Source organism: Micromonospora sp. NPDC047812, from assembly GCF_040704175.1.
Taxonomy (GTDB): domain Bacteria; phylum Actinomycetota; class Actinomycetes; order Mycobacteriales; family Micromonosporaceae; genus Micromonospora.
This window is the reverse complement of sequence record NZ_JBEYRY010000008.1, coordinates 56,251-113,921: the sequence shown is the minus strand read 5'-3', so window position 1 is coordinate 113,921 and position 57,671 is coordinate 56,251. Positions and strand designations below refer to the sequence as shown.

The 57,671-nt window shown below is 73.0% G+C and carries 47 protein-coding genes, 2 tRNA genes and 1 other RNA gene (2 of these 50 only partly in view); 20 read left to right on the top strand and 30 right to left on the bottom strand.

Going from position 1 to position 57,671, the window contains the following annotated elements; genetic code table 11:
• The 3 genes in view from AB0883_RS25100 to AB0883_RS25090 are tightly spaced (at most 42 nt apart) and all read left to right on the top strand, a layout consistent with a single transcriptional unit that may run on beyond the window.
• Positions 1-1,217, top strand: partial view of a carboxyl transferase domain-containing protein gene (locus AB0883_RS25100; RefSeq protein ID WP_366643696.1) — the 3' portion only. It extends 385 nt beyond the left edge of the window; only the last 1,217 of its 1,602 coding nucleotides appear in the window; its start codon lies off the left edge, out of view; it ends in the stop codon at positions 1,215-1,217.
• Between the two features lie 42 nt (positions 1,218-1,259).
• The gene (locus AB0883_RS25095; protein WP_366643695.1) at positions 1,260-3,242 is read left to right on the top strand and encodes a biotin carboxylase N-terminal domain-containing protein; all 1,983 of its coding nucleotides are present in this window, start codon (positions 1,260-1,262) and stop codon (positions 3,240-3,242) included.
• Between the two features lie 16 nt (positions 3,243-3,258).
• Positions 3,259-4,422, top strand: coding sequence for an acyl-CoA dehydrogenase (locus tag AB0883_RS25090; protein ID WP_366643693.1), 1,164 nt, complete (start codon positions 3,259-3,261; stop codon positions 4,420-4,422).
• Between the two features lie 142 nt (positions 4,423-4,564).
• Here AB0883_RS25090 and AB0883_RS25085 read toward each other — a convergent pair whose 3' ends face one another.
• Positions 4,565-6,370, bottom strand: a complete 1,806-nt coding sequence (locus AB0883_RS25085; protein ID WP_366643692.1) for an alpha/beta hydrolase — start codon at positions 6,368-6,370, stop codon at positions 4,565-4,567.
• Between the two features lie 205 nt (positions 6,371-6,575).
• On the bottom strand, positions 6,576-7,085 hold the full coding sequence (locus AB0883_RS25080; protein WP_366643691.1) for a hypothetical protein: 510 nt from the start codon (positions 7,083-7,085) through the stop codon (positions 6,576-6,578).
• 100 nt (positions 7,086-7,185) lie between these two features.
• Here AB0883_RS25080 and AB0883_RS25075 point away from each other — a divergent pair, with 100 nt between their 5' ends.
• Positions 7,186-7,533, top strand: a complete 348-nt coding sequence (locus tag AB0883_RS25075) for a hypothetical protein (RefSeq protein ID WP_366643690.1) — start codon at positions 7,186-7,188, stop codon at positions 7,531-7,533.
• Here the strand turns inward: AB0883_RS25075 and AB0883_RS25070 are convergent.
• The 7 genes from AB0883_RS25070 to AB0883_RS25040 form a co-directional block, all read right to left on the bottom strand.
• Positions 7,510-9,030 carry a serine/threonine-protein kinase gene (locus tag AB0883_RS25070; RefSeq protein WP_366643689.1) on the bottom strand — a complete coding sequence of 507 codons (1,521 nt, stop codon included), beginning with the start codon at positions 9,028-9,030 and terminating at the stop codon, positions 7,510-7,512. The two genes, AB0883_RS25075 and AB0883_RS25070, sit on opposite strands and share 24 nt — an antisense overlap.
• A gap of 30 nt (positions 9,031-9,060) precedes the next feature.
• Positions 9,061-9,531 carry a hypothetical protein gene (locus AB0883_RS25065; protein ID WP_366643688.1) on the bottom strand — a complete coding sequence of 157 codons (471 nt, stop codon included), beginning with the start codon at positions 9,529-9,531 and terminating at the stop codon, positions 9,061-9,063.
• A gap of 128 nt (positions 9,532-9,659) precedes the next feature.
• Positions 9,660-13,244, bottom strand: coding sequence for an adenylate/guanylate cyclase domain-containing protein (locus AB0883_RS25060; protein ID WP_366643686.1), 3,585 nt, complete (start codon positions 13,242-13,244; stop codon positions 9,660-9,662).
• Complete coding sequence (locus AB0883_RS25055; RefSeq protein WP_366643685.1) at positions 13,241-14,068, bottom strand: MBL fold metallo-hydrolase; 828 nt, start codon at positions 14,066-14,068, stop codon at positions 13,241-13,243. Before AB0883_RS25055 ends, AB0883_RS25060 begins: the two co-directional genes overlap by 4 nt.
• Positions 14,069-14,188: 120 nt before the next feature.
• Positions 14,189-14,650, bottom strand: a complete 462-nt coding sequence (locus tag AB0883_RS25050; RefSeq protein ID WP_366643684.1) for a RidA family protein — start codon at positions 14,648-14,650, stop codon at positions 14,189-14,191.
• Positions 14,651-14,726: 76 nt separating this feature from the next.
• Complete coding sequence (locus AB0883_RS25045; RefSeq protein ID WP_018222171.1) at positions 14,727-14,882, bottom strand: DUF4177 domain-containing protein; 156 nt, start codon at positions 14,880-14,882, stop codon at positions 14,727-14,729.
• Between the two features lie 46 nt (positions 14,883-14,928).
• The gene (locus AB0883_RS25040; RefSeq protein ID WP_366643683.1) at positions 14,929-15,408 is read right to left on the bottom strand and encodes a hypothetical protein; all 480 of its coding nucleotides are present in this window, start codon (positions 15,406-15,408) and stop codon (positions 14,929-14,931) included.
• A gap of 307 nt (positions 15,409-15,715) precedes the next feature.
• Here AB0883_RS25040 and AB0883_RS25035 point away from each other — a divergent pair, with 307 nt between their 5' ends.
• From AB0883_RS25035 to AB0883_RS25025, 3 genes are read left to right on the top strand one after another with little or no spacing between them, the layout of a single operon-like run.
• Positions 15,716-16,387: a hypothetical protein gene (locus AB0883_RS25035; RefSeq protein ID WP_366643682.1), complete on the top strand. Its 672-nt coding sequence runs from the start codon at positions 15,716-15,718 to the stop codon at positions 16,385-16,387.
• A 26-nt stretch (positions 16,388-16,413) separates the two neighbouring features.
• A complete protein-coding gene (locus AB0883_RS25030) occupies positions 16,414-17,391 on the top strand; it encodes an ArsA-related P-loop ATPase (protein ID WP_366643681.1) in 978 nt (325 codons plus the stop codon).
• Positions 17,392-17,445: 54 nt separating this feature from the next.
• A complete protein-coding gene (locus AB0883_RS25025; protein ID WP_366643680.1) occupies positions 17,446-18,597 on the top strand; it encodes an ArsA-related P-loop ATPase in 1,152 nt (383 codons plus the stop codon).
• 6 nt (positions 18,598-18,603) lie between these two features.
• Here AB0883_RS25025 and AB0883_RS25020 read toward each other — a convergent pair whose 3' ends face one another.
• Positions 18,604-18,924, bottom strand: coding sequence for a WhiB family transcriptional regulator (locus tag AB0883_RS25020; protein WP_089003040.1), 321 nt, complete (start codon positions 18,922-18,924; stop codon positions 18,604-18,606).
• A gap of 405 nt (positions 18,925-19,329) precedes the next feature.
• Between AB0883_RS25020 and AB0883_RS25015 the strand changes: the two genes are divergently transcribed.
• On the top strand, positions 19,330-21,768 hold the full coding sequence (locus AB0883_RS25015) for a penicillin-binding protein (RefSeq protein ID WP_366643678.1): 2,439 nt from the start codon (positions 19,330-19,332) through the stop codon (positions 21,766-21,768).
• Positions 21,769-21,850: 82 nt separating this feature from the next.
• On the opposite strand, the gene AB0883_RS25010 is transcribed toward AB0883_RS25015, so the two are convergent.
• Complete coding sequence (locus AB0883_RS25010) at positions 21,851-22,306, bottom strand: GatB/YqeY domain-containing protein (protein ID WP_366643677.1); 456 nt, start codon at positions 22,304-22,306, stop codon at positions 21,851-21,853.
• Positions 22,307-22,331: 25 nt separating this feature from the next.
• Between AB0883_RS25010 and AB0883_RS25005 the strand changes: the two genes are divergently transcribed.
• Together AB0883_RS25005 and AB0883_RS25000 are read left to right on the top strand one after the other, a co-directional pair.
• A complete protein-coding gene (locus tag AB0883_RS25005; RefSeq protein ID WP_366643675.1) occupies positions 22,332-23,225 on the top strand; it encodes a metallophosphoesterase in 894 nt (297 codons plus the stop codon).
• 267 nt (positions 23,226-23,492) lie between these two features.
• A tRNA-Pro gene (locus tag AB0883_RS25000) sits at positions 23,493-23,566 on the top strand.
• An 839-nt stretch (positions 23,567-24,405) separates the two neighbouring features.
• On the opposite strand, the gene AB0883_RS24995 is transcribed toward AB0883_RS25000, so the two are convergent.
• Positions 24,406-24,909, bottom strand: coding sequence for a hypothetical protein (locus AB0883_RS24995; RefSeq protein WP_366643674.1), 504 nt, complete (start codon positions 24,907-24,909; stop codon positions 24,406-24,408).
• A 323-nt stretch (positions 24,910-25,232) separates the two neighbouring features.
• Between AB0883_RS24995 and AB0883_RS24990 the strand changes: the two genes are divergently transcribed.
• The gene (locus AB0883_RS24990; RefSeq protein ID WP_366643673.1) at positions 25,233-27,260 is read left to right on the top strand and encodes a hypothetical protein; all 2,028 of its coding nucleotides are present in this window, start codon (positions 25,233-25,235) and stop codon (positions 27,258-27,260) included.
• A gap of 65 nt (positions 27,261-27,325) precedes the next feature.
• On the opposite strand, the gene AB0883_RS24985 is transcribed toward AB0883_RS24990, so the two are convergent.
• Complete coding sequence (locus AB0883_RS24985; protein ID WP_366643672.1) at positions 27,326-27,799, bottom strand: hypothetical protein; 474 nt, start codon at positions 27,797-27,799, stop codon at positions 27,326-27,328.
• Between the two features lie 133 nt (positions 27,800-27,932).
• On the opposite strand from AB0883_RS24985, the gene AB0883_RS24980 reads away from it, so the two are divergent.
• Positions 27,933-29,216, top strand: coding sequence for an MFS transporter (locus AB0883_RS24980; protein WP_366643670.1), 1,284 nt, complete (start codon positions 27,933-27,935; stop codon positions 29,214-29,216).
• A gap of 218 nt (positions 29,217-29,434) precedes the next feature.
• Here AB0883_RS24980 and AB0883_RS24975 read toward each other — a convergent pair whose 3' ends face one another.
• The 4 genes from AB0883_RS24975 to AB0883_RS24960 all read right to left on the bottom strand — a co-directional run bounded on the left by AB0883_RS24975 (position 29,435) and on the right by AB0883_RS24960 (position 33,585).
• Positions 29,435-31,147, bottom strand: a complete 1,713-nt coding sequence (locus tag AB0883_RS24975; RefSeq protein WP_366643669.1) for a bifunctional metallophosphatase/5'-nucleotidase — start codon at positions 31,145-31,147, stop codon at positions 29,435-29,437.
• A gap of 265 nt (positions 31,148-31,412) precedes the next feature.
• The gene (locus tag AB0883_RS24970) at positions 31,413-31,868 is read right to left on the bottom strand and encodes a lamin tail domain-containing protein (protein WP_366643668.1); all 456 of its coding nucleotides are present in this window, start codon (positions 31,866-31,868) and stop codon (positions 31,413-31,415) included.
• Positions 31,869-32,139: 271 nt separating this feature from the next.
• Positions 32,140-32,781 carry a histone deacetylase gene (locus AB0883_RS24965; protein WP_366643667.1) on the bottom strand — a complete coding sequence of 214 codons (642 nt, stop codon included), beginning with the start codon at positions 32,779-32,781 and terminating at the stop codon, positions 32,140-32,142.
• 21 nt (positions 32,782-32,802) lie between these two features.
• Positions 32,803-33,585 carry a phosphodiesterase gene (locus tag AB0883_RS24960; RefSeq protein WP_366643666.1) on the bottom strand — a complete coding sequence of 261 codons (783 nt, stop codon included), beginning with the start codon at positions 33,583-33,585 and terminating at the stop codon, positions 32,803-32,805.
• Positions 33,586-33,800: 215 nt separating this feature from the next.
• Between AB0883_RS24960 and AB0883_RS24955 the strand changes: the two genes are divergently transcribed.
• The gene (locus AB0883_RS24955) at positions 33,801-35,222 is read left to right on the top strand and encodes a diguanylate cyclase (protein ID WP_366643665.1); all 1,422 of its coding nucleotides are present in this window, start codon (positions 33,801-33,803) and stop codon (positions 35,220-35,222) included.
• 133 nt (positions 35,223-35,355) lie between these two features.
• Here the strand turns inward: AB0883_RS24955 and AB0883_RS24950 are convergent, their stop codons facing one another.
• Positions 35,356-36,417, bottom strand: a complete 1,062-nt coding sequence (locus AB0883_RS24950) for an aspartate-semialdehyde dehydrogenase (RefSeq protein ID WP_366643664.1) — start codon at positions 36,415-36,417, stop codon at positions 35,356-35,358.
• 5 nt (positions 36,418-36,422) lie between these two features.
• Positions 36,423-37,688 (bottom strand): aspartate kinase, encoded by a 1,266-nt coding sequence (locus AB0883_RS24945; protein WP_121401692.1) that lies wholly within the window; start codon positions 37,686-37,688, stop codon positions 36,423-36,425.
• Between the two features lie 224 nt (positions 37,689-37,912).
• Here AB0883_RS24945 and AB0883_RS24940 point away from each other — a divergent pair, with 224 nt between their 5' ends.
• The 3 genes from AB0883_RS24940 (at position 37,913) to leuA (ending at position 41,374) form a co-directional block, all read left to right on the top strand.
• Complete coding sequence (locus tag AB0883_RS24940) at positions 37,913-38,749, top strand: hypothetical protein (RefSeq protein WP_366643663.1); 837 nt, start codon at positions 37,913-37,915, stop codon at positions 38,747-38,749.
• Positions 38,750-38,833: 84 nt separating this feature from the next.
• Positions 38,834-39,385 carry a nitroreductase family protein gene (locus tag AB0883_RS24935; RefSeq protein ID WP_366643661.1) on the top strand — a complete coding sequence of 184 codons (552 nt, stop codon included), beginning with the start codon at positions 38,834-38,836 and terminating at the stop codon, positions 39,383-39,385.
• Between the two features lie 237 nt (positions 39,386-39,622).
• A complete protein-coding gene (gene leuA / locus AB0883_RS24930) occupies positions 39,623-41,374 on the top strand; it encodes a 2-isopropylmalate synthase (protein WP_366643660.1) in 1,752 nt (583 codons plus the stop codon).
• A 20-nt stretch (positions 41,375-41,394) separates the two neighbouring features.
• Here the strand turns inward: leuA and AB0883_RS24925 are convergent, their stop codons facing one another.
• Entirely contained in the window at positions 41,395-42,849 is a 1,455-nt protein-coding gene (locus AB0883_RS24925) for an MFS transporter (protein ID WP_366643658.1), read from the bottom strand.
• A 108-nt stretch (positions 42,850-42,957) separates the two neighbouring features.
• Here AB0883_RS24925 and AB0883_RS24920 point away from each other — a divergent pair, with 108 nt between their 5' ends.
• On the top strand, positions 42,958-43,623 hold the full coding sequence (locus AB0883_RS24920) for an HNH endonuclease family protein (protein ID WP_366643657.1): 666 nt from the start codon (positions 42,958-42,960) through the stop codon (positions 43,621-43,623).
• The gene (locus tag AB0883_RS24915; RefSeq protein ID WP_366643656.1) at positions 43,605-44,060 is read left to right on the top strand and encodes a hypothetical protein; all 456 of its coding nucleotides are present in this window, start codon (positions 43,605-43,607) and stop codon (positions 44,058-44,060) included. Before AB0883_RS24920 ends, AB0883_RS24915 begins: the two co-directional genes overlap by 19 nt.
• Before the next feature lie 53 nt (positions 44,061-44,113).
• Here the strand turns inward: AB0883_RS24915 and AB0883_RS24910 are convergent, their stop codons facing one another.
• The 7 genes from AB0883_RS24910 to AB0883_RS24880 all read right to left on the bottom strand — a co-directional run bounded on the left by AB0883_RS24910 (position 44,114) and on the right by AB0883_RS24880 (position 51,302).
• The gene (locus AB0883_RS24910) at positions 44,114-45,217 is read right to left on the bottom strand and encodes an oligopeptide/dipeptide ABC transporter ATP-binding protein (protein WP_121401698.1); all 1,104 of its coding nucleotides are present in this window, start codon (positions 45,215-45,217) and stop codon (positions 44,114-44,116) included.
• A complete protein-coding gene (locus AB0883_RS24905) occupies positions 45,214-46,311 on the bottom strand; it encodes an ABC transporter ATP-binding protein (protein ID WP_366643655.1) in 1,098 nt (365 codons plus the stop codon). Before AB0883_RS24905 ends, AB0883_RS24910 begins: the two co-directional genes overlap by 4 nt.
• 63 nt (positions 46,312-46,374) lie before the next feature.
• Positions 46,375-47,331 (bottom strand): ABC transporter permease, encoded by a 957-nt coding sequence (locus tag AB0883_RS24900; protein ID WP_366643654.1) that lies wholly within the window; start codon positions 47,329-47,331, stop codon positions 46,375-46,377.
• Complete coding sequence (locus AB0883_RS24895; RefSeq protein WP_366643653.1) at positions 47,328-48,332, bottom strand: ABC transporter permease; 1,005 nt, start codon at positions 48,330-48,332, stop codon at positions 47,328-47,330. Before AB0883_RS24895 ends, AB0883_RS24900 begins: the two co-directional genes overlap by 4 nt.
• Positions 48,333-48,409: 77 nt before the next feature.
• Positions 48,410-50,074 carry an ABC transporter substrate-binding protein gene (locus AB0883_RS24890; protein WP_366643652.1) on the bottom strand — a complete coding sequence of 555 codons (1,665 nt, stop codon included), beginning with the start codon at positions 50,072-50,074 and terminating at the stop codon, positions 48,410-48,412.
• 318 nt (positions 50,075-50,392) lie between these two features.
• Positions 50,393-50,986 carry a recombination mediator RecR gene (recR, locus tag AB0883_RS24885; RefSeq protein ID WP_089003014.1) on the bottom strand — a complete coding sequence of 198 codons (594 nt, stop codon included), beginning with the start codon at positions 50,984-50,986 and terminating at the stop codon, positions 50,393-50,395.
• Positions 50,987-50,993: 7 nt separating this feature from the next.
• Positions 50,994-51,302 (bottom strand): YbaB/EbfC family nucleoid-associated protein, encoded by a 309-nt coding sequence (locus AB0883_RS24880; RefSeq protein ID WP_233600326.1) that lies wholly within the window; start codon positions 51,300-51,302, stop codon positions 50,994-50,996.
• Between the two features lie 159 nt (positions 51,303-51,461).
• Between AB0883_RS24880 and AB0883_RS24875 the strand changes: the two genes are divergently transcribed.
• Entirely contained in the window at positions 51,462-52,535 is a 1,074-nt protein-coding gene (locus AB0883_RS24875) for a DUF2332 domain-containing protein (RefSeq protein WP_366643651.1), read from the top strand.
• Between the two features lie 112 nt (positions 52,536-52,647).
• On the opposite strand, the gene AB0883_RS24870 is transcribed toward AB0883_RS24875, so the two are convergent.
• Together AB0883_RS24870 and ffs are read right to left on the bottom strand one after the other, a co-directional pair.
• Positions 52,648-55,359, bottom strand: coding sequence for a DNA polymerase III subunit gamma and tau (locus AB0883_RS24870; protein ID WP_366643650.1), 2,712 nt, complete (start codon positions 55,357-55,359; stop codon positions 52,648-52,650).
• A 107-nt stretch (positions 55,360-55,466) separates the two neighbouring features.
• Positions 55,467-55,556, bottom strand: an RNA gene (ffs, locus tag AB0883_RS24865) — signal recognition particle sRNA small type.
• A gap of 82 nt (positions 55,557-55,638) precedes the next feature.
• Between ffs and AB0883_RS24860 the strand changes: the two genes are divergently transcribed.
• Positions 55,639-55,723 (top strand) — tRNA-Ser (locus tag AB0883_RS24860).
• Between the two features lie 1,248 nt (positions 55,724-56,971).
• On the opposite strand, the gene AB0883_RS24855 is transcribed toward AB0883_RS24860, so the two are convergent.
• Positions 56,972-57,671, bottom strand: partial view of a site-specific integrase gene (locus AB0883_RS24855; RefSeq protein ID WP_366643649.1) — the 3' portion only. 509 nt of this gene lie beyond the right edge of the window; the window shows 700 of its 1,209 coding nt (coding positions 510-1,209); its start codon lies off the right edge, out of view — the gene reads right to left on this strand; the stop codon is at positions 56,972-56,974.

The window sequence follows — 57,671 nt, the reverse complement described above, 5'->3', positions numbered from 1 at the left end:
TCGCCCTGGCCAACCGGCTGCCGATGGTGAACCTGGTCGAGTCGGCGGGCGCGGACCTGCCCACCCAGGCGGAGATCTTCATCCCGGGTGGACGGGTGTTCCGCGACCTGACCCGGCTCTCGGCCGCGAAGATCCCCACGGTCAGCGTGGTCTTCGGCAACGCCACCGCCGGGGGCGCGTACGTGCCGGGGATGTCCGACCACGTGATCATGATTCGGGACCGGTCGCAGGTCTACCTGGCCGGGCCGCCGCTGGTGAAGATGGCCACCGGCGAGTTCACCGACGACGAGTCCCTCGGCGGGGCGGCCATGCACGCCACGACGTCCGGGCTCGCGGACTTCCTGGCCGCCGACGAGCGCGACGGCATCCGGCTGGCCCGGCAGTGCGTACGGCGGCTCAACTGGCGCAAGCAGGGCCCGCCACCGCGCAACCCGTTCCCGGCCCCGCCGAGGTACGACCCGGAGGAGCTGCTCGGCATCGCCAGCGCCGACCTGAAGGTGCCGTTCGACCCGCGCGAGGTGCTGGCCCGGGTGCTCGACGGCAGCGAGTTCGACGAGTTCAAGCCGGCCTACGGCACCGCCCTGGTCACCGGCTGGGGCGAGCTGCACGGCTACCCCGTCGGGGTGCTGGCCAACGCGCGGGGCGTGCTGTTCAGCGAGGAGGCGCAGAAGGCGACCCAGTTCATCCAGCTCGCCAACGCCGCCGACGTCCCGCTGGTCTTCCTCCAGAACACCACCGGCTACATGGTCGGCACCGAGTACGAGCAGCGCGGCATCATCAAGCACGGCGCCCTGATGATCAACGCGGTGTCGAACTCGACCGTGCCGCACCTGACGGTCAACCTCGGCGCTTCCTACGGCGCCGGCAACTACGGCATGTGCGGGCGGGCGTACGAGCCGAGGTTCCTGTTCACCTGGCCGAACGCCAAGTCGGCGGTGATGGGGCCGGCGCAGCTCGCGGGCGTGCTGTCCATCGTGGCCCGGCAGGCCGCCGCCGCCCGGGGCCGGGACTACGACGAGGACTCCGACGCCGCGATGCGGATGATGGTCGAGCAGCAGATCGAGTCGCAGTCCGGCGCGCTCTTCCTCTCCGGCCGGCTCTACGACGACGGGGTGATCGACCCCCGCGACACCCGTACGGTCCTCGGGCTCTGCCTGTCGGCGATCCACAACGCACCGGTCAGGGGCGCCGACAGCTTCGGCGTCTTCCGGATGTGAGGCGGCGGTGCGCCCGATGAATGCGATCGAGAGGCGGGACCAGTGATCCGGAAACTGCTCGTGGCGAACCGGGGCGAGATCGCCCGTCGGGTCTTCGCCACCTGCCGCGAGCTGGGCGTCGAGACGGTGGCCGTGCACTCCGACGCCGACGCCGACGCGCCGTTCGTCGCCGAGGCCGACCACGCCGTCCGGCTGCCCGGCAACGCGCCCGCCGAGACGTACCTGCGGATCGATCTGATCCTCGACGCGGCCCGCAGGACCGGCGCGGACGCCGTGCACCCCGGCTACGGCTTCCTCGCCGAGAACGCCGAGTTCGCCGCCGCGGTGACCGACGCCGGGCTGACCTGGGTCGGCCCGCCGGCCAAGGCGATCGCCGCGATGGGCGACAAGATGGCCGCGAAGGCCCTGCTCGCCGAGGCGGGCGTGCCGATGCTGCCCACCTGGACCGACGCCGACGAGATCACCGACTTCCCGGTGCTGGTGAAGGCGTCCGCCGGGGGCGGCGGGCGCGGCATGCGCGTCGTCCGGGACGCCGCCGCGCTGGCCGAGGCCGTCGCCTCCGCGCGCCGCGAGGCGGCCGGCGCGTTCGGCGACGGCACGGTCTTCGTCGAGCGGTACGTCGAGCGCGGCCGGCACGTCGAGGTGCAGATCTTCGGCGACACCCACGGGACGGTGGCGGCCCTCGGCGTGCGAGAGTGCTCGATCCAGCGCCGACACCAGAAGATCGTCGAGGAGGCGCCCGGCGTCCTCCCCGCCGAGGTGCGGGAGCGGCTGCACACCGCGGCGGTGGCCGCCGGCCGGGCGGTCGACTACGTCGGCGCCGGCACGGTGGAGTTCCTGCTCGCGCCCGACGGGGAGATCTACTTCCTGGAGATGAACACCCGCCTCCAGGTCGAGCACCCGGTCACCGAGTTGGTCGCCCTCGGGGCCCTGGACCTGGTCCGACTGCAACTGCTGGTGGCCGAAGGCGAGCCCCTGCCGGAACACCTCCACGACCGGGTAGCGGTGCGGGGCTACGCGATCGAGGTGCGGCTGTGCGCCGAGGATCCGGCGCAGGGTTACCGGCCCGCGGCGGGGGTTCTGCACCGGTTCGCGGTTCCCGGGGTGGAGCGTGAGTTCGAGAACCTCTCCCGGGCAGGCCTGCGGCTCGACTCCGGCGTCGTGGACGGCTCGGTGGTGAGTGTCCACTACGACTCGATGCTCGCCAAGGTGATCGCCTGGGCGTCCACCCGCGCCGAGGCGGCCCGCGCCCTGGCCGGCGCGCTGGCCCGGGCCGAGCTGCACGGCGTCGCCACCAACCGGGACCTGCTGGTCCGGGTACTGCGCAGCCGCGAGTTCGGCGCGGTGGAGATCGACACCGGTTTCCTGGACCGGCACCCCGAGGTCTTCGCCCCGCTGCTGCCCGCCGACCAGCTCCCTCTGGTGGCCCTGGCCGCCGCGCTGGCCGCCGCCGCAGCCCGTCGGGCCGACGCGCCGGTGCTCGCCGGGCTCCCGTCGGGCTGGCGCAATGTGCCGGCGTTCCCGCAGGTCACCCGGTTCACCGGCCCGGACGGCGAGATCGAGGTCCGCTACCGCCTGGACCGCTCGGGTGGCCTCGCCGAGTGGTCCACGGATCCGGCGGGCGCACCGACGCCGGTGGTGAGCCTGGTCCAGGCCGCCCCGGACCGGGTGGTGCTCGACGTGGACGGGGTGCGGCGCGCGTACCGCGTACACCGGGTGGATTCGGATGTCTTCGTGGACGGCCCGGACGGGGCGGCGAGCCTGGCCGAGCTGCCGCGCTTCCCGGAGCCCACCGCGGAGCTGGCGGCCGGGTCGCTGGTCGCGCCGCTGCCCGGCGCGGTGACCCGGGTACACGTCGAGGTCGGGCAGCGGGTGGCGGCCGGCGACCTGCTGCTGACCCTGGAAGCGATGAAGCTGGAACATCCCGTGCTCGCCCCGGCCGACGGCGTGGTCGCCGAGCTTCCGGTCGCGGCCGGCGGGCAGGTCGACACGGGCGCCGTGCTGGCCGTGGTCGACCCCGAGTGATCCTGGAGGCCCCGCGATGAACTTCGACCTCACCCCCGAGCAGGACCAGCTCCGCGACGCCGTCCGCGCGCTGGGCCGGCGGTACGGCCACGACTACTTCGTCACCAAGGCCCGCTCCGGTGAGCACACCACCGAGCTGTGGGACGAGGCCGGCCGGCTGGGCTACCTCGGGGTCAACATCCCCACCGAGTACGGCGGCGGCGGGGGCGGGATCACCGAGCTGGCCATCGTCTGCGAGGAGCTGGCGGCGGCCGGCTGCCCGTTGCTGCTGCTGGTGGTCTCCCCGGCCATCGCGGCCACGGTGATCGCCCGGCACGGCACGGAGGAACAGCGCAAGCGCTACCTGCCCGGCTTCGCCGACGGCTCGCTGAAGGTGGTCTTCGCGATCACCGAACCGGAGGCCGGCTCCAACTTCCACCGGCTCGGCACCGTGGCCCGCCGCGACGGCGACGACTGGCTGGTCTCCGGCCGCAAGTGCTACATCTCCGGCGTCGACGAGGCGTCGTACGTGCTGGTGGTGGCACGGACCGAGGACGCGGTCTCGGGAAAGCTGAAGCCGGCGCTGTTCGTGGTGCCGACCGACGCGCCCGGGCTGACGCGGTCCAAGCTGGACATGGAGATCGTCTCCCCGGAGAACCAGTTCCTGCTCTACCTCGACGACGTGCGGCTGCCCGCCGACGCGCTGGTCGGCGAGTCGCTGGACGCCGGCCTGCCGGCGCTCTTCGCCGGGCTCAACCCGGAACGGATCACGGTCGCCGCCATGGGCGCCGGCACCGGCCGGTACGCCATCGAGCGGGCCAGCGAGTACACCGCCACCCGCAAGGTCTGGGGCGGCCGGAGCATCGGCTCCCACCAGGGCGTGTCCCACCCGCTCGCGCACGCGGCCGTGCAGGTCGAACTGGCCCGCCTGATGATCCACAAGGCCGCCACCCTCTACGACGCGGGCCGCGACCTGGAGGCCGGGGTCTCCGGCAACATGGCCAAGTACGCCGCCGGGGAGGCCGCCGCGCTGGCCGTCGACACCGCCGTCCAGGTGCTCGGTGGGGCGGGCATGACCACCGAGTACGGCGTGGCCACGCTGCTCGGCGCGGTGCGCGCCGGCCGGATCGCCCCGGTCAGCCGCGAGATGATCCTCAACTTCGTCGCCCAGCACGTCCTCGGCCAGGACAAGTCCTACTGACCGACGCGGTCGGCATACCGGGCTGCTACGCACGCCGACGGACCCGGCGGCTGCGGAGTCGCGTGGACGACGGGTGATTCCTGCCCGCGCCGAGCGGGCCGGGGTGCGGCGGGCGCCCGATCGCCCGCCGCACCCCGGGTCCTCAGCGGACGGTCAGCGTGCCGACCGCCGGCAGCGGGGCGACCACCGGCGGGAGCCGCTTCGGCTCACCCCGGCCCGGGGCCCCCTCGGCGGCCAGCGCGCCCTTCGACGCCTCCGCCCGCCGGGTCGCCTCCGGCTCTGCCGGCAGCTCGGCGAACGGCTGGACGTCGCCCACGCAGACCTTGCCGTTGGCCGGCAGCGCCCCGCGCAGCAGGTACGCGTCGACAGCGCCGGTCACGCAGGCCGACGTCCCGTACGCGGTGTGCCCCCAGCTGTCGCTGCTGAGCAGGCGGCTGTTCGGCAGCAGCCGGGCCGAGCTGACCGCGCCCCGGTAGTTGGTCGCCGGGTCCCAGTAGTTGCCCACCACCAGCACCGGCGCGGCGGTCCGCCGGTTGAACGGCCCGGTGTAGGCGTCCTCGTCCCGCACGGTCCAGGTCTTGCGGGCGCACGGCGAGGTGCCCCAAGTCCAGAGCCGACCGAAGTACGGGTCACGGTTGTCGGCCTTCGCGGCGAGCGCCGGGAACGAGCCGGCGTCCTTCGGGTGGTACGCGTCGGTGCAGTCCACGCCGAGGAAGGTCTCCAACCCGTTGTTGTACGGGAAGTCGTAGCGCCGGGCCTGCTCGCGGGCCTTGGCGGCCTGCCGGGTCACGTCGGCCGTCGCCGGGCGGCGGGCGGCCGGCGACGACGCCGGGTCGGTGAGCACCAGCAGGGCGGCGGTGAGGTCGACGACCTCGGCGTAGCCCGTCGGGCCGTAGAGCGCGCCCAGGTTGGCGGCGACGAAGTCGGCGTACGTGACGGTGATCGGGCCGAGGTCGGGGTCCTCGATGACCACCGGCTTGGCCCGCAGCCGCTTCGCGACCAGGTCGAACGACGCGACCGGATCGCCCTCGGCCAGCGCACACGCCTGGGCGCCGGCCTTGTCGCAGCGCACCAGGATCTCCCGCAGCGCCTTGTACGCGCCCTGCGCGCTGCGCATCCGGTCCTCCTGGGACAGGCTGCGCGCCTTGCCCTGACCGACCCACTCGTTCGGGTTGAGCACGCCGTCGATCACCAGGGCGCGGACCCGGTCCGGGAACATGTTGGCGTAGTACTGGCCGAGGATGCTGCCGTAGCTGAAGCCGAGGAAGGTGAGCTTCTGGTCGCCCACGGCGCGGCGCAGCACGTCCATGTCCCGGGCGACCTCGGCGGTCGACATCGCGCCGCTGAGCGGCCGGCCCGTGGTGGAGCAGCCCTTGCCGACGGCCTTCGAGGAGGCGACGTACGCCTTCTCCTCGGCCTTCGTCCACGGGAACGCCACGTTCAGCCCGGCGTAGGCCCGGGTCTGTTCCTTGACGGAGGGGAAGCACCTGACCTGCTGGCTGGCGGCGACGCCGCGCGGGTCGACGCCGACGATGTCGAAGCGGTCGAGCACCTCGTCACCGAGGAAGTACGGCGCGGCGAGCGCGACGTCGGTGCCGGAGCCGCCGGGGCCGCCCGGATTGACGAAGAGGCTGCCGATCTTCCGCTGCTGGTCGCGGGCCTTGACCCGCAGCACGGCGACCTCGGTCGTGGGGCCGTTCGGCTGGTCGTAGTCGCGGGGCAGCCTGACGGTGGCGCACTCGGCGTAGTCGTAGCAGGCGTACCAGTCCAGTGTGGGCGTGGGCACCCGGTCGACCCGGCGGGCCTCCTGCGGGCTGGTCCGGTCGGAGGTGACCGGACGGTCCCCGCCAGCGGGGGACGGTGCGGCGGCGGCGGGTGCGACCGCGGCGCCGGCGAGGAGGACGCCGGCGATTCCCGCGGCGGCGAGGGACCGGTTTCGTCGTGGCATGTGGACGCCTTCCGGTGGGCGACAGGACGGTCGGGCCGTGGCTCGACCTCCGTCACTCTAGGGATGGCGCGACACGCTTGCAGGCCGCCGAGTGGCTATATATCCGACAATCCGCCGGCCGATGTAACGAATAATTCACCGTCGACGCTTTTAGCCCTCCGCGCCTGCCGGGGCAACCGTGTCCAACCGCGCCGGATCGGTCCGGCTACGCCACGCCGGCCATCCAGGCCGGCGGCGTGGCCTTCCCGTCGTCGGGCGCGTAGTCGTCCACCACCCGCCAGCCGTCGGGGCCCTTGCGCAGCAGCAGGAAGCCGACGATGTCGCTGTGCGGGGCGCCGAGGCCGTAGACCTCGTCCTGGTCGACGAATCCCATCCGGAGGGCGCAGACCGCCGCCGGATCGCGTTTCGCGTTCTTGCAGAGGCCGAGGTAGCGGACCCCCGGCAGGGCCGACAGGTGCCCGGCCATCGCCTCGTCCGGGTTGGCGTACCCGCCGCGGCCGGCGACCGACGGCACGGGGGCCGACGGCACGGGGGCCGACGGCACGGGGGCCGACGACGACGGTGTGACGGACGACGACGGTGTGACGGACGACGGCACCTCCGGCGCGGGGGCGCTCGCGGGGGGCGGCGCGGTCGCCGGCTCCCCGTCCGACCCGCACGCGGCCAGCGCACCCGACACCAGCACGGCGGCGACGATCCGGAGGACGCGGGTCACCGGCACTCCTCTCTCACGCCAGACGGTCTCCGGCGGAGATCATCGCATCCGGTGCCGGCGTCCCGGTTGACAGCGGGCCCCGCTCGGACATCCTGGACGGGTGAGAATTCCGAGGCCCGACGCGCGGGCGAAGGCGGTCGTGGCGGCGCTGACGGCGGCTTCGCTGCTGGTGACGCTGATCGTCTGGGGCCGTCAGGATCTCGTCGGGGTGGCCCTGGCGCTGCTCTGCGTCCTGTCGACGATGATCGCGGCGGTGTCGGTGGCGGCGACCCGGCAGGACGACGGCACGGAACCGGCAGTCACGCCGGGCGGCCCGGGGCAGCCGGTCGGGGGCCTGTACGGCGTCGACGCCGACACGCTGGAGTCGCTGGACCACCGGGAGGCCGTCCGCGCCATGCGGGAGCGGCACCGGGGACGCAGCGGCTCAGCGGCCCGTGAGGGTGGGTGAGGCGAGCGCGTCGAGCCCACGCCCGGCCAGGCAGCGGTACGTCCGGTCGGCGTCCGCCCCGGCCGGGGGCAGCACCTCCAGGTTCCAGCCCTCCGCGTAGCTGATCCCGCTGGTGAGCCGGAAGGTGGTCTCGTTGCAGACCCGGCGCACCACCGCGTCAGCGCTGACCTCCTCGTGGCCGGCGCCGACCAGGGTGTCGGGGAGCCTGCCCTCGGCGTAGCTCTCCCAGGTGTGCTGGCCGTCGCAGGGCACCCGGGGCGCCCGGGCCCGCGCGTCGCGCACCTCCATCGGCCCGAAGCACTCCAACTCGTCGGCGCAGCCCGCGCCGGCCGGCAGCCCGGTCGTCAGGGCGCAGGCGGGCAGCACCGCGCTCCTCGCCGCCACGCTCGTCGCCGCAACGCCGGCCGTCGGCGACGGGACCGGGCCGGAGACCGCGCCGGCCAGCCAGGCACCGGCGCCGGCCGAGGCGGCCAGGGCGACCATCCCGGCGCCGCCGAGGAACCAGCGCCGCCGGCGCCGCTGGCCGACGGTGGGCACCGTGGGGTGGAGATCCTCCACCGGCGGTCGCGGAGCGGGCCGGGAGACGTGGTCGACGCCGTACGGGCCGACAGGGCCGGGGGGTCCGCTGACCGGACCCGGCACGCCCGTGCCGCCCGCCGGGGAGCCGGCCGGACCGAGCGGCAGACCGGCCAGCAGGTCGCGCAGCTCGACGGCCGAGGGACGCTCGCCGGGATCGTTGGACATCCCGACCCGGAGCACGTCGATCATCTCGGCCGGGACCCCGGGCAGGCCGGGAACCGGCTGGTGGAACATCTCCAGCACGGTGACCAAGCTGGGATTGCGCTCGGACTGCCAGCGCGGCGGGCGGCCGTGCATCACCGCGTAGAGGGTGGCGCAGAGGGCGTAGACGTCGACGGCCGGCGACGGCGGGCTGTGGTTGAACATCTCCGGCGGCGCGTAGGCCGGGGTGAGCACCTCCAGGGCGACCGAGGCGTCACGCATCTCGGCCACCACCGCCAGCCCGAAGTCGGCCAGCACCGCCGAGTTGAAGTGCGAGTAGAGGATGTTCGCCGGCTTGACGTCGCGGTGCAGCACGCCGGCGGCGTGCGAGTGGGCGATCGCGTCGGCGATCTTGACCCCGAGGTCGCGCGCCTCGGCCGGCCCGAGCGGCGAGGTCCGCATCCGCTCGGCGTACGAGCCGTCGCAGAGTTCCATGATCAGGTAGGGATGCTGGTCGACCGTGACCCCGACGTCGAAGAGGTCGACCACGTGCGGGTGCGACGACATCCGCCCGGCGGCCCGCGCCTCGCGCAGGAAGCGGGCCTGGTCGTGCTCGCTGTCGAGGGTGCGGTTCTCCACCTTGACCGCGACCTCACGCCCCACCGAGATCTGGGTCGCCTTGTAGATCGTCGCGTAGCCTCCCCTGGCAAACACGCGCAGATCAGTCAGACCGGGCACAATGGGCATCGGCAGGGCGCCGGGCGGGGTCGCGGTCACAGCTCGAAAATACCCAACCGGACCGACGGCTCAGTGAACCGCATCAGCGGCCGGAACGGCACCGGCGGCGGAACCGCCTCCGCCACCCACCGTCCCCGCACCCGCGCGACGGTCGTCCCACCAGAGCCCGACGGCGGTCGCCACCGCGCCGAGGCCCTCCCAGGCGGCCACCCCGAAGAACCGCCCGGGCGCGATGTCGGCCAGCACCGCGATGCTGAACACCGTGAACGTGACCAGCCGGAACACCACCGTGAAGCGGAAGAACGGCCGCCACTCGGTGGCGGTGGCGAGCAGGTAGTAGACCCCCATGTTGAACGAGGCCATCGAGGAGGCGACCAGGAAGGTGCCGGTGTGGTCGCCGGCCGCGCGGGTCGCCGGCACCTCGAAGCCGAGCAGCCGCAGCAGCGCCTCCGGCCAGACCAGCCCGACCGCGCCCATGAGCAGGGCCAGCACGCCGAAGACCGCGATCGTCCATCCGGCGGCCGAACGCGGCAACCTCATCACGGCCCTCCCCAGACCCGACGCGGTCGCACGACCGACCGCCCCTCGGACCTGACACGCTATCGGCCACCCCCGACACACCGCATCCCCAGAACCGCCAGACCTTCCGGTTCCGGGGTCCGGCGGGACTAGGGGGTGGCGAGGCGGGCGCGCAGGGCGTCGGCGGCGGCGCGCTCGCTGCGCTGCTCGGTCGCGTACGCCAGGCGGACCGCCTCCTCGGCGCTGGCGAGCGCCTCCGCGGACCGGCCGCAGGCCGCGAGCGCCTCGGCGAGCACTCGCGCGGCGACCACCTGGCTGCGCACGTCCTCCGCCGGGGCGGCGACGGCCCGTCGGGCCCAGTCCAGCGCCTGCTCGCACTGGCCGTGGGCGAGCAGCGCGGAAGCGTACCGGGCCATGGTCTGGCGGCCGGAGAAGAGCAGCGAGGGCACGGTGGCTGCGGCGGTGGCCACCGGGGCGAGCAGCCCGACGGCGGTCGCGGAGTCACCGGCGGCCAGCCGGGCGGTGGCCAGCAGCACCCGGGGCCCCACCTGAGCGGGCGCCTGGGGGTTGTGCGGCTCGACGGCGGTCAGCACCGACCGGGCGTCCCGCTCGGCCGTGTCGCAGTCACCCAGATCGAGCGCCACGAAGCCGCGCAGCGTGCCGGCCATCCCGGTGAGCAGCGGGTGCGACGTCCGCTCCGCGTACGACAGCGCGTCGGTGAGCAGGTCGGCGGCGTGCTCCGGCTCGCCCAGCCCGCGCGCCACGACGCCCCGGACGACCAGCGCGAACCCGCGCCCCCAGTCGTCGGAGGCGGCGGCGAACTCCCGGTACGCCCGGCGGGCCCCCCGGTCCGCCTCGCCCAGCTCACCCAACTCGGCGGTGGCGAACGCCTCGACCGCGCGCAGCGTGCCCACCGCCCACGCCTCGCCGACCCGCTCCCCGAACGGCAGGAAGACCTGCGCCAGCCGGCACGCCTCGCGCAGCCGGCCGGCGAGCAGCCGGGCGAAGGCGGTGGTGCCGCGCAGCCAGGCCCGCCCGTACGGGTCCTTCAGCTCGGCGAAGAGCCGGGCGGCCCGGCCGAGCACGGCGTCGGTGCCGGCGAAGTCGCCCCGGGTCGTGGTCACCCAGGCCAGGTTCTGCAACGACCACGCCTGCCCCCGGCGGTCCTGCGCCTGGAGGCTCACCTGGTACGACGCGGCGAGCCGGCTGCTGGCCTGCCCCAACCGCCCGGCGACGAAGTCGGCCATGCCGAGTCGGCGCATCGCCGAGGCGCGCAGCGTCGGCAGAGCGCCGGCCGTGGCCACCTGCAACGCCTCCTGCCAGCAGCCCACCGCGCGCGCCTGGTCGCCCATGGTCTGGTGGGCCTGCCCGGCGAGCAGCAGCGCGCCGGTCCGCACGGCGGACTCGTCGCCGGCGTTGGCGGCGATCTTCTCGGCGAACGCGAGCGCGTCGGCGGGGCGCCCGACCTGGAGCAGCGCCCGGGCGTGCACCACCCGGTCGGCCGCCGGCACCCCGTCGCGGGCCAGCTCGGCCGCGCGTTCGGCGTACTCCACGGCCATCGCGGGCTCGCCCGCCTGCAACGACCGGCGCGCGGCCCCGCCGAGCGCGGCGACGCCCAGACCGACGACGGCCCGCGCCGGCGCGTCCGGCCGCAGCCCGACCGCGTCGGCCAGCGCGGCGGCCCGTTCCACGTGCTGGGCCACGAAGATGTCCCGGGCCGCCTCGGCGAAGCCGCCCGGCGCGCCCGCGCCCGCCGCCGGATCGGCCGCGGCCCACCGGGCCAGCGCCGCGTGCCGCTCGGCCAGTTCGGCCTTGCTCACCCCGGCGTACGCGGCCTCCCGCATCAACGGGGTCGCGAAGGCGTACCCGGTGCGGGTGCGGTGCAGCATCCGGCGTTGCAGCAGCTCCTCCACCGCCCGTTCCAGCTCGACGGCGACCACCGCCGCCGGTCGGCCGTCGCGGCCGGCCCGCTGCTCGCGCAGCGCCTCCAGCGCACCGTCCGGCACCGTGTCGCCGACCACCGCCGCGTCCCGCAGCACGGAGCGCGCCTCCGCCGGCAGCGCGTCGATGCGCGCGGCGAGCACCGCGGCCAGGTCGCGGGAGAGCAGGCGGCTGCCGAGCGAGCCGGGCACCAGTCGCCAGCCGCCCGGATTCGGGGCGTTCCGCTCGGCGACGGTGGTCAGCGCGCCCCGCTCCATCAGCAGGGTGACCAGCTCGGCCAGGTAGAACGGGTTGCCCTGGGCGGTGGCGAGCAGCCGGTCGGCGTCGGCCTGCGGCAGCCTGCCGCCGCCGAGGTAGGTGGTGAGCAGCCGGGCCGCGTCGGCACCGCGCAGCGGCGGCAGCGCGTGCACCTCGGCGTCCGCGACCCGGGTCAGCGCCCCGGCGGTACGCACCAGCTCGGGCCGGCCGAGCAGCAGCACCAGCACCGGGCCGGCGAGCCGGGACAGGGTGACCCCGAGCGCCTCGATGGTCTCGGCGGTGGCGTCGTGCAGGTCGTCGACGACGACCACCAGGGGCGCCTCCCCGGCGAGCGCGGTGAGCAGGTCCGCGACCGCGTTCGGCACGGCGTCGGCGTCGGTGGGCTGGGCGGTGCCCCATTCGCCCTGGTCGGCCGGGCCGCCGCCGGGCAGCTCGGCGTACCCGAGCAGGGCCAGCAACTGGTCGACGGCGACCGGCGCCGGCTCGCCGGAGCGGCTGAGTCGCTGGCCGAGCCGGCGCAGGCGTTCCTCGACGGCCGGGCGGGTGAGCGCGGTGGCGGCGTCGTTGGGCAGGCCGACCGCCGCCCGGACCAGGTCGGCCAGAGGCGCGAGCCGGCGCCGCTCGCCGAAGGCGGCGCAACGCACCGACAGCACCCGGGCGCCCGTGTGCGCGGCGTACCGGCCCGGGCCCACGTCGTAGCCGGCGGCGAGGCGTTCCACCTCGGCGGCGAACCGGGACTTGCCGATCCCGGCCTCGGCGGTCATCAGCAGCACCCGGGGCTCGGCGCGGTCGATCACCTCGGCGAGCCGGCCGGCGACCCGGCCGATCTCGGTCTCCCGGCCGACGAAGGGGGCCTCGTCGCCGAGGCCGGACCGGGTGCCCGGGGCGTCCAGGAGACCGAGCAGCTCGTACGCCTCGACCGGCTCGCGCTTGCCCTTGAGCCGCAGCGGGCGCAGCGCCCGCCAGGAGGCCACGTGCCGGGTGGCGGCGGAGGTGCGTGCCCCCGCGTAGACCGCGCCGACGGCGGCGGCGTCGGCCAGTCGGGCGGCGGTGTTGACGGTGTCGCCGATGACCGTGTATTCGATCGCGGCCTGGATGCCGGCGATCACGTCGCCGGTGTTCAGCCCGACCCGCAGGCCGAGCGGCGCGCCGCCGCCCCGCTCGTCGTCGAGCACCCGGCGGACCGCCCGCTGCATCGACAGCGCGGCCCGCACGGCCCGCTCGGCGTCGTCCTCGTGCGCGACCGGCGCCCCGAAGACCGCCATGATCCCGTCGCCGGTGAGCTTGTCGACGTGACCGCCGAACGTCTTCACCGCGCCGGCCAGCGCGGCGAGGACCCGGTCGGTGACCGCGCCGACGCGTTCCGGGTCGAGGTCCTCCGACCAGGAGGTGAAGTCGGACAGGTCGCCGAAGAGCACCGTCACCACGCGGCGTTCGGCCGCGGGCAGCGTCGCGGCGGCCGGCAGCGCGGCGCCGCAGTTGTGGCAGAACCGCGCGCCGGGCACGGCGACGGTTCCGCACACCGGGCAGGTCACGCTTGCTCCAACCCCGCGGCGCCTCCGCCGGATTCCCGGCCCAGGTACTCCAGCTGGGCCCGGACGGACCACTCGGCGGCCCACCACAGCGACCGGTCGACGTCGGCGTAGACCGTCGCGACGACCTCCGCGGGAGTGGTGGCGCCCCCGGCGACCGCCGCCCTGACCTGGTCGAGCCGGGCGCGGCGGTGGGCCAGGTAGAAGTCCGCGGCGACGCCGCAGTCGGCCAGCGCCGGGCCGTGCCCCGGCAGCGCCGGGATCCCCCGGTACGTCGAGAGCAGCTCCAGGCTGGCCAGGTAGTCCCCGAGGTGTCCGTCCGGGTGGGCGACCACGGTGGTCCCCCGGCCCAGGATCGTGTCGCCGGTGAGGACCACCCGCTCGTCGCCGTGCTCGACCAGGAAGCAGACCGAGTCGCCGGTGTGCCCGGGGGTCGGCACGAGCCGGACGCCCAGGCCGTGGCCGCCCAGCTCCTCCCCGGGCGTGGCCAGCGGCTCCCCCGCGATGCTGTGCGCCGGGTCGGCGGCGCGGACGGGCACCCCGCCGAGCAGCTCGTGCAGGCGGCGCGAGCCGTCGGTGTGGTCGGGGTGGCCGTGGGTGATGAGCACCAGGCCGACCGGCCCCCGCGCGGCGATCGCCGCCAGGTGCCCCTCGTCGGCCGGGCCGGGGTCGACCACGACGGCGTGCTCCTGGCCGGGGGCGCGCAGCACCCAGGTGTTGGTGCCGTCGAGCGTCATCGGCCCCGGGTTCGGGGCGCGCAGCAGCGTCACCCAACCCGGCAGCTCGTCGGCGAGCGCCGCCGCCGGCGCGGTGAAGTGCCCGGTCATGGCTGCGATCGTACGGCCCCGCCGGCCGCTCCCCGCGATCTTGCAGATCCGGCTTCCGATACGTCCCGTTTCACGGCTTTGCCGGGCACCGGGCGCAGGATCGCGGGGAGGCGGCGCGGGTCAGGCGACCTCGACGATGACGTCGACCTCGACGGGGGCGTCCAGCGGCAGCTCGGCGACGCCGACGGCGCTGCGGGCGTGCCGGCCGGCCTCACCGAAGACCGCGCCGAACAGGTCGGACGCGCCGTTGATCACGCCCGGGACGGCGGTGAAGCCGGAGGCGGCGGCGACGAAGCCGGTCAGCTTGACGACCTTGACGACGTTCTCCAGGCCGACCAGCGAGTCGATCGCGGCCAGCGCGTTGAGCGCGCACTGCTGGGCCAGGTCCTTGGCCTGCTCGGCGGAGACGCCGGCGCCGACCTTGCCGGTGGCGAGCAGCTTCCCCTCGACCATCGGCAGCTGCCCGGAGACGTAGACGTGCTGCCCGGACTGGACGGCCGGCACGTAGCTGGCCAACGGCGGGACCACCTCGGGCAGCGTGTGCCCGAGCTCGGCGAGCTTCGCGTGCGGACCGTTGCTCATGCCGCCACCTCGCTGCGCTCGGCGGCGTCACGAGACACCGACGCGCCGAGCAGAGTGATTCGCTCGCTCCGCTCGCTCATGCCTTCGGCCGCTTCAGGTAGGCGACGAGCTGCTCCGGGTTGGGACCGGGAACCACGGAGACGAGTTCCCACCCGTCCTCACCCCAGTTGTCGAGGATCTGCTTGGTCGCGTGGACCAGCAGCGGGACCGTGGAGTATTCCCACTTCTGCATAGGTGGAGGGCTCCCTTGGCTGGAGTTCGACTTCTCGACGCACAGCCTACGGTCCGGCCGACGGGCGGGGCGCGGGACGCTGCTCCGGGGGCGCCGGCACCTCCCCACAGGGGCCGCCGTGCTCGTACGGCTGGGGGCAGCGGGAGCGGTCGGACAGCAGCAGGTCGCAGAAGACCCGGTGCCGGTTGTTCTGGTCGTCGGTGCTGGAGACGGTGGTCTCGCCGGCGTCCAGTTCGCTGAGGAAGCTCAGCGAGGTGGCGACCGTCCCGGCCAGCGCGGTGGCCGCCCGCAGATCGGCGACCCGGATCGGCAGGTGGATGACGAAGCCGGGCTCCTCCTCGTCCCGGGTCCCCGGGCCCGGCCGGGCGGGCACGCGCACCACCTCGACGGGTTCGGCGAGCCGCCGGTACGACCGTTCGTTGATGGGCAGGCCGACGCCGCCCTCGGCCTCCCCAGGGGAGCCGGGCCGCCGCGCCCGGTCGCCCGTCGGGAACTGGACCCGAGGAGTGTTTTCCACGTCGCGCATGCCTTGCCTCCGGACGTCGTACCTGTTCAGGTCATCGCTTGCGGGTCCAGGCGCTCCGCCCGGCCCGCCCCCCGCGCCGCTGAACGTAGGTCCGTGACGACAGCCGCGCCAACCGGACGCGCACATGCGATCACACAAAGTCACATATGCGACACACCATCGGTAAGGAACCTGACGGCGCCCGCCGCCCCCCGGAGCGGGGAACCGACCGCTACCCTTCCGGTCGGACGGGCGCTCGCCGGCTCGCCGCCAGCTCGATCACGCTCGTCGCCCGGTCAGGCGACGACGCCGCAACCCGGGGGATGAGATGACCCAACCACCCAGCGGTGGCCCCGTCGGACCGCCGGCCGACCAGCCGGGCACCCCGGCGGCTCCCGGCCCGGCCCCCGCACCCGGCCCGGCCGCAGCTCCTCCGCCCGGCGCGGCCGTCCCACCCGGTCCGGCCGCCCCGCCCACCGGCCCCGCCGTCGCCCCGGACCCGTCGATCCCGCCGCCCCCGGCCGGGTACCCGCCCTACCAGCCGCCCGCCGCGCCCAGGAAGAAGCGCGGCGTGCTCATCGCCTCCATCGCCCTGGCCGTGATCCTGCTGCTCTGCGCCGGAGGTGGCGTCGTCGCCTTCCTGACGCTGCGCGACGCCGAGAACGGCGAGGGGGCCAAGGAGCCGGCGGTCGCGGTGGACGAGTTCCTCAAGGCCGTCTACCAGGAGCGCGACGCCGACCGGGCGGCCGGCCTGGTCTGCTCCTCGTCGCGCGACGAGAAGAAGATCGCCGCCAAAGTGGCCGAGGTCGAGAAGCACGTCTCGGCCCACCAGAACCCCCGGTTCCGGTGGAGCACCCCGAAGGTGGACAACCAGACCGGCGACCGCGCCACCGTCACCACCAAGGTCACCATGACCACCGCCGACGAGAAGGTGGCCGACCAGGACCTGCGGTTCACCGTGGTGAAGAAGACCGGTTGGTGGGTCTGCGAGGTCGCCTGAGCCCGGGGCCTGGATAGGCTCGACGGGTGCGAGCAGCAGAGTCGCCGGCCGACCCGGCCGGCCCGGAGTGGCCGGCCCGCCTCCACGTCGTGACCGGCAAGGGCGGCACCGGCAAGACCAGCGTCGCGGCGGCGCTGGCCCTGGCGCTGGCCGCCGGCGGCCGGCGCACGCTGCTGGTCGAGGTCGAGGGGCGGCAGGGCATCGCCCAGCTCTTCGGCACCGACCCGCTGCCGTACGAGGAGCGGCACCTGACCGACGCGCCGGGCGGCGGAGAGGTGCGGGCCCTGGCGGTGGACGCCGAGGAGGCCCTGCTGGAGTACCTCGACATGTTCTACAAGCTCGGCGCGGCCGGCCGGGCGCTGCGCAAGCTCGGGGCGATCGACTTCGCCACCACCATCGCCCCGGGCCTGCGGGACGTCCTGCTCACCGGCAAGGTGAAAGAGGCGACCACCCGCACCGCCGGCCAGCGGCGCGCGTACGACGCGGTGGTGCTGGACGCGCCGCCCACCGGGCGGATCGGCCGGTTCCTCAACGTCACCGCCGAGACGGCCCGGCTGGCCAAGGTGGGCCCGATCAAGACCCAGAGCGAGGGGGTCGCCGCGCTGCTGCGCTCCCCGATCACCGCCGTGCACGTCGTCACCCTGCTGGAGGAGATGCCGGTCCAGGAGACGGTCGACGCGATCGCCGAGCTGACCCAGCTCGGCTTCCCGGTGGGGCGGGTGATCGTCAACGGCGCCCGGCCCCCGCTGCCCGCGGGACGGGTGGTGGCCGCCGACGAGCTGGAGCGGGGGCTGCGCGCCGCCGGGCTGCCGACCGACCGGGACACCGTCGCCGGGCTCGCCGCCGAGGCGCGCGACCAGGCCGTCCGTCGCGAGCTGGAGGATTCGCTCCGCGCCGACCTGGTGGAGCTGGGCCTGCCGATGACCGAGCTGCCGTTGCTGCCCGACGGGGTGGACCGGGACGGTCTGGACCGGCTCGCCGCGACCCTCGTCCGGGCGGATTGACTCACACCTGCGACCGGCCCGGGCGCACGGACCGACCCGGCCCGATACGCTCGATTGGTGCCTTCCGAAGACGCGGCGCCGCAGCTGGACGTCGACCAGATCCTCGCCGATCCGGGCGTCCGGATCGTGGTGTGCTGCGGGGCGGGCGGGGTGGGGAAGACGACCACGGCCGCCGCGCTCGCGCTGCGCGCCGCGGAGCGGCACGGCCGGCGCACGGTGGTGCTCACCATCGACCCGGCCCGCCGGCTGGCCCAGTCGCTCGGGCTGACCGAGCTGGACAACACCCCCCGCCAGGTCAAGGGGATCGACGTCGAGGCCAGCGGCGGCGAGCTGCACGCCATGATGCTCGACATGAAGCGCACCTTCGACGACGTGGTGCTCCAGCACACCGATCCGGCGAAGGCGGCGGAGATCTTCGCCAACCCGTTCTACCAGGCCATGAGCTCGACCTTCGCCGGCACGCAGGAATACATGGCGATGGAGAAGCTGGGCCAGCTGCACGCCCGGGGCGAGTGGGACCTGATCGTGGTGGACACCCCGCCGTCCCGCTCGGCGCTGGACTTCCTGGACGCACCGGCCCGCCTGTCCCGCTTCCTCGACGGGCGGATGCTGCGGCTGCTGCTGGCCCCGGCGCGGACCGGCGGGCGGAGCATGTTCAGCCTGGTCACGGCCTCGTTCGGGATGTTCTCCAAGGTCGTGCAGAAGGTGCTCGGGGCCCAGTTGCTGACCGACCTCTCCGGCTTCGTCGCCGCGCTGGATTCGATGTTCGGCGGCTTCCGGCAGCGCGCCGAGCAGACGTACCGGATCCTCCAGGCGCGGGAGACGGCGTTCCTGCTGGTCGCGGCGCCCGAGCCGGACGCGGTCCGGGAGGCCGCCTACTTCGCGGGCCGGCTGCGCGAGGAGAAGATGCCGCTGGCGGGCCTGGTGCTCAACCGGGTGCACCGACCGGCGGTGCCCGGGCTCGGCGCGGCGGAGAGCCTGGCCGCCGCGGAGCGGCTGGCCGGCCTCGGCGGGCACGAGGGCACCGTCGACGTGCTGCGGGCCCACGCCGCACTGGCCCAGCAGGCGGTACGCGAGCGGCAGGTGGCGGCCCGGTTCACCGAGGCGTTCCCGGCGGTGCCGGCGGTCTCGGTGACGGCGCAGCCCGCCGACGTGCACGACGTCGACGGGCTGCGGACGATCGGCGCGGCGATCAGCCGGCCCTGACGGTGCTCAGCCGGCGGTGGTGACGAGGATCTTGTCCTTGCCGGCCTTGTCCTTGGCGTTCTTCTTCATCGCGGCCTCGAACATCTTGCGCCAGCTCGCCACCTGGGGGTGACGGCGCAACAGCGCGCGGCGTTCGCGTTCGGTCATGCCGCCCCACACACCGAACTCGATCCGGTTGTCCAGCGCGTCGGCCAGGCACTCGTACCGAACTGGGCAGCTCCGGCAGATCCGCTTCGCCACGTTCTGTTCGGCGCCCTGTACGAACAACGCGTCCGGGTCCCCGTTCTGACACGCCGCCAGCGACGGCCAGTCAGTGATCATGCCCATCTGTACACGTCCCCCCTTGCAGTACCTACCGACCCCGTCGCGGACCAGCCGGCAATTCCCCCCGGTCGCCCTGCCCGCCTTCCCCAAGGCGGCACGGACGACATGTGGCGCTGTCGCCGCCCCCATCATGCTCTGTAGTCGACTGATTACGCAACGTTGTCGGCGAAATCCATCATTCCGGACACTCCCGGCTTCCCGGGCTTCGCGACCGCCGGTTACCCCGTCGGGGTCCGTGAAAACGCTGCGAGTCTCCTCCCGCAGGAGGGAGACTCGGCGGCGGATTCACGCAACCACGCACCGGGGGTCGTGCGTTTAGCACAACGAGGTCGGCGCGCGCAGGAAATGGGGAAAGAACGCCCCGGCGCCCCTCGTTCCCTACTCGCGTACCCTGTCGAGGTGACCTGGATGCGGAAACGTGACCACAATGTGCTGACCAACGCCGCATCGCTACTCATATGTGGCCTGTTGGCCGGCGTGGTGGTCGCGGCGGCGGCCTTCCCCGCGGTGGCGATGTCCGGACTGGCCGCGAAGGCCGGCGCCGAGACCTTCGGCGCACTGCCCAAGGAGCTGACCGTGGCGCGCGCGCCGCAGATCAGCTACCTTCTCGCAGCCGACGGCAAGACCCCGCTGGCGACCATGTACGACGAGAACCGTCGCGACGTGAAGCTGGCCGACATCGCGCCCATCATGCAGAAGGCGATCATCGCCGCCGAGGACCACGACTTCTACAAGCACAACGGCGTGGACCTCAACGGCATTGCCCGGGCCTTCGTCAACAACCAGTCCAACGCGTCCAGCCAGCAGGGCGCCTCGACGCTGACCATGCAGTACGTCCGGCTCGCCATCGCGTACTCGGCGAGCCACCCGGCGGACGTGGTCGCGGCCACCGAGGACACCAGCGCCCGCAAGCTGCGCGAGATGCGCTACGCGATCCAGATCGACAAGGAGCTCTCCAAGGACGAGATCCTGGAGCGCTACCTCAACATCGCCGCGTTCGGCAACGGCGCGTACGGCATCTACGCCGCCAGCCAGGTCTACTTCAACAAGCCGCCGAGCAAGCTGAAGCTCGAGGAAGCGGCCATGCTCGCCGGCATGGTGAAGGCGCCGAGCACCAACGACCCGACCACCAAGAGCGGCCACGCGGCGGCCCTCGCCCGGCGCGACTACGTCATCCAGAACATGGTCGAGACCGGCGCCATCACCCAGCAGGAGGCGGACGCCGCGAAGGCCACCAAGCTCGTGGTCACCGGCAAGCGGGCCCCCAACGGCTGCGTCTCGACCAACGAGAAGGGCTGGGGCTTCTTCTGCGACTACTTCTACCGCTGGTGGATGGGGCAGGAGACGTTCGGCTCGACCTCGTACGACCGGGAGCGGCGGCTGAAGAGCGGCGGCTACACCGTCATCACCACCCTGGACCCGCAGGCCCAGCGGGGCGCCGACAAGGCCGTTCGCAAAGCCAAGTCGGAGAAGAGCAAGGAAGCCGCCATGGTGGCGGTGGTCGAGCCGGGCACCGGCCGGGTGCGGGCGCTGGCGGTGAACCGGAACTTCAAGCTCGACGACCCGAAGAAGCCGGCCAACAAGCCGCACAGCGACCCGAAGCAGCGCAAGAAGAAGAAGCTCGGCAACTACCCCAACACCGTCAACCCGCTGCTCACCGGCGGCGACGGCATCACGGGCTACCAGGCCGGGTCGACCTTCAAGATCTTCACCATCGTGGCGGCGCTGGAGAAGGGCATCCCGCTCGGCTACACGATCAACGCCCCACAGGCCTTCAAGTCGGAGTACATCGTCGAGGCGGGCAGCCCGGCCGCCTGCCCCGGCACCAACAAGTACTGCCCGACCAACTCCGGCAAGAAGGCCGGCGGCGTGCAGAACATGTGGAGCGCCTTCGCCTCCTCCATCAACACGTACTTCGTGCCGCTCCAGCAGCAGGTCGGCGCGGAGAACGTGGTCGACGTGGCCAAGCGGCTCGGCATCCAGTTCCGGGTCACCAGGGAGAACGAGTGGGCCAACAACAAGGAGTACGCGCACGACTGGGGCGCGTTCACCCTGGGCGTCTCGAACACCACCCCGCTGGAGCTGGCCAACGCCTACGCCACCCTGGCGGCGGACGGCAAGTACTGCGAGCCCATCCCGGTGCAGGAGATCAAGGACCCGGAGGGCAAGAAGCTCGACATCGCCAACCCGCGCTGCGAGAAGCGGGTGAGCACCGAGGTGGCCCGCGCCGCCGTCGACGCCGCCCGCTGCCCGGTCGGTGACAACTCCTCCACGAGCCGGTGCGGCGGCAGCCGTACGGCCGCGAACGTCCGGGGCATCGTCGACGCCCCGGTGGCCGGCAAGTCCGGCACCACCGACTCGGAGAAGAGCGCGGCCCTGGTCGCGATGACCAAGCAGTACGCGGTGGCCGGCATCATGGCCGACCCGGACTGGCCGCAGACCAACGTCAAGATGAAGCACGGCCAGAAGGACGGCATCAACCCGCCGGTCTACGAGACGCTGCGCGACGCCATGAAGGGCAAGAAGCGGGTCAACTTCGAGCCCCCGGGCCAGAAGATCCGTGAGGGTGACCAGCGCCGGATCCCCGACGTGAAGTGCCTGGATCCGGAGCAGGCGAAGTCCCGGATCGAGGCGGAGGGCTTCGACGCGGTCATCTCCGACATCAAGGTCCCGTCGACCTGCCCGGCCGGCAAGGCCGCCGGCACCAGCCCCGACGGCCGCACCATCAAGGGCGGCGTGGTGACCATCCAGATCAGCTCCGGCGGCGGCACCACCCCGGGCACGACGCCCGACAACAACCGGCCGCCGACCAACCCCGGCCGACCGCCGGGCCGCTCCGGCGGCTGAGCCGGCCGTAGGAAACGCCACGGGCGGGCACCCTTCGCGGGGTGCCCGCCCGTTTCGCGTACGCGGGTCGGTGCGACTCGGGTCAGAGGCCGAGCTGTCGGCGTACCTCGGCGGCGACCCGACCGCCCTCGGCCCGGCCGGCCACCGCCGCCTGGGCCGTCTTCATGGCCGGGCCCATCTGCGACTTGCCGGTGAAGCCGCCCGCGGCGAGCGCCCCCGCGACCAGCTCGGTCAGTTCGGCGTCGGGGAGCTGCTTCGGCAGGTAGCGCTCCAGCACCTCGCCCTCGGCGACCTCCTTCGCGGCCTGCTCGGTGCGGCCGGCGTCACCGAAGGCGGTGGCGGCCTCCCGGCGCTTCTTCGCCTCCTTGGTCAGCACCGCGAGCACCTCGTCGTCGGTGAGCTCGCGCTTGGCCTTGCCGGCGACCTCGGCGGTGCCGACGGCGGCGAGCGCCATCCGCAGCGTGGAGGTGGTCAGCTCGTCGCGCGCCTTCAGGGCGGCGCGCATGTCGGCGGTCAGACGGTCCTTCAGCGTGCTCATGGTCGGTGAAACTACCCTGAACGGCATGCGAAAGCGCACACTATTCCGGCTCGCGACCGGGACCGCCGCCCTCGGCGCGGCGACCCTGGCGTACGCGTCACTCGTCGAGCGCAACATGTTCACCCTGCGGCGGTACGACGTGCCGGTGTTGCCGGCCGACGCGGAGCCGCTGCGGGTCCTGCACCTGTCGGACCTGCACATGATGCCCGACCAGGGGCGCAAGCAGCGCTGGGTGGCGTCGCTGGCCGCGCTCGACCCCGACCTGGTCGTGGTCACCGGGGACAACATGGCGCACCCCGGCGCCGTGCCCGGCGTGCTGCGCGCCCTCCAGCCGCTGCTCGACCTCCCGGGGGCCTTCGTCTTCGGCTCCAACGACTACACCGGGCCGGTCTGGAAGAACCCGTTCACCTACTTCCTGCCCGACCGGGAGTACACCGAGGGCGTCGAGCTGCCGCACGAGGAGCTGCGCGACGTCTTCGTCGGCGCCGGCTGGGCGGACCTGAACAACGCCCGCACCACCCTCAAGGCCGGCGGCCGGGTCGTCGAGCTGCTCGGGGTCGACGACCCGCACGTCGAACGGGACGACTACGACTCGGTCGCGGGGCCGGTGTCGCCCACCGCCGATTTGTCGATCGCGCTCACCCACTCCCCCGAGCCGGCCGTCCTCGACCGGATGGCCGCCGACGGCTTCGGGCTGATGCTCGCCGGGCACACCCACGGCGGTCAGGTCTGCGTACCGGGGATGGGGGCGCTGGTCACCAACTGCGGACTGCCCCGCTCCATGGCGCGCGGCCTGCACCGCTGGCCCGGCTCCGACTCCTGGCTGCACGTCTCCGCCGGGCTCGGCACCCACCCGACCGCGCCGGTCCGGTTCGCCTGCCCTCCGGAGGCGAGCGTGCTCACCCTGATCCCCCGCTGACCCGTACGCCTGCGATCCGCCGGGCCGCTGCCCACGGCCCGGCGGCCGGGCCGGCGATCCGCGCGGGGTGACCCGGGGGCGCACGCGGCACCGGGCCCGCCCCCGGCCTCGGCGTTGTCCGCCCTGTCGAGCTGAGTCGTTCACGACATCAGGCGCGGCGTGCGACCGGTCCCGCGCGCTTCCCGCGCGGTCGGGAGGGCCGGCACGGCGGTGGGGGTACCGAGTTGGACCCCCGACCGGGGTGGGCTACTATTTGTCGGCACGCCTCGGGGTGTGGCGCAGCTTGGTAGCGCGCTTCGTTCGGGACGAAGAGGTCGTCGGTTCGAATCCGGCCACCCCGACCGAGATGGGCAAGGCCAGGTGAGATGACTTCTCACCTGGCCTTTTGCCACATCCGGCTTGATCTAGCTCATTGAGCTACACCACTGTCGCCCCGCCGCCTTGGTCGTCGTTCTCGTCGGGAGTCAGCGAACGACTCCCGCACCCGGTCCGCGCCGGCCTCGAACGCGTGCGTGTAGCGGTCGAGCGTGTTCGAGATCTGCTCATGCCCCATCACGCGGGCACCGTCGTTGAGCGGCACGCCGTCCGTGATCAGTCAGGTGGCGTAGGAGTGCCGCAGGTCGTGGAAGCGGAGCCCGCCTTGCGCCATACGGGACAGGCGAAGCACGGGCAACCCGCCGGTTCGGGAGTTCCTCGCTGACCTCGTTGCCGTCGCGGTCGCGCCAGGTCGCGCGCCACGCGCGGGGGCCGACCTGGGCCACCTGGCCGAGAAGCCCGGCACGCACGAGCGCCGGTCGCCAGATCCAGGCTCTGAAGACGGTGCGGCGCATCGATTCGCCCGCTTCGTTGGTGAAGACCTCGCCGGCCGCGCCCGGCGGCACGGCCTTGCGGTGGCGCCGCAGTTCGCCCACCGCGAACGGCGGCAGCGGCACCGTGCGCCGGCCCGCGCGGAACTTCGGGTAGGGCTTGAAGGTTCCCCGCGATGATGCGATCCCGCACGGCCAGCGCCAACACAGCCCGCAGCACTCCCGGACGCTCGCCGGGGCCAGGCGCTGGTCCGGCTCGGTTGCCCACGCCACCGCGCTGTGGCCGCCCGGTACGACAAGTTAGCCTTGCGTTACGAAGCTGCCATTCACGTCACCGCCATCAACGAATGGCTACACGCACTTCGAGACACGCCCTAGCCGCGGGCGGGCGAGTCCAGGTGCTCCCCGAGCAGGCGCTGGGCGATGACCCCTTCCGAGACCGCTCGCTGACCGGCGTAGCAGACCCAGTGCAGCCCAGCGGCGTCCACACCATTGCATCCGCCCGCGATGTTGCCCTGATCGTCAACGAACGCGTGCTTGACGTTGGTGTAATCGGTCGCTGCGGGCCGGGGTGCCGTCTTCACCTTCTCCCGCTTAGCGGGATTGGGCAGCACGTCTGACTTCGGGGCGCGGCTGAGAGTGCAGTCGAAAACGACGTGGTCGGTCGTGGTGCACGACGGGTCGGTGCCCTCGAAGATCACGGCAGCGCCGGGCATGCCGCTGGCCACGGTTTCCTCGGTGAGGTATGCGACAGCGGCCGCCGTACCGGCACCGGCCGCAACCACTCCGGCGGTAATCGCTGTGATCAACCCGGCCCGCGACAGCCGGCGACGACTCCTGCTGACCGGGGCAATCTGCAGAGTGCGTTGTTCATTCATTGGCACGTGAACCTCCAGGTCGTGGCGCTTGCACCTGGTCTATGCCAGAAATCCAGTCCGATGTTTCACCGATGAAGACCACAGCCCAGAAGGGTGTGGTTTGAGCCTCAAGGCGGGCAATCGACCTGCTCTCCAGCGGAGCAGAAGCGGCATCGGCGGCTGGGCTGGTCTCAGTTGTGGCCTTATCCGGCGATTGGGGATTTCACCCCCTGCACCACCGGCACCTGATGACGCTGCGGACAGCCCCTGCCTGCTGCTGCGGTCAGCGGCAACCGGATCGGCCATGCCCCTACCGGATCGACCATGACCAAGACGCCTGGGACGTGCAGCAGCGCCCGAAAGGCTGTTGTCGTCTATCGAGCCTGCACGATTTGATGTCCACAGCTTTCCGGCCGGACGATCCCGGCTGGATACGGGAAGGGCCATCCACTGTGACAGTTACCCGGCCACGTCGTGGCCTCATCGGCGCGCTCGCGCTGACGCTGGGCGTCAGCGGGCTCGCCCTCGTCGCGACCGGCAGTCCCGCCGTCGCGGCACCGCACTACGAAAGCACTCCGTCGATCCAGGTCGGCTGGACCGACTCCGCCACGCCGCGCAAGGCGTACGGGTGGAACGACGAGACGCACATGCCGCTCGGCACGTCCGTGGACGACGCGGGTGTCAGCCACACCTCTCGGGTGTACGCCACCTTCGATCTGTCCGCCTACGAGGGCCGGAAGATCTACGGTGGGACGGTCTTCATCGAGGAGTACAGCGCCGCCGACTGCGGAAAGCGGGCGATCGAGATCTGGCGCACCAAGCCGGTGAGCACCACGCCCACCTGGAACAGCGCTCCTGAGCCGCTGACCAAGCTGGACGAGGTCCTCACCCCGGAATGGTGCCCGAAGGCGAACCTGTCGTTTGACGTCGGTGCCGCCGTGCAGGACGCTGTGGCGCACAAGCAGCGCCGGATCACGTTCGAGATCCGCGTCCCGGAAGCCAACGAGAGCGACTCGGCCTACGGTCGTCGGCTCAACTGGTACCGCAGCGTCGGCCTGACCACGCAGTACAACTCGGTGCCGAAGGGCGACAACGCCCACCTTTACAACGGCGGGTTCCCGTGCACCCAGTTCCGTCCGTACCCACGGCTGGGCGGCTTCGCCAACGTGCTCCAGGCCCTCGGCACCGACGCGGACCCGGATGACGAGTACCGCCTCACCAGCGAGTTCGCAATCTGGCCGACGGGCGATGCGGCGGCCCGACAGGTCTTCACCAGCGAGCACGCCGTCTCGGGTCGGGTGCACACGGCCAACCTGCCGGCGGGCACGCTCGTCGACGGCAAGTCGTACGCCTGGCAGGCCCGGGTGGGTGACGGGGCGGACTTCTCGGCCTGGTCGAAGAAGTGCTTCTTCACCTACGACGGCACCAGCCCCACGGCGCCGACGGTCGCCTCCGCGAACTACCCGGCCGACGACACCGGCGAGCAGGCCCCGGCGGGTGTGCCGGGCACCTTCACCTTCTCCGGCGGCGGCAACAAGGACGTGGCGGGCTTCCAGTACTCGTGGAACGGCCTCGGGGTGAACACGTGCGCGGCCTCGGGCGACCTGGGCCAGTTGGTCTGCCGCGATCCGTTCAGCCTGCCGAACACGGTCAGGGCAGACGTCCCTGGCGGCTCGGCGACCGTAACGCTGAACCCGACCGGGTCCGGGCCGCAGCAGTTGACCGTGCGTTCCCTCGACCTCGCCGGCAACATCTCGGCCGAGACCGTCTACAGGACGATGGTTCCTCGGTCCGCGCCGGATGTCCGGGTCGAGAACGGGGATCCGCAGTGGGGGCAGGAGGTGGTGCTGAAGTTCGCCCCGGCGGCCGGCGTCACCGGCGTCCGCGAATACGAGATCGTCCTGGACAACGGCGATCGCGAGACGAGGCAGGCCGCCGAGGACGGCACCGCGCACTTCAGCTTCATCGCCGGCAACCCGCATGGGCACTCGGTGCGGGTACGCAGCATCAGCGACAACGGCTTCGTCTCCACGGAGGCCAGTTGGTCGACCCACTTCTACCCCGGCCCGGGCGTCAGGTCGGACGTCTACGTCCAGCCGCCGGACGGTTCGCCGGTCGGCGGAGTGGGCGTCGCAGGCACCTTCACCTTCTCCCCGCCGCCGGGCTGGACGGACACCGTGGCCTACCGGTACTCCTTCGTCGACGGCGAGGAGCTGACCGAGATCGCGGCTGATGCCGATGGTCGCGCAACGGTCACCTGGACGCCGACGACGAGCGGTTGGGTGCTGTTGACCGTGTACGCCGTCAAGGCCGACGGCACCTGGAGCGAGTACGGCAACTGGTACTCGTTCGAGGTGGCGGCCAGTTCCTGAGCTTGCTCGTACCTGACGGAGGGCCTGGCACCAGCTGGGCCCTCCGTCACGTACGATGGCGCCTGTCAGTCGTGTTGCTCGGTGCGCGCGATCTCGGTGAACGCGGCCGTCAGGTAGCCGTCGAGGGGCCGTCCGGTGGCGGCGAGCAGGTCGGCGACGAGCAGCGGCGCGTGCCGCGCCACGGCGGGCGGGTCGGGTGGCGACTCGTCGCCGTCCGGGTCGTAGACGCCGAGGGCGCCCGCCAGCAGGACGAGCACCACGTGCGGGTCGACGTCGGGCTGCCACTGCGCGGCGTCGCGCACGCAGCCCTCGAGCACCTGGCGGACGTCGTCGCCGTCCAGGCCGTTCGGGTGGGTCTCCTCCAGCAGCAGCCGGACCACCGCGCCGAGCACCAGGCCCGACCGGTCGGCCGCCGCGAGCCGGGCCACCGCGACGTCGTACGCCTCGGGGGCGCGCTCGCGCGCGGCGGCGACCGCGTCGGTGGCGGCGGTGGCGATCTCGCGGGCCGGTGCGGGCAGGTGTCGCCAGGTGGTGGTCATCCCGACCAGGATCGCAGAGGGGTACGACGCCGGCAGACGCGCTTCCGGGTGTGACACCGCGCACACACTGCGCGTGAAACTACGGGCCTAAAAGGTCTCGCGCCGCGTCACACCCAGAGCACAGAATCGGGGGATGCTCAGTCGCGCCCTGCCCCGCCGCCCCGAAGCCCGGCGGATGCTCATCGGCACGCTGTTGTCGGCGATCGGGCGCGGCCTCACCCTGCCGTTCCTGTTCATCTACCTGACCGACGTCCGCGGCCTCACCGACACCCGCGCCGGCCTGGTGATCGGTTGGTACGGCGTGATCACGCTGGCGTTGTCGCCGATCGGCGGCACGCTCATCGACCGGTTCGGCGCCCGCCGGATCCTGCTGACGGGCCTGGTGATCGAGGCGGTCGGCACCGGGTCGCTGGCGCTGGTCGACTCGAGCGCCTCGGCGTTCGGGGTGATGACGCTGGTGGCGATGGGCAGCTCCGTCATCTGGCCCGGGCAGAACACGATCCTCGCCTCGCTCACCGACGCCGACGAGCGGCAGCGGGTCTTCGGGCTGAACTTCGCCCTGCTCAACCTCGGCATCGGCCTCGGCGGCCTGACCTCCGGCGCGATCGTCGACACGACCCGCGCGGTCACGTTCCAGACGATCTACGTGCTCGACGCGATCAGCTACCTGATGCCCGCGCTGATCCTGCTGACCCTGCCGCACGTGGGCCACCGGCTCGCCGCCGCAGCGGCCGCGGACCGGGCGTCGGCCGGCGGCTACCTCACCGTGCTGCGCGACCGCCCGTTCCGGCGGCTCGTCATCTTCGGCCTCGTCCTGACCACCTGTGGCTACGCGCAGATCGAGGTCGGCTTCACCGCGTACGCCGTGCGGGTGGCCGAGGTGACGCCGCGCGTGGTCGCCTGGGCGCTGGCCGGCAACACGGTGATGATCGTGCTCTCCCAGCTGCTGGTCCTGCGGCGGATGGAGGGGCGCAGCCGGACGGGCGGGCTCGCGGTCGTGGGCGCGGTCTTCGCGATCGCCTGGCTGGTGCTGGGGGCCGGGGGCGTGGTCGGCCCGAGCAACGCGCTGATTGCCGCCCTCTGCGTCGTGGCCTGCTCGGCGATCTTCGGCTTCGGCGAGACCCTGCTGTCACCGGTGATGCCGGCGCTGACGAACGCGCTCGCCACGGACGCGCTGCGCGGCCGGTACAACGCCATGAGTTCGATGATCTTCGGCATCAGCGGGGTGATCGGCCCCGTCACGGCGGGCCCGCTGCTCGGTGCGGCCAACGGCCGGATCTGGGTCGTGGCGGTCGTCAGCGGTTGCCTGGTGGCCTCGCTCATCGCGCTCTCCCTGCGCCGGCTGCTCACGCCGGCCCAGGACGGCCGCGCGCCGGCCACCCCGCCGGCCGCCGAACCGGCCCCCGCGCAGGCCTGACCACCGGACGGACAACCCGGCCCGGCCGGGCCACCGGACGGACAACCCGGCCCCGGCTCAGGCCCGAGCACCGGACGAAGAACCCGGCCCCGGCCCGCCAACGGACGGAAGACCGGCCTGGTCCAGGCCCCTCCACGACGGAGAACCCGGCCCGGCCACTGGACGACGACGGGCCCCGGAGCAGTCGCTCCAGGGCCCGTCGGTGCTTACCGCTGCCGTCAGGCGGCGGGGACCTCCGCGGTGGTGCGGATGCGGTCCAGGGCCGGCGCCGAGACCGGGGACTCGGCGGTCAGGTAGGCCACGAACGCGTCCAGGTCGATCATGCCGGTGACCGCGTTGGTGCCGCCGGTGAGGACGGTGAAGCCGTCGCCGCCGCCGGAGAGGAAGTTGTTCACCGTCACCCGGTACGTGGCGTCGGCGGTGACCGCCACCCCGCCGAGGGTGAGGCTACCCCGGACGACCCGGGTGCCGGAGCAGGCGTCGGCGGCGGTGCCGGTGGTGCCGGCGGGGTCGACGACGTACCGGACGGTCGACGACGGGTAGAGCGTCCGACCGGTGACGAACTGCTGCTCCAGCAGGCAGTAGAGCTGCGCGCCGGTGAGGTCGAGGGTCACGAGGTTGTTGGCGAACGGCTGGACCGTGAACGCCTCCTCGTAGGTGACCGGGCCGGCGTCGAGGTCGGCGCGTACGCCACCGGGGTTCATGAACGCGGCGACCGCGCCCTGCTCGCCGTCGGTGGCGGCGAGCTGCGCGTCGGCGATCAGGTTGCCCAGCGGGGACTCGCCCAGCGTCGTACCGAAGAGGGTCTCCTGGGTCTTCTTGATCTCCGTGGTGGTCTGGCCGACCTCACGGCCGGCCACCGGGCCGAGCACGGTCTTGTAACGGTTGATCAGGTCGGTCTGCGCCCGGTCCGGGGCGACGTCCCGGGTGACCACCACGTTCTCGGCCTTGGCGCTGATCACGTCGCCGGTGCGCCGGTCGATGGAGAGGTCGATGTCGGTGACCAGACGACCGAAGGAGCTGGCGCTGGTGACGAGCTTGCCGGCGATGTCGCAGTTGTACGCCTGGTGGGTGTGTCCGCTGACGACGACGTCGATCGACGGGTCCATCCGGTTGGCGATGTCCACGATGGGGCCGGAGATGCCCTTGCAGTCGTTGATGCCGCCGGTGGCCTCCTGCGTGCCGCCCTCGTGCAGCAGCACGACGATGGTCTCGACGCCCTGGCGGCGCAGCTCGCGGGCGTACCGGTTGGCGGTCTGCGCCTCGTCGGCGAAGGTCAGGCCGGCCACGCCCTGCTGGCTGACGATGCGCGGGGTGCCCTCCAGCGTCATGCCGATGAAGCCGACCTTGACGCCCTGCACCTTGTGGATGGCGTACGGCGCCAGCAGCGGCTGGCCGGTCGCGGTCTTGAAGGCGTTCGCGGAGAGGTACTGGAAGCCGGCGCCCTCGTAGGGGGTGCCGTCGACGCAGCCGTCGACCGGGTGGCAGCCGCCGTTCTGGATGCGCAGCAGCTCGTCGGCGCCCTCGTCGAACTCGTGGTTGCCGACGCTGGCGTAGTCGAGCCCGGCCAGCGACAGCGCCTCGATGGTCGGCTCGTCGTGGAACGCGGCGGAGAGCAGCGGGGAGGCGCCGATCAGGTCGCCGGCCGCCACGGTGATGGTGTTCTGCTCCTTGGCGGCGCGCTTGCGCAGCTCGGCGAGCTGGGTGGCGAGGTATTCGGCCCCGCCGGCGGGCTTCCCGGCGATGGTGCCGTTGGTGGTGCCGGACGGCGGTTCGAGGTTGCCGTGGAAGTCGTTGAGGGCGAGCAGCTTGACGGCGACCGGCTTCGGGCCGGCGTCCGCCTGGTCGGGGGTGGTCGTGACCGCGCCGAGGGCGGTCACGGCGAGCGCGGTCAGGCCGATGGCGGCCCGGCGCATCCCGGGGTTGGACATGGAACTCCTCGTGGGAAGCCGGCGCGGGCACCCGGATGACGGTCAACCCGGGGGCCGACCGCGCCGTCGACAGTGTTCGGTCGCGGTGACGTCGGTGGGGGGATCGCCGCCGCGTCACCGACAGCTTCTCATCGCCGCCCGTCCCCGTCGACCGGGGCGTGCCCCCGGAGCTGGGCATACCCGCGACCGGGGCAGGTCCGGAGGGGCGTTTCCGACATGCCCGGCAGTACCGCCGGCCCCGGTCGCCCGGGGCCGGCGGCACCCCTCAGCAGTACGTGTAGCTGCCCTTGCTCCCCCACGAGCAGGAGTCGATCAGGGTGCCGGACGAGTTGCGCAGGTAGGCCTTGTCGCCGGTGTTGTTCCAGATGTAGGCGCCCGAGCCCCAGTAGCGGTGGGTCGAGCTGTTGGTGCCCCTGCCGGTGTGCACGAAGACGCTGGCGCCCGGGGCCAGCCGGAAGTCGCCGGAGAACTTGTAGACGTGGTTGGACTGGTCGCGCAGCGTCCAGTACTTCAGGTTGACGGTGGTGGAGCGCCGGTTGGTCAGCCGGACGTACTCGGCGTTGAGGCTGGAGTTCGAGCGGTTGTCGGCGCCCGGCGAGTTGTAGTAGGCCTTGGTGATCTGGACGGCCGGGGTGGCGGCCTGGGCCGGGCCGGCGGCGGTCAGCGAGACGCCCACCGCGACGCCGAGCGCCACCGCGAGACCGATCAGCCTTCTCCTCATGCGATTCCCCCACACATACGGCCGGTCGTGGAGCCGGCGGATGAGCCGTGCCCGCGCACGACCGGCCGAGGTTATCGATCTCCGATGGTGATTGTGGACGGTGAAACGACCGTCCCGGACAATTGCGTCCGCCCGGTTGACCCGCTGCCGGCCGGCGGGACGTGCGCCGGTCGTCCGACCGACCGCCGGGGTGACCGGGCGGCGGCAGTACGGTCACCGAGCGTCCCGTCCCCGCGCGGCGTTCGGCGCTCGGGACCGTACGGTGCGTCGGTCAGCCCGGCACCTCGTGCCGGTCCGCCCCGGCGATCAGCGCCGCGACGGCCGCCGCGTCCCAGGCGCCGGCGACTCCCGGCCGGGCCAGCAGGTAGCGGGCGATCCGGTCGGCGTCCCAGCCGTGCGACTCGCGCAGGCCGCGGGCGATCATGTCGAGGTAGGCCGGGGCCGGGGCCCGCCACCGCACCTCGGACGCCGCCCACGGGGCGGTGAAGGTCAGCAGCGGGAGCCCGTCGAGCCGGCCGGGGCAGAGCAGGGTCTCGTACCGGCCGGGGCCGAGGGTGGCCCGTCCGGTGGCGACGGCCTCCGCGATCAGGCCGGCGTCGGCGCCGGGTTCCCGGTACATCTCCTGGGCGGCCACGTCGGCGAACTGCCCGACGTCGAGCAGGTAGGCCCGGGCCGCCGCCGCGCCGGGGAGCGCCGGGTCGTAGAACGCCATCCCGCCGGTCCACGCCCGGGACTCGCCGGCGAAGTAGACGCCGCCGGGCAGCGACACCGGCACCGTACGCCTGGGAGGTCGCGGGTCCCGGCAGCCCGGATACGTCCGCCGCCCGCCGGGCGGGCAGCCTCCCGCCAGGTAGAAGCCGAGCCGGGCGGCGTGCATGTTCGACCCGTACGCGACGTACCAGACCTCGCCCACCGCGACCGACCGTCCCGGCGGTCAGAAGCCACAGGTCATGCCGGCAGCGTGGCTGGCCTGCACCAGGTGCGTGACGCAGCCGCTCCCGGTGAGGAGGTGCAGCAGGAAGCCGGTCGGCTCGACGACCCAGCCGAACTGGTCGTCCGCGCTGGTGGTGAGGGAACTCTGCCGCCAGGTGCTCGGCGCCGTGGTGAGCACCGTGCCGGCGAAGTTCACGGTGACCGGGCGGTGGACGTGGCCGGCGACCACCCGGACGACGTGCGGATGGCGGGCGACCACCTCGGCCAGCTCGTCGCCGTCGGTCAGCCGGATGTCGTCGAGGAACGGGATGCCGACCGGTGCCGGCGGATGGTGCAGGCAGACCACGGCCGGCACCTCGGGCCGACCGGCCAGCACCCCGTCCAGCCAGCCGAGCTGGTCCTCGCCGAGGCAGCCGGCGCCGCCCCCGCCCGGCATCAGGGAGTCCAGCACCACGACCGTCGCCTCCGGGTGGTCCACGTGGTAGTGCGCCGAGAAGCCACCGCCGAGCCAGGGCGTGCCCCCGAACGCGTCGAGCAGCGACTCCCGGTCGTCGTGGTTGCCGGCGACCAGGTGCACCGGCAGCGGGAACCGGCCGATGACCTCGCGCAGCGTCGCGTACTCGTCGGGGCGGCCACGGTCGACCAGGTCGCCGGTGATCACCACGCAGTCGGGCCGGGGATTCAGCGCCAGCACCCGGCCCAGGGCGCGGTGCAGGCCGGCGGCCGGCTCGGCGGCGAGCACGCCGGTGGTCACGTGCGGATCACTGAGCTGGGCGATGAGCATCGGTGCCTCCACTCGACCGGGACCCTCACGCTATCGCCGCGAGCCCCGGCGCGCGGCCCGCCGAACCCACAGGCCCTGTCCACAGCCTGTGGATGGCACATGTGTACGAAAGCGTGGACGATCTTGGCCCGGGGTGGTCCCGCGCCTGTCTGAGTACCCTTGATCGCGGGCCCGCCCGCCGGTCGCAGCCCTCCCTACCTGGAACGACGTGCCGAGTGGATCACGAGCGAGTCATCCGTGACGTCACGGTCCGCCTCCCCATGGCGTCGACCGCCGTCGAGGCGTGCCGGTGGACGGTCACCGCGCTCGCCCGCCACGCGCCGGCCACCATCTCCGTCCTGCTGCACGTCCACGACCGGCTCCGCTGCGTCGCGGCCACCGGCTCCTGGCAGGTCTTCTCCACCGTGCCGCCGAAGACCGGGATCGTGGGCCGGGTGTACGCCTCCGGCGAGACCGCCGTCGTGCCCGACGTCGCCGCCGACCCCGACTACATCCCGGTACGCCCCGACGTCACCGCCGAGGTGTGCGTACCGGTGCTGGACCCGGCGGGCCGGCCCATCGGGGTGCTGGACCTCCAGTGGTGCGGCCCGACCGACCTCGCCCCGTGGCGCGACACCGCCGAGCGGCTGGCGGCGCGGCTCGGGGCCCGGATCGTGGCGCTCGGCGGGCCACCGGCGGAGAGCCGCAGCGAGAAGCTCCTGCGGCACGCCGCCGCGCTGACCTCCGCGTCGACGGAGTGGGACCTGTTCGCCGCCGCGATCGCCGCCGCCCGGGACGTGTCCACGCTCTCCGCGGCGGTACTGGTGCTCGCCGGCCCGGACGGGCCCCGCCTGGGTACGCCGCCGGCCACCCCGGGCGAGCTGGAGGCCCGGATCCGGGCGGAGCTGGCCGAGGCGGGCCCCGCCGCGCTGGACGGGCTGGTCGCCCGCGCCCACCGCCACGGCGTGGGCTACACGCTCGGCGAGTCGGGACACCCGCCCGTCCCCGACCACCGGCCGCTGACCCGGGCCGGGGTGCGCACCCTGGTCGCGGCGCCGGTCGGCCGGCCCGACGACGGCGGGGTGCTGCTGGTGGCCGACGAACGGCTGCTGCGCCCCGACCCGACCACGGTCAACCTGTTGGAGCTGCTCGCCGGCCAGGCGTGGAGCTGCCTCGACCGGCTGCGTACCCTGGCGCGCCTGCGCGAGCAGGCCAACTCGGACCCGTTGACCGGGCTGCGGCACACGGGGCCGTTCGGCCAGCGGATCGCGGCGGCCACCCCGGGGCGTACGGCCCTGCTGGCGATCGACGTGGACGGCTTCAAGGCCGTCAACGACACGTACGGCCACCAGGCCGGCGACCGCGTGCTCGTTCGGCTGGCCCGGGCCCTGGAGGCGGCGCTGCGGCACGGCGACGAGCTCTACCGCATCGGCGGCGACGAGTTCGTGGCGGTGATCGAGGTGAGCCGCCCCGACGAGGCGGTCCGGATCGCGGAGCGCCTGGCCGAGGCGGCGAGGCGGATCGGCCGCACGATCAGCGTCGGGGTGGCCCTCCCCCGCCCCGGCGAGTCACCCGAGGCCACGCTGCGCCGCGCCGACCAGGCGCTCTACGCGGTGAAACGCCAGGGCCGCGACGGCGTCCGCCTGGCCCCCGCCTGACCCCCACCCCACCCCTCACACAAACCCGTCGACCGTCCTGCGTCGATCATGAAGTTCTGGTGCCCCGCAAAAGCCACGAAAGGGCACTTCCGCCCACCACAAGTCCATGATCGACGCGTGGGGCGGGGGCGGCTCAGCGGACGGTCAGTTCCTTGGCCAGGAGTTCGGCTATCTGGGCCGTGTTGAGGGCCGCGCCCTTGCGGAGGTTGTCGCCGGTGACGAAGAAGTCCAGGGCGCGGGGGTCGTCGACGGCGCGGCGGATCCGGCCCACCCAGGAGGGGTCGGTGCCGACCGCGTCGATGGGCATCGGGAACTCGCCCGCCCCCGGGTCGTCGACCAGGATCACCCCGGGGGCGTTCCGCAGCACCTCGCGGGCGCCCTCGGCGTCCACCTCGGTGGCGAAGACGGCGTGCACCGCCACGGAGTGGCCGGTCACCACCGGCACCCGTACGCAGGTGGCGGAGACCTTCAGGTCGGGCAGCCCGAGGATCTTGCGCGACTCGTTGCGCAGCTTCATCTCCTCGGACGACCATCCCGCATCGGCCAGGGAGCCGGCCCAGGGCACCACGTTGAGCGCCAGCGGCGCGGGAAACGGGCCCACGTCGTCGCCGACCGCCTGGCGTACGTCACCGGGGCGGGAGCCGAGCACCCGGTCTCCCGCGATCTTGGTGAGCTGGGCGTGCAGGGTGTCCACGCCGCTCTGGCCGGCGCCCGAGGCCGCCTGGTAGGAGGCGAGCACCAGTTCGCGCAGCCCGTACTCGCGGTGCAGCGGGGCGATCGCGATGATCATCGCCAGGGTCGTGCAGTTGGCGTTGGCGATGATCCCCTTCGGCCGGTTGCGTACCTGCTCGGGGTTGATCTCCGGCACCACCAGGGGGACGTCGCGGTCCATCCGGAAGGCGCCGGAATTGTCCACCGCGACGGCCCCGCGGCCGACCGCGATCGGCGCCCACCGCGCGGAGACCTCGTCCGGGACGTCGAACATCGCCACGTCGACGCCGTCGAACGCCTCCGGGGTCAGCGCCTGGACGGTCAACTCCTCGCCCCGGCAGCGCAGCCGCCGCCCGACCGAGCGCTCGGAGGCGAGCAGCCGGATCTCGCCCCAGACGTTCTTCCGGCCGCTGAGCAGCTCGCACATCACCGTGCCGACGGCACCGGTCGCCCCGACCACGGCCAGGGTGGGCAGCGGCGACACGGTGGCTACCGTCCCGTCCCCGCGTAGACGACGGCCTCGGTGTCGCCGCCGAGGTCGAAGGCCTCGTGGATGGCGCGCACGGCGGCGTCGAGGTCGGTGTCGCGGCAGACCACGGACACCCGGATCTCCGAGGTGGAGATCATCTCGATGTTCACCCCGGCCGCGCCGAGGGCGGCGAAGAAGCCGGCCGCGACGCCGGGGTGCGAGCGCATGCCGGCCCCGATCAGCGAGACCTTGCCGACGTGGTCGTCGTAGAGCAGGCCCTTGAACTTGACCGACTCCTGGATCTTGCTCAGGGCGGCCATGGCCGTCGGGCCGTCGGCCTTGGGCAGCGTGAAGGAGATGTCCGTGCGGCCCGTGCCCTCGGTGGACACGTTCTGCACGATCATGTCGAGGTTGATCTCGGCGCCGGCCACGGTGTCGAAGATCCGCGCGGCGGCGCCCGGCTCGTCGGGCACGCCCACGATCGTGATCTTGGCCTCGCTGCGGTCGTGGGCGACCCCGGTGATCAGTGCTTGCTCCACAGGAAGGTCCTCCATCGATCCGGTGACCATCGTGCCGGTGTTGGTCGAGTATGACGAACGGACGTGGATCGGCAAGCCCGCCCGGCGGGCGTACTCCACGCTGCGCAGATGCAGGATCTTGGCGCCGCAGGCGGCCAGCTCCAGCATCTCCTCGTAGGTGATCTGGGTGATGTGCCGCGCGTTCGGGACGATCCGCGGGTCGGCGGTGAAGACGCCGTCCACGTCGGTGTAGATCTCACAGACGTCCGCGTGCAGCGCGGCGGCGAGCGCCACGGCGGTGGTGTCGGAACCGCCCCGGCCCAGCGTGGTGACGTCCTTGGTGTCCTGCGAGACGCCCTGGAAGCCGGCGACGATGACCACCGCGCCCTCGTCGAGCGCGCCCTTGAGCCGCCCCGGCGTGACGTCGATGATCCGCGCCCGGCCGTGCACCGACGTGGTGATCACGCCCGCCTGCGAACCGGTGAACGAGCGGGCCTCGTACCCCAGGTTGTGGATGGCCATGGCGAGCAGCGCCATGGAGATCCGCTCCCCGGCGGTGAGCAGCATGTCCAGCTCGCGGCCCGGCGGCAGCGGGCTGACCTGGTTGGCCAGGTCGAGCAGCTCGTCGGTCGTGTCCCCCATGGCGGAGACCACCACGACGACGTCGTCGCCGGCCTTGCGGGCGGCGACGATGCGCTCGGCGACCCGCTTGATCCGCTCCGCGTTGGCGACGGAGGACCCGCCGTACTTCTGCACCACGAGTGCCACGACGGTGCACTCCCTCCCAGCGACGACCCTGAGCGTGCCGGCGCCGCCGGATAGGAGCCGGCGGCGCGTGTCAGACGCACCCAGGGTATCGGTCGGCCGACCCGGCCGGGTCGGGTGATCCCACGATCCGGCCCGGCCGCCCGGGGCGGGGTGGTGCGCGACACGCCGGGGCGGCGCGCGTGGCAGGGCCCCCGTGCGCCGTTTGCGGGCCGCAGAATGGCCCCGTGCACGCCCATCTCCGCCCGGCCGGCCCTCCCGCGAAGCCCGCGCGCCCGCCGGTGCGTCCGGCCCGACGCCTGGCCGGTCCGCTCGCGCTCGCCCTGCCCGCGCTCCTCGTCGCCTGCACCGCCGACGAACCGGCCACCCGGCCCACGCCCACCTCGACACCGGCGCCGGCGGGGGTGGACGCGGCGCGCGACGAGTTGGCGGCGCTGGCGGCCGCCGCGCAGGATCGGCACCTGGTCGCCAGCTACACGCTGCGCACCCCGGAGTCCCCGGCCCGGACGATCCTGGTGACCAGCGCGAACGACGGCAGCTGGCGGGTCGACGTGCCGGGCGGCGCGCTCGGCGGCACCGCCGACGTCTCGTTCGCCGCCACCGCCGACGGGCTGTTCCAGTGCGCCCTGCCGTCCGCGGCCCGGCCCGAGCCGGCGTCCTGCGTACGCCTCGGCGACCGGGACGAGGCCGTGCCCCGCCGGCTCGACCCCCGGGTGCAGCACCCGTTCACCGACTGGCTGGACGTGCTGACCGACCGGCGGGCCCCGCTCGCCGTGTCCCCCGCCGAGCCGCCGCCCGGCGCGTCCGGCGCCTGCTACTCGGTCGAGACCACCTCGGCGTCGATCAACGCGCCGCTGGACGTGGGGATCTACTGCTACGACCCCGACGGCACGCCCACGGCGGTGCGCACCGAGTCCGGCACGCTGATCCTCGCCGGGACGCCCGCGCCCGCCCCGGCCACCGTGCAGCTGGCCGGGCCGGTGGTCGACGCCGAGCCGCTCGGCACGGCGGCGCCGGAACCGGGCGCGGAGACGACCGCGAGCCCGGGCGCGGGAACGCCGTGACGCCGCCGACGTTACGGGTGCCGTTCGCCACATTCGGACATCCCGCCCTTAACCGCTGAATCGCCCTTACGGGACACTCACCCCATGGCCGACCTCACCCCGCTGCTCGCGTTCCGCTGGAGCCCCCGGTCCTTCGACCCGGTGGCGGAGCTGTCCCGCGAGGACGCCACCGCGCTGCTGGAGGCGGCCCGCTGGGCGCCCTCGGCCGGCAACGCCCAGCCGTGGCGGTTCGCGCTCGGGCACCGGGACGACGAGACGTTCAAGCGGATCCTGGTCAACCTGCCGGAACGGGAGCAGCGCTGGGCGCAGCGCGCCGCCGCCCTGCTGCTCGGCGCGCACCGCACCGGATCCGCCGGGCACGCGTACGACCTGGGCCAGGCGGTCGCCCACCTCACCGTGCAGGCCACGGCGCTCGGCCTGCACGTACGTCAACTGCACGACCTCGACCACGCCGGCCTGGCCGCCGACCTCGACCTGCCGGCGGGCGTACGGCCGCACGTGGTGGCGGCCGTCGGGCAACTCGGCGACCCGCTCAGCCTCCCCGCCGACCTGCTGCGCTCCGAGACCGGGCTGCGCCGCCGGCTCCCCTTGGCCGAACTCCTGCTGACCAGCCAGGCTGCGAAATGCGTCTCATAGTCCGGACCGACCTTCCCGCACCCCGGCCCACCACGTAGGGTTACCTGGTCATGTGGCGGGCGTACCTTCTCCTTGGTCGCCGCGACGAGGCCTGAAGGCCGGCACCTCGTCGCGGAGTCGAACCGCGCCGTCCAGCACATCCGAACTTCCCATCGGCAACCGCCCGGGCACCGTCGCCCGGCACCTGGCCGACACCTTCCGATTGCTGACGCCACATGTTCCAGGGAGCACTCCGTCATGGCTCAACCCGTCACCGACGCTGACACCGATCCGATCGCCCGGCAGCGCCCCAGCCGGATGCCGTACCACCGCTACCAGCCGTACCAGCAGCAGTTCCGGCTCGACCTGCCCGACCGCCTCTGGCCGACGCGGCACGTCGAGGCCGCGCCGCGCTGGTGCGCGGTGGACCTGCGCGACGGCAACCAGGCGCTGATCGACCCGATGTCGCCGGAGCGCAAGCGCCGGATGTTCCAGTTGCTCGTGCAGATGGGCTACAAGGAGATCGAGGTCGGCTTCCCCTCGGCTAGCCAGACGGACTACGACTTCGTGCGGCAGCTCATCGAGCAGGACCTGATTCCCGAGGACGTCACCATCCAGGTGCTCACCCAGTGCCGGGAGCACCTGATCGACCGCACCTTCGAGTCGCTGCGCGGCGCGCGGCGGGCGATCGTGCACTTCTACAACTCGACCTCCACGCTCCAGCGGCGGGTGGTCTTCGGGCTGGACCGCGACGGCATCGCCGACATCGCCACCCAGGGCGCGCGGCTCTGCCGCAAGTACGCGGAGATCCACACCCCGGACACGGACATCTACTACGAGTACTCGCCCGAGTCCTACACGGGCACGGAGCTGGAGTACGCGCTGGAGGTCTGCGCCAAGGTCATCGAGGTCGTCGACCCGACCCCGGACCGCAAGCTGATCGTCAACCTGCCGGCCACCGTCGAGATGGCCATGCCGAACGTCTACGCCGACTCGATCGAGTGGATGCACCGGCACCTGCCCCGCCGCGACAGCCTGGTGCTGAGCCTGCACCCGCACAACGACCGGGGCACGGGCGTCGCCGCCGCCGAGCTGGGGCTGCTGGCCGGCGCGGACCGGGTCGAGGGCTGCCTCTTCGGCAACGGCGAGCGCACCGGCAACGTCGACCTGGTGACGCTGGGGCTGAACCTCTTCTCCCAGGGCGTCGACCCGATGATCGATTTCTCGAACATCGACGAGGTGCGGCGGGCCGTCGAGTACTGCAACCAGCTCCCGGTGCACGAGCGCCACCCGTACGCGGGCGACCTCGTCTACACCGCCTTCTCCGGCTCCCACCAGGACGCGATCAAGAAGGGCTTCGACGCGCTCGCCAAGGACGCGGCGGCGGCCGGGGTGCCGATCGACCAGCACACCTGGGCGGTGCCCTACCTGCCGGTCGACCCGAAGGACCTGGGCCGCACCTACGAGGCGGTCATCCGGGTCAACTCGCAGTCCGGCAAGGGCGGCGTCGCGTACATCATGAAGAGCGAGCACCAGCTCGACCTGCCGCGCCGGCTCCAGATCGAGTTCTCCGGCGTGGTCCAGCAGGTCACCGACCACGACGGCGGCGAGGTCGACCCGGGCACCATGTGGGAGATCTTCGCCACGCACTACCTGCTCGACCACCAGGTCGACCCGGCGCTCACCCTGGACGGCTACGCCATCGGCACCGCCGAGGGCAAGGTCGAGATCGAGGCCCGCGTCGGCCTGGGCGGGGAGCCCCGCTCGCTGACCGCCGTCGGCAACGGCCCGATCGACGCGTACGTCAACGCGCTCCAGGCGGTGGGCGTGGCGGTACGGGTGCTCGACTACCACGAGCACGCGCTCTCCTCCGGTGGGGACGCGCAGGCCGCCGCCTACGTGGAGTGCGAGGTCGACGGCCGTACGGTCTGGGGCGTCGGCACCGACGCCAACATCGTCACCGCCTCCGTGAAGGCCGTGACGAGCGCCGTCAACCGCGCCCGCGCCTGACGGCCGGAAGGGCACCCCGTTCAGGCGGGGTGCCCTTCCGGGCGCCGGGGTGGGCGGTGGATGAGCAGGGCCGCCATCGCCGCCCCGGCCAGCAGCAGGCCGGCGCACCAGAGCATCGCGCCCCGGTACGCGCCGGTCAGCGCGGCCGGCTGCGCGTAGCCGGAGCCGGAGAGCCCGACCAGCAGCGGGAGCGCCGCCACCGCCAGCAGGCCGCCCGCCCTGGATGCCGCGTTGTTGAAGCCGCTCGCCACACCGGCGAACCGGTCGTCGACCGCGGCCAGCACCGAGGCCGTCAGCGGCGCCACCACCAGCGTCAGCCCGATCCCGAAGAGCACCACCCCGGGCAGCACGTCCCGCCAGTACGACGCGTCGGGTTCGACGCCGCGCAGCAGCACCAGCCCGGCGGCGGCGACCACCGGCCCGACGGTCAGCGGCAGCCGCGGCCCGATCCGCGCCGACAGCGCGCCCGCCCGCGCCGAGCCGACCAGCAGCAGCACCGTCATCGGCAGCAGCGCGACCCCGGTGAGCAGCGCCGACCAGCCGACCACGTTCTGCAGGTAGACGGCGAGGAAGAACGTGAAGCCGCCGAGCGCCGCGTAGACGAGCACGGTGAAGACGTTCAGCACCGAGAAGAGCCGGCTGCCGAACAGGCCGGTGGGCAGCATCGCGCCGTCCCCCCGGCGCCGCTCGACCAGCACGAAGGCCACCGCGCCGGCCACGCCCGCCAGCGCGGCGGCGAGCACCGGCACCGAGTCGACGCCCCGGACGGGGGCGTCGATCAGCGCGTACGTGACGCCGGCCAGGGCGAGCGCGCCGAGCAGCGCGCCGGCCACGTCGAACCGGCGGCGGTGCCGCCCTGGCCCCCCGGTACGGGACGCGGCCTCGTCCCGGCTCTCCGGCACCCAGCGCAGCGCCGCCAGCACCACGAGCACGGCCAGCGGCAGGTTGAGGAAGAAGATCCACCGCCAGGAGAGCGCGTCGATCAGCCAACCGCCGAGGAACGGGCCGAGCGCGGTGGAGACGCCGGACAGCCCCGACCAGGCGCCGATGGCGCGGCCCCGGTCGTCCGGGTGGATGCTGGCCTGGAGCACCGACAGCGAGCCGGGGGTGAGCAGCGCGCCCCCGGCGCCCTGGAGGAACCGGGCCGCGACCAGCCACTCGGTGCCCTGGGCCAGGCCGCAGAGCAGCGACGCGAGAGTGAACCAGACCACACCCAGCAGGAAGACCCGCCGCCGCCCGAAGCGGTCGCCGAGCGCGCCCCCGAGCAGGACGAAGGCCGCGAGCATCAGCAGGTACCCGTTGACCGTCCACTGGAGACCGGCGACGGTGGCGTCGAGGTCCGCACCGAGACGGGGCAGCGCCACGTTGACCACGGTGGTGTCCAGGAAGACCATGCCGGAGGCGAGGACGGCGGCGAGCAGGGTGCCCCGTCCGTGGGCGGTGCCCAGCCGGAGCGCGGGCGTGGTTTCGGTCATGGCGTCCAATCTGCCCCGCGCGATATGAGAGACGCCACGAATCGCCGAAACCGGGCCCGGGTACTGTGCGGGATCGCCGGGAGCCCGCAAGCTGGAGAGGTGTCGTCTGTGCGTACCAGATCAGGACCGCGTGCCGCGGTGACGGCCGCGCTCGCGGCGGCGCTGGCGCTCGGCGCGGCCGGTTGTGTCGCCGTCGACGAGCCGGACGCCGCGCCGAGCAGCGGTGGCGGCGGCGGCAACGCCGCGCAGAAGCTGACCCAGCTCACCGTGGCCACCGCCGGGTCGATGAAGGGCTACAGCCGGGAGCGCTTCCCGCACTGGCGCGACACCGGCAAGAACTGCGACGTACGCGACAGCGTGCTCAAGCGCGACGGTGAGGACATCAAGCTCTCCGGCTGCAACGTGGTCGACGGCCGCTGGGAGAGCGTGTACGACGGCCGCGCCTTCACCGACCCGTCCGACGTGGACATCGACCACATGGTGCCGCTGGCGAACGCGTGGCGTTCGGGCGCCGACGAGTGGGACGACGCGAAGCGGGGCGAGTTCGCCAACGACCTGGACCGGCCGCAGCTCATCGCGGTTTCCGCCTCCTCGAACCGGGCAAAGGGTGACCAGGACCCGTCCCAGTGGAAGCCGGCGAACCGGTCGTTCTGGTGCCAGTACGCCGAGAACTGGGTGACGGTCAAGCACCACTGGCGGCTCACGGTGACCAGTGCCGAGAAGGCCGCCCTGACCGACATGCTGGAGGGCTGCACATGGGCGAGCAAGCCGTGACCGGCGCCGGGGCCACCCCCGCCCCGGAGCAGACGCCGGACGCCACCGGGCAGGACGCGGCGGCGGCCACCGGCAGCGCGCCGGCCGGCCCGGCCACGGCCGGCATGACGGCGGACGGCGCGGCCGGCACGACCACCGGGGTGCCGGGGGCGGGGATGGCCGCCGACGCCGAGGGCACGTCGACCGCCGCGCGGGAGCTGACGGCCGACGTCGTGCCCGGCCCGGGCGGGGTGATGACCGACGAGGTCGGGGTGGTCACCGGCGAGCTGACCCTGCGCACCGGATACGCCGACGGCCGGGCGACGCTGACGGTGCAGTACAAGGACGCCGACGAGTGGTACACGGTCACCGGCGGCAGCGTGGCGCTGGCCGACCCGGCCGGGCTGGACGCGGTGCACGGCATCGCGGTCGCCCTGCTGCACCGCCCCGAGGGCTGACCCACCGCCCGCCCGGACGCGGCCCCGTCGAGGGACCGCGTCCGCGACGGGGATCAGACGTACGAGCCGGGCTCGTTGGGCGCGGAGACGGTGTGCGGTTCCTCGCCCTCGCCGACGGGGCGGGTGAGCTGCACGCTGACCTTGTGCGGGCGCAACTCCCCGCTGGCGATCCGCTCGGCGAAGTGGCAGGCGACCCGGCTGCCGCCGACATCCCGCAGCGCGGGCCGCTCGTCGGCACAGCGGGTCGGCTGCGCCCACGGGCAGCGGGTGTGGAAGCGGCAGCCCGCCGGCGGGTTCGCGGGCGAGGGCAGGTCGCCGGCGAGCAGGATGCGCTCGCGGCGGTCCTCCACGTCCGGGTCCGGCACCGGCACCGCCGACATCAACGCCCGCGTGTACGGGTGCATCGGCTCCGTGTAGAGCCGGTCGCTCGGCGCCTCCTCGACCAGCGCGCCCAGGTACATCACGCCGACGGTGTCGGAGATGTGCCGGACCACCGCGAGGTCGTGCGCGATCACCAGGTAGGTCAGGCCGAGGGTGTCCTGGAGGTCGTCGAGGAGGTTCACCACCTGGGCCTGGATCGACACGTCGAGCGCGGAGACCGGCTCGTCGGCGACGATCAGGTCGGGCCCGAGCACCAGCGCGCGGGCGATGCCGATGCGCTGCCGCTGGCCGCCGGAGAACTCGTGCGGATAGCGGGAGAGCGCCCAGCGGGGCAGGCCGACCTTGTCCAGGGTCTCGCCGATGACCCGTCGCCGCTCGTCCCGGTTGCCGCCGATGCCGTGGGCCTGCAGGCCCTCGGTGAGGATCGACTCGACGTTCTGCCGGGGGTCCAGGCTCGACATCGGGTCCTGGAAGATCATCTGCATCCGGCGACGCATCGACCGCAGCTTGCCCGACGACAGCTTCGTCAGCTCGACGCCGTCGAACCGGACCTCGCCGCCGGTGGGCGGGGTGAGCTGGAGCAGCGCCCGACCCAGCGTCGACTTGCCGCAGCCGGACTCGCCGACCAGGCCGTACGTCTTGCCGCGCGGGATGCTCAGGTCGACGCCGTCGACGGCCTTCACGTGGCCGACCGTCCGGTCGAGGATCACCCCCCGCCGGATCGGGAAGTGCACCTTCAGGTCGCGGACCTCGACGAGGAATTCGCTCTCGGTCACGGCTTCTCCTCCTCGCGCGGTGCGGGCACCGGGCCCGCGGTCGCCTCCGCCGCCGGGGCGGTGGCGGCCGGCGCCTGCGCCGGGGCGGTGCCGGTGGCGGCCGGCCGGGGCACGGTGCCGGGCACCGGCGCCGGGTTGACGCAACGGTAGCTGCGGCCGTCGTGGGCGAGCACCAGCGCGGGCGGCTCCCCCACGCACTCGTCGATCCGCCGCGTGCAGCGCGGCGCGAAGGCGCAGCCGTCCGGCCAGGGCAGCAGGTCGCGGACCGAGCCCGGGATCGGGTTCAGCCGCTCGCCGCGCCCGGCGTCCAGGCGCGGCACCGAGCCGAGCAGCCCCACGGTGTACGGGTGCCGGGGCTCGCGGAACAGCGGGCGACGGCGGGCCGTCTCCACCACCCGGCCGCCGTAGAGCACGTTGATGCTGTCGCACATGCCGGCGACCACGCCCAGGTCGTGCGTGATCATCACCAGGGCGGTGCCGGACTCCCGGACCAGTTCCTTGAGCAGCTCCAGGATCTGCGCCTGGATGGTGACGTCCAGCGCCGTGGTGGGCTCGTCGGCGATCAGCAGCCGGGGCTTGCAGGCCACCGCCATCGCGATCAGGGCGCGCTGCCGCATGCCGCCGGAGAGCTGGTGCGGGTACTCCTTCAGCCGCCGCTTCGGGTCGGGGATGCCGACCCGGTCCAGCAGGGCCGCCGCCTCCTTCTCGGCCGCCGCGCCCTTCATCCCCCGGTGCCGCGTGAGCACCTCGGTGACCTGCAATCCGATCGGGATCACCGGGTTCAGCGACGAGAGCGGGTCCTGGAAGATCATCGCGACGTCGCGACCCCGGATGTCCCGCCGGGACCGGTCGTCGAGCTGGAGCAGGTCCGTGCCGTCGAAGACCGCCTTGCCGCCGACGCGCAGGCCCGGCTGCTTGGGCAGCAGACCCATGATCGCCAGCGACGTGACGCTCTTGCCGCAGCCGGACTCGCCGACCAGGCCGACCACCTCGCCCGCGTCGACGGAGAAGGAGACCCCGTCGACGGCGTGCACGGTGCGCTGACCGCGCCGGGCGAAGGTGACGGAGAGATCTTCGACATCAAGCAGAGCCATGTCGGGCCCGCCTTTCGTTCGCGACTGCGGGGCTCGCAAGCTCACTCCTCGCGCTCACCGGCCCTACTTCCGCAGCTTCGGGTCGAGTGCCTCGCGCATCGCCTCGCCGAGCAGGGTGAAGCCCAGCGCGGTGACGATGATGGCGAGGGCGGGCAGGATCGCCAGCCGGGGCGCGGAGTCGAGGTACTGCTGCGCGTCGGCGAGCATCACACCCCACTCGGGGATGGAGGCGTCGTTGTTGCCGAGGCCGAGGAAGGAGAGCGCCGCGGCCTCGATGATCGCGGTGGCCAGGGTGAGGGTGGCCTGCACGATGACCGGGGCGAGCGAGTTCGGCACCACGTGGGTCAGCGCGATCTTCGGCTTCTTCACGCCCAGCGAGACGGCGGCCAGGACGTAGTCGCTGTTCGCCTGGGAGATCATCGAGCCGCGCAGCAGCCGGGCGAAGACCGGCACCGACACCACGCCGACCGCGATCATGACCGTGGTCAGACCGGCGCCGAGCAGGGCGGCGATGCTGATCGCCAGCAGCAGGCTCGGCATGGCCAGCAGCATGTCGACGAAACGCATCAGCACGTTGTCGACCGCCCGGCCCCACCGGCCGCCGAGGCCGGCGGCGGCGCCGGCGATCCCGCCGATCAGCGAGCCGACCGCGAGGCCGATCAGGGTGGAGACCACGCCGACCAGCAGGGTCTGCCGGGCGCCGACGATCATGCGGCTGAACTCGTCGCGACCGATGTGGTCGACGCCGAACCAGTTCTCGCCACGGAAGCCGGGGAAGTCGCCGAGGCGGATCTCGCTCTTCCAGAGCTGGGCGTCCGGGGGGTGCGGGACGAAGAACGGCCCGAGGATGGCGACCAGCAGGAACAGGCTCAGGATCACCGCGCCGACGATCGCCGCCGGGTTGCGCCGCAGCCGGCGGAACGCCTCCTTCCAGAGGCTGACGCCGCGCTCGTCCTCCCGGGCCGCCAGTTCGGCGAGCCGGTCGATCTTTTCCTTCTTGGTGCCGCCGGTGATCGTCATCGGACCCTCACCCTCGGGTCGATCAGGCTGTAGGAGAGGTCGACCAGGAGGTTCACCAGCACGTACACCACCGCGATGATCAGGATGAAGCCCATCAGGACCGGATAGTCACGCTGGCTGATCGCCTCGTAGATGAAGGCTCCGATGCCGCTGAAGGCGAAGACGGTCTCGGTCAGCACCGCGCCGGAGAGCAGGCCACCGGTGAGCAGGCCGATCGAGGTGACCACCGGCAGCATGGAGTTGCGCAGCACGTGCCGGCGCCGGACCGTGCTCTCGGTCAGGCCCTTCGCCTCGGCGGTGCGGACGAAGTCCTCGTTGAGCACCTCCAGCACGCTGGCGCGGGTGATCCGGACGATGATCGCCAGCGGGATGCTGGCCAGCGCGACGGCCGGCAGCACCAGGTGCCAGAGCGCGTCGGCGGCGGCGTCCCACTCCCGGGTCATGATCCCGTCGAGGACGAAGAAGTTGGTGACCCGCGTCGCCCCGAGCGTCGGGTCCTGCCGGCCGCTCGCGGGGAACCAGCCGAGGTTCTCCGCGAAGATCGCCTTGAGCACGTACGCGAGGAAGAAGACGGGGATGCAGATGCCGATCAGCGAGCCGCCGACCGAGAGGTGGTCCAGCATCCGGCCGCGGCGCCGGGCCGCCAGGTAGCCCAGCGGGATGCCGACGCCGACCGCGATCAGCATCGCGGTGACGGACAGCTCCACCGTGCCGGGGAAGCGTTCGACGAACTCGGTGACGACGGTCCGCTTGGTGGAGGTCGACGTGCCCAGGTCGAGGCGGATCAGCCGCCGCACGAACCGGCCGTACTGCACCAGGATCGGCTCGTCGAGGCCCATGTTGCGCCGGATCTGGGCGCGCATCTCGGGCGTCCCACGCTCACCGAGGATGGCGGTCTCGGGACCGCCGGGCAGTCGGCGGAGCCAGATGAACAGCAGGAGGGAGAGCCCGAACAGCGTGGGTATCAGCTGGAGCAGGCGTCTGACGATGAACCGGAACACGGCGGCCTCGTAAGGGGTACGGAGGGTCGCGGGCGGGCGCTGCCGAAACAGCGCCCGCCCGCGGTCGGAGCGTCAGATCAGGACTTGAACTCGGCGGTGGAGAAGCGCTCGTCGGTGAGCGGGCTCGCCTTGACCCCGGTCACGTCCTTGCCGAACACGATCGCCGGCGGCGAGTGCGACACCGGGACACCGGGCAGGAAGTCCATGATGGCCTTGTTCAGGGCCTTGTACTTCTCGGTCCGGGCCGCCGCGTCGGCGGTGGTGTCGGCGTCCTGGAACTGGGCGAACAGGGCCGGGTTGTTGAAGCCCCACTCGTCCTTCTGCCGGTCGAACATGGTGCCGATGAAGTTGTACGCGTCGCCGTAGTCACCGGTCCAGCCGAGGAAGTGCAGGTCGTGCTTGGGGCCCGAGGTGGTGGCGTTCAGGTAGTCCGGGCTCCACTTGAGCGGGATGGCCTGGACGTTGATGCCGACCGCCTTGAGGTCCGCCGAGAGCAGCTCGAAGATGTCCTTCGGGTTCGGCATGTACGGCCGGGTGACCTCGGTCGGGTAGTGGAACCGCAGGGTCAGGTTCGTCGCGCCGGCCTCGGCCAGCAGCGCCTTCGCCTTCGCCGGGTCGTAGTTGTACTTGGTGACGTCGCCGTTCCAGCCCTCGACGGTGTCCGGCATGAAGTTGTCGGCGACCTTGGCGCCCGGGGGCAGCTTCGAGTCGACCAGGGCCTGCCGGTTCAGCGCGTGCGCGATGGCCTGGCGGACCTTGATGTCGGCGAGCTTCGGGTTCCCCTTCTGGTTGATGCCCAGGTAGAGGATGTTGAACGCCGGGCGGGTCAGGACGTTGAAGCCCTCGCCCTTCAGCGGCTCGACGTCGGCCGGGCCGACCAGGTCGTACCCCTGGATGTCGCCGGAGCGCAGCGCCTGCTTGCGCGCGTTCTCGTCCGAGATCGTCTTGTAGATGAGGGTCTTCAGCTTGGCCTTGGTGCCCGCGTAGTCCTCGTTGCGCTCGATGGTGAGCGTCTTGTTGGCGACGTCCCAGGACTTGAACTTGAACGGGCCGGTGCCGGTCGGGTGCGCCGTGGCGTAGGCCGGGTACTTGATGTCCTCGGCGGTGCCGCCCACGTTGCTGGCGTCGTACTTCTCCAGCGCGGTCGGGCTGTGCATGGAGAACGACGGCAGCATCAGCGCGGCCGGGATCTTGCTGGAGACCCGGGTGAAGGCCAGGTCGACGGTCGTGGCGTCCTTGGCGGTGCAGGACTTGAAGAGGCTCGGCGGCAGGTCCGCGCTCTCGTTCTTGGCGAAGCCGCCCATGACGTCCTGCCAGTACGGGGTCACGTCCGGGCTCTGCATGAGGCCCTTGGCGTTGTACCAGCGGTCGAAGTTCTTGCAGACCGCCTCGGCGTTGAACTCGGTGCCGTCGTGGAACTTCACGCCGGAGCGCAGCTTGAAGGTCCACGTGGTGCCGGCGGCGTCTGGGGTCCAGGTCTCGGCCAGGCCGGGGGTGACCTTGGTGCCACCCTCCTCCGGACGGACCAGCGTCTCGAATACCTGACGCGCCACGCGCAGCGACTCACCGTCGCTGGCGAAGCTCGGGTCGAGCACCTTCGGGTCTCCGGCTACGCCGAAGACGAGGGTGTCCTTCTTGCTACCGCCGGAACTGTCATCGCGGTCGCTCTCGGCGCAGCCTGCTACCGCGAGGGCCGCGACCGCGACGGCCGCGAGGGCGACCTTCGGCCTGGATGCACGCATGGGTGCTTCACCTCGTCCTTGGGGTTACGGACAATCGTGGTGACAGGGGTCACCGATCGCCGTGACCTTAGCCGCCGTTCGGACCGGCGGGAAACCATCGCGGAACCGGTTGGTACCGGATCGTGTCTTAACCGATGCGCCCCGCCGCCGAGGCCGTTCCGGACCGTCGACAAAGGGGGATTATGTCCGGATTGGGCGATGCCGATTTGTTACATCGATCGTCACCGGCATCACTCGCATGTCAGAACCCACAGTGGACGCGCGGGGCCCGTACGCCGACGGCCGGCACCGGGATCCGGTGCCGGCCGTCCCGGCGACTCAGACGGCGCGACGGCCCTCGAAGGCGCGGCCGAGCGTGATCTCGTCGGCGTACTCCAGGTCGCCGCCGACCGGCAGGCCGCTCGCCAACCGGGTCACCGAGATGCCCATCGGCTTGACCATCAACGCCAGGTACGTCGCGGTCGCCTCGCCCTCGGTGTTCGGGTCCGTGGCCAGAATCAGCTCCCGCACGGTGCCGTCGCTGAGCCGGGCCATCAGCTCGCGGATGCGCAGGTTGTCCGGCCCGATCCCCTCCAGCGGGTTGATCGCCCCGCCGAGCACGTGGTAGCGGCCCCGGAACTCGCCGGTCCGCTCGATCGCGACCACGTCCTTCGGCTCCTCGACCACGCAGAGCACCTCGTCGGTGCGGCGCGGGTCGCGGCAGATCCGGCACCGGTCGGACTCGGCCACGTTGTAGCAGCTGGTGCAGAACCGCACCAACTCCTTGACCTTGCGCAACGCCCCGGCCAGCCGGTTGACGTCGGCCGGGTCGGCGGACAGGACGTGGAAGGCGATCCGCTGGGCGCTCTTCGGGCCCACGCCCGGCAGCCGCCCCAGCTCGTCGATCAGGTCCTGGATGGCACCCTCGTACATCTGCCGCTCAGAAACCGGGCAGGCCGAGGCCGCCCATGCCGCCGGTGACCGGACCCATCTTCTTCTCGGTCAGCTCCCGCGCCGCCTCGGCGGCATTGTGCATGGCCGCGACGACGAGGTCCTCCAGGGTCTCCACGTCCTCCGGGTCCACCGCCTTCGGGTCGATCTTGATCGACTTCAGCTCGCCGGTGCCGGCGACGGTCGCGGTGACCAGGCCCCCGCCGGCGGTGCCGGTCAGCTCCGCCTCGGCGAGCTCGGCCTGCGCCTTGGCGATCTGCTGCTGCATCTTCTGCGCCTGCTTCAGCATCTGCTGCATGTTCGGCTGTCCACCTGGGCGCACGGATGGCTCCTTCTCGCACTCGTCTGCTCGGCCGCCGCTCAGCCTATCCGCTGTGAGCGGACTCGCCCCGCCCGGTGCTTCGCTCCCGCCGGGTCCGGGCGCACGATCACGGGACCGACCGGACGGAGGTGGCGGATGCCCCAGGAACAGGCCGCGGCGGCCATGGAACGGCAGGCCCGGGCCTGCGCCGACATGGCCGCCGCCCTCTACGCCCACCTGCTGGCGCGCGCCGCCGGGGACGTGCGCGCCGGCGGCCCGTGCGCCACCGTCATCACGGGGTACGAGGACGCCGACCCCGACGCCCTCGTGTCGCTACGCCTGCTCGGTGGGGTGCACGCGCTGGTGCTCTCCGGCCGGGCGCCGGCGCTGGCCCGGTACTACCCCAGCGCGGGCGGGGCGTACCGGGCGGTGGACGCCCCCGCCTGCTGGGCCGCGTTCCGGGCGGTCGTCGAGGCCGAGCACGACACGCTGCGCGGCTGGCTGCGCCGGCCGCCCCAGACCAACGAGACCGGCCGGGCCAACCTGCTGCTGGCCGGCCTGCTGCACGCCGTCCACGAGGTGGGCGGGCTGCCGGTGCGCCTCGTCGAGCTGGGCGCGAGCGCCGGGCTGAACCTGCGCGCCGACCGGTTCCGCGTCGAGGCCGCCGGCTTCGCCTGGGGACCGGCCGACTCCCCGGTACGGCTGCCGGACGCCTGGCGGGGCGGGGTGCCCGACTGGCTGCGGGCGGCGGCCGGCGCGTACCCCGAGCTGACCGTGGTGGAGCGGCTCGGCTGCGACGTCGCCCCGATCGACCCGGGCGACCCCGACGGCGCGCTCGCGCTGCGGGCGTACCTCTGGCCGGAGCACACCGTCCGCGCGGCCCGGCTGGCCGGCGCGCTGGAGCTGGCCGGGCGGCTGCCGGCCCGCGTCGTCGCGGCGGGGGCGGCGGACTTCCTCGCCGGGATCGCCCCGCGCCCCGGCACGCTGACGGTGGTGTGGCACTCGGTGATGCGCCAGTACGTCCCGGCCGAGGAGTGGGCGCGGGTCACCGCCGAGCTGGACCGGCTGGCCGCCGCCGGCGGCACCGACGCGCCGGTCGCCCACCTGTCCTTCGAGCCGCACCCGCGGGAGGCACGCAGCGACTTCCAGCTCCGCGCCCGGCTCGGCACCGGCCCGGAACGCCTGCTGGCCGAGGCACACCCCCACGGCCTCCCCGCCTGGCCCGCCTGACGCTCACCGCGCCATGTGCGCCATCGCCCGAGATCTTGGTACCGGAGCGCCCCTGGAGGGGCCGATTCCTGCCAAGATCTGCCGCCTTCGCCCCGCGTCGGCGTCGGGAGGGCTACCGGGCGTCGACCTCGTCGATCTTCTCTGCGCCGAAGGCCTCGCGCAGCAGCCGTACCGCCTGTTCCTCGCTGGACTCCCGCGCGGTCTGCTCGTCGATGACCTCGTCCAGCGGCTCGTCGCCCGGGTCGAAGCCCTCGAAGTTCGGGGCCGCCGGCCGGGCGCCGCCGGGGCGTCCCCCGCCGCCGCGCACCGGGCCGTCGAAGTCCGGGTCGTACGGCGGCTCGCCGGCCCAGTCGGCGTCCGCGGTCTTCCGGACCGGCTGGCCGGTACGCGGACCGCGTCCCGCCGCAGCCGCTCGCGCCGCCGCGATCGCGCTGCTCACCGGGGGCACGGCGGGCGCACCCGAGGGACCGGCGGGCTTCGGTACGGCGGGCGCGGCGGTCGCCGACGCCGTGGCGGCGCTCGCCGGCCGGGTGGTCGACGCCGCGCCGGGCAGGCCGGTCGCCGTCGGGGTGGCGGCCGCCGTGCCGTCGGTCGACGTGCCGACCGATGTGCCGCCCGGTCGAGCCGGCTCCGGCCAGTCGTCGCCGTCTCCGGCCGCGCCACCCGGGCGGGCCGGTTCCGGCCAGTCCTCGGCGCCCCCGGCCGCGCCACCCGGGCGGGCCGGTTCCGGCCAGTCCTCGGCCGCGTCGACGGCGGGAGCACCGGCCCTCGACGCACCAGCGTCGGAGGCGGGCCGGGTCGCCCCGCCCTGGCCGGCAGCGGCACCGCCCGCGCCACCAGGCCCGCCGGCCGCAGCACTCAGGCCATCCGGACCGGCCAGGCCATTCGCGCCGCCTGGGCCGCTCGGGCCGCCGGACAGGCCGCCGCCCGCGCCGCCGCCGGACGGGCTACCGGTAACGCTTCGGTCCTGGTCGGCGGGGGCTGCCGGCGGCGGGGACGCCGGGCGGGCCGGCGTGGCGGGCCGGGACGAGCCACCGAGTGACGCGCCACCCCGCTCGCCGGCCACCTCGCAGCGGATCTGCCAGCGGCCGCCGAACTCCTCGTACAGCACCTCGGCCAGCACCGACGTGTGGTTGCCCATCATCTGTGCGAGCACCGGCGACTTGACGGTCAGCACCAGGGTGTCGCCGTCCACGTCGCGGACCACCGCGTCGCGCATCAGCGCGGCGGCCGGCTTCTTGATCCGGTTGACCTTCGCGACGATGTCCGGCCAGACCCGGCGCACCGCGACGGCGTCCAGGGTGCCCGCTTCAGCCGCGCCGGGGCGGGGCGGGGCGGGCGTCGCCGGGTCGGGCATCACCGCCGAGGGCGGCACCTGGCGACGGGCGGGAGCATCGGCGGGCGGGCCACCGGCGGGCGCACTCACCGGTTCGGTAGCACCCGGGACGGCCTCCGCCGCCCGGGAACCGGTGGCAGCCGGGGAACCGGCGGCGGCCAGAGCCGCGGCACGGGCGGCCGCGGCACCGGACGGAGCGCCGGCAGCAGCCGGCGGGCCGGCGGGCCCCGGGTCAGCCGCGGTCGTGGCGGGGGCGGGCTCGGGGCGTACGGGAGGAGCGGAGGCGACCGGCGCGGGGCCGGCGGCGGCCGGCGGCGCGTCGGTGCCGGCGAGGGTGAGCCGGCGCTCCATGCGTTCGAGGCGCTGGAGCAGACCGCCGGTGCTGTCGTCGGCCCCCGGCAGCAGCATCCGGGCGCAGATCAGCTCCAGCAGCAGCCGGGGCGCGGTGGTGCCGCGCATCTCCACCAGGCCGTTGTGCACGATGTCGGCGCAGCGGGACAGCGTGGCGGGACCGAGCCGCTGGGCCTGGGCGGCCATCCGCTCGATCTGGTCGGCCGGGCCGTCGATCAGGCCCTTGGCGGCGGCGTCCGGCACCTGCTGGAGCACGATCAGGTCGCGCAGCCGCTCCAGCAGGTCGGAGGCGAACCGGCGCGCGTCGTGCCCGGCCTCGGCGACCCGGTCGACGGTCGCGTACGCCGTCGCGCCGTCCCCGGCCGCCAGCGCGTCGCACATCTCGTCGATGAGGGCGGCGTCGGTCACGCCGAGCAGGGCGGCGGCCCGGGAGTAGGTGACGCCCTCCGGCCCCGCCCCGGCGATGAGCTGGTCGAGCACGGAGAGGCTGTCCCGGGCACTGCCGCCGCCGGCGCGCACCACCAGCGGGAAGACCGCCGGCTCGACGGCGACGCCCTCGGCCTCGCAGAGCTGCTCCAGGTAGGGCCGGAGCACCTTCGGCGGGATCAGCCGGAACGGGTAGTGGTGGGTCCGCGACTTGATCGTGCCGAGGACCTTCTCCGGCTCGGTGGTCGCGAAGATGAACTTGACGTACTCCGGCGGCTCCTCGACCAGCTTGAGCAGGGCGTTGAAGCCGGCCGACGAGACCATGTGCGCCTCGTCGATGACGTAGATCTTGAAGCGGCTCTTGGCCGGCGCGAAGATCGCCTTCTCGCGCAACTCGCGGGCGTCGTCGACGCCACCGTGGCTGGCCGCGTCGATCTCCAGCACGTCGATCGAGCCGCCGTCGGTGGCCAGCTCTCGGCACGAGTCGCACTGCCCGCACGGCTCCGGGGTGGGGCCCTGCTCGCAGTTGAGCGAGCGGGCCAGGATCCGGGCGCTGGAGGTCTTGCCGCAGCCGCGTGGGCCGGAGAAGAGGTAGGCGTGGTTGAGCCGCCCGCTGCGCAGCGCCTGCGACAGCGGCTCGGTGACGTGCTCCTGCCCGATGACCTCGGCGAAGGTACGCGGCCGGTACTTGCGGTAGAGCGCCAGTGCCACTCGTCCCGCCTCCTCTCGACCGAGCCATTCTGCGCCGGTCGGGCGCGGGTGACCACCCACCACCCCGTGACCTGACCCGCAGGGACGTTACCGGGCCCCGGAGACAAAAAGGCCTCCCGTGCACCCGGCAGAGCCCGCTTATCCTTGCTGCCTTCCGGCCCTGGGGAGGTTCACGAGATACCGCCGCACGGGAGGTACCGCCAACCCTACCCGACGCCACGTCGATCTTCAGGGGGTGGTGGGGTGGCCCACCCGCCGGGGACCTGTATCCTCGTCTGCGGAGGATTCGCCTAGAGGCCTAGGGCGCACGCTTGGAAAGCGTGTTGGGTTAACACCCTCACGAGTTCGAATCTCGTATCCTCCGCTCGCTTGAGCAGGAAGAACGACAGGGCCGGCCCCCACGGGGACCGGCCCTGAGTCGTCTCTACGGTCGCTCTCGTCTCAGTTGTCGTCTCACTTGCCCTGTTCCGGCCAACCGGACTGCCCGTCGCCGGACTCCCGACCGCCGCGCGCCGCCCATCACGCCGCGCCCGGCCGCAGCCCGGCCCACCCCTCATGCGCCAGCACACCCCGCGTGCGTGTCGATGGCACAGACGCGCTGTCACCGACATCCACCCTCTTGTCGCTGACAAGCGGACTCCTTGTCAGCGACAAGAAGATCAACTGAATGCGTGCTGGCTTTCCGCGATTACCCGAACTCGATCGCACAACCGGTGCGACGCCGGGACAGTGCCCCCATTCAACATGACGGCGGCGCCCGAGCTGTCCCTCGGGCGCCGCCATGCTCCAACCATTCCAACCAGCAGAAGGAGCTTCCGTGAGGATACTCTCGACCGATCGCCAGATGGAACCCTCAGCCGAAGGAAAACCGCAGGCAGGGCGTCGCCCCCTTACATTGCGACGTTACGTCATCTGCCTTACATGCTTAGCAGGAGCTGCTGTAATCCTGCACCGCAGCGGGGATGCCGTCCTGTCCGCCGGGGCAGTGCCCGTACTGCACGGCTTTCTCAGTCACTGGATAGCTGAATAAACGCGGAACGACGGAGACACATGGCACCGTACTGGACAATCAAGGTGGAGTACGAGCGCACTCCGCCCGCCCGAGCGGCTCTACGGGCCGCGACCGAGAAGCTCGGATTGAGTGCGATGGAGGTAGACCGGCCAGCCGGTCCAACTGTGCTAGTCAGCGAGCGAGTCAGATGCCTTTGCGCGACAGAGGCACTGATTGAAGCGTGGGATCTCGTTCTTAAGATTCAGAGCAGGATAGGGCGAGACCACATCGCAATTTCCGTATTAACCCATCCCGAGCAAATACCGGAACCCACACCGCCAATGATGACGCTGGCGGAGATAGGCCTAGCGCTGGGCGTATCACGACAGCGAGCCCAGCAGCTTTCGCGGCAGCATGGCTTCCCTCCGGCTCTGGCCAGAACTCCAAGTGGGCCCATCTATGCGGCGAGTGACATATACCGGTACCACGAAGCCCGAGAACGTAAGAGTAATCGTGATCGAAATGGCGCAGTAATGCCGCCTGAGGTACCAGCTATCCGCCACGGTCGACCCTAGTTCGAAATGGTGCAGGGCTGGCTAGCACCAGCCCTGCACCGAAACCCTATTCCGCTTCGCCCCAGAGCAGCCCGCCCAGTTGCTGTGCAATGTCTCGGCGCACCTGATCGGTCATGTGCTGGTACCGGACGGCCATCGCCGAATTGGACCAGCCCATGATGCCCATCACGGCGCGGCCGGAGACGCCTAGCACCAGGAGGACAGTGGCGGCGGTGTGCCGGGCGTCATGCAACCGTCCGTCCCGCACTCCGGCGAGCTTGAGCAGCCGTTTCCACTCGTCGTAGTCGGTCGCCTGGTGGATCGTTTCGCCGGTCGGTGAGGCGAACACCCAGCCCTCATCGCGCCAGAGCTGCGCGGCGGTTTCGCGCTCAGCGTCCTGTTCCTTCCGGTGCTGCTGGAGTAGTTCGATCAGAGCGTCTGGCAGGCCGATGGAGCGTCGACCGGCGCGCGATTTGGTGTCCGCCGCTACCGGCCTTTCGTTCACCCGGTCGGGGCACTGGCCGGGCAACTTCTGCTCACACTTCCCGTCGCAGCCGTGCCGCCATTTCGGCCGCAGAAGCGCGCGGCGCACGGTGAGCGTCCCGTTGTCCAAATCCACGTCCGGCCACTTCAAGCCGAGCGCTTCGCCCTGGCGCAGGCCGAGTGCGAGCGCTACGGCCCACCGGGCGCTGTTCCGCCGAGATGCCGCCGCGCGAAGGATCGCTTGCACCTCGGGGACGGAGTACGGCTGTACCTCGGAGTCTGGG

Bases quoted from the DNA above. Each gene is read 5' to 3' on its own strand.
- AB0883_RS25055 (WP_366643685.1), bottom strand. From the start codon at position 14,068: ATGACCGGGCACTTCACCGCGCCGGCGGCGGCGCTCGCCGACGAGCTG.
- recR (WP_089003014.1), bottom strand. From the start codon at position 50,986: ATGTACGAGGGTGCCATCCAGGACCTGATCGACGAGCTGGGGCGGCTG.
- AB0883_RS24975 (WP_366643669.1), bottom strand. From the start codon at position 31,147: ATGTCCAACCCCGGGATGCGCCGGGCCGCCATCGGCCTGACCGCGCTC.
- AB0883_RS25050 (WP_366643684.1), bottom strand. From the start codon at position 14,650: ATGAGCAACGGTCCGCACGCGAAGCTCGCCGAGCTCGGGCACACGCTG.
- AB0883_RS25065 (WP_366643688.1), bottom strand. From the start codon at position 9,531: ATGAGGTTGCCGCGTTCGGCCGCCGGATGGACGATCGCGGTCTTCGGC.
- AB0883_RS24900 (WP_366643654.1), bottom strand. From the start codon at position 47,331: ATGACGATCACCGGCGGCACCAAGAAGGAAAAGATCGACCGGCTCGCC.
- AB0883_RS24960 (WP_366643666.1), bottom strand. From the start codon at position 33,585: ATGCTCATCGCCCAGCTCAGTGATCCGCACGTGACCACCGGCGTGCTC.
- AB0883_RS25040 (WP_366643683.1), bottom strand. From the start codon at position 15,408: ATGCGCGACGTGGAAAACACTCCTCGGGTCCAGTTCCCGACGGGCGAC.
- AB0883_RS25020 (WP_089003040.1), bottom strand. From the start codon at position 18,924: ATGGGCATGATCACTGACTGGCCGTCGCTGGCGGCGTGTCAGAACGGG.
- AB0883_RS24970 (WP_366643668.1), bottom strand. From the start codon at position 31,868: ATGAGGAGAAGGCTGATCGGTCTCGCGGTGGCGCTCGGCGTCGCGGTG.
- AB0883_RS24890 (WP_366643652.1), bottom strand. From the start codon at position 50,074: ATGCGTGCATCCAGGCCGAAGGTCGCCCTCGCGGCCGTCGCGGTCGCG.
- AB0883_RS24980 (WP_366643670.1), top strand. From the start codon at position 27,933: ATGCTCAGTCGCGCCCTGCCCCGCCGCCCCGAAGCCCGGCGGATGCTC.
- AB0883_RS24875 (WP_366643651.1), top strand. From the start codon at position 51,462: ATGCCCCAGGAACAGGCCGCGGCGGCCATGGAACGGCAGGCCCGGGCC.
- AB0883_RS24925 (WP_366643658.1), bottom strand. From the start codon at position 42,849: ATGACCGAAACCACGCCCGCGCTCCGGCTGGGCACCGCCCACGGACGG.
- AB0883_RS24905 (WP_366643655.1), bottom strand. From the start codon at position 46,311: ATGGCTCTGCTTGATGTCGAAGATCTCTCCGTCACCTTCGCCCGGCGC.
- AB0883_RS24935 (WP_366643661.1), top strand. From the start codon at position 38,834: ATGGCCGACCTCACCCCGCTGCTCGCGTTCCGCTGGAGCCCCCGGTCC.
- AB0883_RS24985 (WP_366643672.1), bottom strand. From the start codon at position 27,799: ATGACCACCACCTGGCGACACCTGCCCGCACCGGCCCGCGAGATCGCC.
- AB0883_RS25045 (WP_018222171.1), bottom strand. From the start codon at position 14,882: ATGCAGAAGTGGGAATACTCCACGGTCCCGCTGCTGGTCCACGCGACC.
- AB0883_RS25035 (WP_366643682.1), top strand. From the start codon at position 15,716: ATGACCCAACCACCCAGCGGTGGCCCCGTCGGACCGCCGGCCGACCAG.
- AB0883_RS25010 (WP_366643677.1), bottom strand. From the start codon at position 22,306: ATGAGCACGCTGAAGGACCGTCTGACCGCCGACATGCGCGCCGCCCTG.
- AB0883_RS24915 (WP_366643656.1), top strand. From the start codon at position 43,605: ATGGGCGAGCAAGCCGTGACCGGCGCCGGGGCCACCCCCGCCCCGGAG.
- AB0883_RS24995 (WP_366643674.1), bottom strand. From the start codon at position 24,909: ATGAATGAACAACGCACTCTGCAGATTGCCCCGGTCAGCAGGAGTCGT.
- leuA (WP_366643660.1), top strand. From the start codon at position 39,623: ATGGCTCAACCCGTCACCGACGCTGACACCGATCCGATCGCCCGGCAG.
- AB0883_RS25090 (WP_366643693.1), top strand. From the start codon at position 3,259: ATGAACTTCGACCTCACCCCCGAGCAGGACCAGCTCCGCGACGCCGTC.
- AB0883_RS25085 (WP_366643692.1), bottom strand. From the start codon at position 6,370: ATGCCACGACGAAACCGGTCCCTCGCCGCCGCGGGAATCGCCGGCGTC.
- AB0883_RS24880 (WP_233600326.1), bottom strand. From the start codon at position 51,302: ATGCAGCAGATGCTGAAGCAGGCGCAGAAGATGCAGCAGCAGATCGCC.
- AB0883_RS25005 (WP_366643675.1), top strand. From the start codon at position 22,332: ATGCGAAAGCGCACACTATTCCGGCTCGCGACCGGGACCGCCGCCCTC.
- AB0883_RS25015 (WP_366643678.1), top strand. From the start codon at position 19,330: ATGCGGAAACGTGACCACAATGTGCTGACCAACGCCGCATCGCTACTC.